This is a genomic window from Aliagarivorans taiwanensis DSM 22990, assembly GCF_000429505.1.
Taxonomy (GTDB): domain Bacteria; phylum Pseudomonadota; class Gammaproteobacteria; order Enterobacterales; family Celerinatantimonadaceae; genus Aliagarivorans; species Aliagarivorans taiwanensis.
Map to the genome: position 1 here is coordinate 1 of NZ_AUBZ01000026.1, position 57,671 is coordinate 57,671.

50 protein-coding genes (1 of these 50 running past the window's edge) are annotated in these 57,671 nt (G+C 50.9%); 12 read left to right on the top strand and 38 right to left on the bottom strand.

The window, feature by feature from the left end:
• The coding region (locus G462_RS22805; protein ID WP_157378621.1) for an RHS repeat-associated core domain-containing protein at window positions 1-6,680 on the bottom strand (6,680 nt) is incomplete at its 3' end.
• Complete coding sequence (locus tag G462_RS24505; RefSeq protein ID WP_026971753.1) at window positions 6,670-6,987, bottom strand: hypothetical protein; 318 nt, start codon at window positions 6,985-6,987, stop codon at window positions 6,670-6,672. The genes G462_RS22805 and G462_RS24505, both read right to left, overlap by 11 nt.
• 185 nt (window positions 6,988-7,172) lie before the next feature.
• Between G462_RS24505 and G462_RS0113165 the strand changes: the two genes are divergently transcribed.
• From G462_RS0113165 to G462_RS24510, 3 genes are all read left to right on the top strand, one after another.
• Window positions 7,173-7,556, top strand: coding sequence for a hypothetical protein (locus G462_RS0113165; RefSeq protein WP_026959402.1), 384 nt, complete (start codon window positions 7,173-7,175; stop codon window positions 7,554-7,556).
• Window positions 7,557-7,580: 24 nt separating this feature from the next.
• Entirely contained in the window at window positions 7,581-7,922 is a 342-nt protein-coding gene (locus tag G462_RS0113170) for a hypothetical protein (RefSeq protein WP_026959403.1), read from the top strand.
• A gap of 92 nt (window positions 7,923-8,014) precedes the next feature.
• Window positions 8,015-8,356: a hypothetical protein gene (locus G462_RS24510; protein ID WP_157360278.1), complete on the top strand. Its 342-nt coding sequence runs from the start codon at window positions 8,015-8,017 to the stop codon at window positions 8,354-8,356.
• An 82-nt stretch (window positions 8,357-8,438) separates the two neighbouring features.
• Here G462_RS24510 and G462_RS0113180 read toward each other — a convergent pair whose 3' ends face one another.
• The 5 genes from G462_RS0113180 to G462_RS0113200 form a co-directional block, all read right to left on the bottom strand.
• Window positions 8,439-10,106 carry an ATP-binding protein gene (locus G462_RS0113180; RefSeq protein WP_026959404.1) on the bottom strand — a complete coding sequence of 556 codons (1,668 nt, stop codon included), beginning with the start codon at window positions 10,104-10,106 and terminating at the stop codon, window positions 8,439-8,441.
• Between the two features lie 5 nt (window positions 10,107-10,111).
• Window positions 10,112-12,196, bottom strand: coding sequence for a Mu transposase C-terminal domain-containing protein (locus G462_RS0113185; RefSeq protein WP_026959405.1), 2,085 nt, complete (start codon window positions 12,194-12,196; stop codon window positions 10,112-10,114).
• On the bottom strand, window positions 12,180-13,007 hold the full coding sequence (locus tag G462_RS0113190; protein WP_026959406.1) for a heteromeric transposase endonuclease subunit TnsA: 828 nt from the start codon (window positions 13,005-13,007) through the stop codon (window positions 12,180-12,182). Before G462_RS0113190 ends, G462_RS0113185 begins: the two co-directional genes overlap by 17 nt.
• A 144-nt stretch (window positions 13,008-13,151) precedes the next feature.
• Window positions 13,152-14,984 carry a glutamine--fructose-6-phosphate transaminase (isomerizing) gene (glmS, locus tag G462_RS0113195; protein WP_026959407.1) on the bottom strand — a complete coding sequence of 611 codons (1,833 nt, stop codon included), beginning with the start codon at window positions 14,982-14,984 and terminating at the stop codon, window positions 13,152-13,154.
• A gap of 7 nt (window positions 14,985-14,991) precedes the next feature.
• Window positions 14,992-15,750 (bottom strand): DeoR family transcriptional regulator, encoded by a 759-nt coding sequence (locus tag G462_RS0113200; RefSeq protein ID WP_026959408.1) that lies wholly within the window; start codon window positions 15,748-15,750, stop codon window positions 14,992-14,994.
• Window positions 15,751-15,919: 169 nt separating this feature from the next.
• On the opposite strand from G462_RS0113200, the gene G462_RS22810 reads away from it, so the two are divergent.
• On the top strand, window positions 15,920-16,735 hold the full coding sequence (locus tag G462_RS22810) for an outer membrane beta-barrel protein (protein ID WP_051326741.1): 816 nt from the start codon (window positions 15,920-15,922) through the stop codon (window positions 16,733-16,735).
• A 2-nt stretch (window positions 16,736-16,737) separates the two neighbouring features.
• Here G462_RS22810 and glmU read toward each other — a convergent pair whose 3' ends face one another.
• The 17 genes from glmU to mioC all read right to left on the bottom strand — a co-directional run bounded on the left by glmU (window position 16,738) and on the right by mioC (window position 33,577).
• Entirely contained in the window at window positions 16,738-18,102 is a 1,365-nt protein-coding gene (gene glmU, locus G462_RS0113210; RefSeq protein WP_026959409.1) for a bifunctional UDP-N-acetylglucosamine diphosphorylase/glucosamine-1-phosphate N-acetyltransferase GlmU, read from the bottom strand.
• Window positions 18,103-18,150: 48 nt separating this feature from the next.
• Window positions 18,151-19,605: an ATPase RavA stimulator ViaA gene (gene viaA, locus G462_RS0113215; protein ID WP_026959410.1), complete on the bottom strand. Its 1,455-nt coding sequence runs from the start codon at window positions 19,603-19,605 to the stop codon at window positions 18,151-18,153.
• Between the two features lie 2 nt (window positions 19,606-19,607).
• Entirely contained in the window at window positions 19,608-21,263 is a 1,656-nt protein-coding gene (locus G462_RS0113220) for an ATPase RavA domain-containing protein (RefSeq protein ID WP_026959411.1), read from the bottom strand.
• A 140-nt stretch (window positions 21,264-21,403) separates the two neighbouring features.
• Window positions 21,404-21,829 carry a F0F1 ATP synthase subunit epsilon gene (locus tag G462_RS0113225; protein WP_026959412.1) on the bottom strand — a complete coding sequence of 142 codons (426 nt, stop codon included), beginning with the start codon at window positions 21,827-21,829 and terminating at the stop codon, window positions 21,404-21,406.
• A gap of 28 nt (window positions 21,830-21,857) precedes the next feature.
• A complete protein-coding gene (gene atpD / locus G462_RS0113230) occupies window positions 21,858-23,237 on the bottom strand; it encodes a F0F1 ATP synthase subunit beta (RefSeq protein ID WP_026959413.1) in 1,380 nt (459 codons plus the stop codon).
• Between the two features lie 34 nt (window positions 23,238-23,271).
• A complete protein-coding gene (atpG, locus tag G462_RS0113235; protein WP_026959414.1) occupies window positions 23,272-24,132 on the bottom strand; it encodes a F0F1 ATP synthase subunit gamma in 861 nt (286 codons plus the stop codon).
• Between the two features lie 20 nt (window positions 24,133-24,152).
• On the bottom strand, window positions 24,153-25,694 hold the full coding sequence (gene atpA, locus G462_RS0113240) for a F0F1 ATP synthase subunit alpha (protein WP_026959415.1): 1,542 nt from the start codon (window positions 25,692-25,694) through the stop codon (window positions 24,153-24,155).
• A 14-nt stretch (window positions 25,695-25,708) separates the two neighbouring features.
• The gene (gene atpH, locus G462_RS0113245; protein WP_026959416.1) at window positions 25,709-26,239 is read right to left on the bottom strand and encodes a F0F1 ATP synthase subunit delta; all 531 of its coding nucleotides are present in this window, start codon (window positions 26,237-26,239) and stop codon (window positions 25,709-25,711) included.
• Window positions 26,240-26,255: 16 nt separating this feature from the next.
• A complete protein-coding gene (gene atpF, locus G462_RS0113250; protein ID WP_026959417.1) occupies window positions 26,256-26,729 on the bottom strand; it encodes a F0F1 ATP synthase subunit B in 474 nt (157 codons plus the stop codon).
• A gap of 36 nt (window positions 26,730-26,765) precedes the next feature.
• Window positions 26,766-27,020 carry a F0F1 ATP synthase subunit C gene (gene atpE, locus G462_RS0113255; RefSeq protein ID WP_026959418.1) on the bottom strand — a complete coding sequence of 85 codons (255 nt, stop codon included), beginning with the start codon at window positions 27,018-27,020 and terminating at the stop codon, window positions 26,766-26,768.
• 41 nt (window positions 27,021-27,061) lie between these two features.
• On the bottom strand, window positions 27,062-27,871 hold the full coding sequence (gene atpB / locus G462_RS0113260) for a F0F1 ATP synthase subunit A (protein WP_026959419.1): 810 nt from the start codon (window positions 27,869-27,871) through the stop codon (window positions 27,062-27,064).
• Window positions 27,861-28,265, bottom strand: a complete 405-nt coding sequence (locus G462_RS22815; RefSeq protein ID WP_051326742.1) for an ATP synthase subunit I — start codon at window positions 28,263-28,265, stop codon at window positions 27,861-27,863. Before G462_RS22815 ends, atpB begins: the two co-directional genes overlap by 11 nt.
• A gap of 256 nt (window positions 28,266-28,521) precedes the next feature.
• Window positions 28,522-29,442, bottom strand: a complete 921-nt coding sequence (locus tag G462_RS0113270; RefSeq protein ID WP_026959420.1) for a ParB/RepB/Spo0J family partition protein — start codon at window positions 29,440-29,442, stop codon at window positions 28,522-28,524.
• 14 nt (window positions 29,443-29,456) lie between these two features.
• Window positions 29,457-30,251 carry a ParA family protein gene (locus G462_RS0113275; protein WP_026959421.1) on the bottom strand — a complete coding sequence of 265 codons (795 nt, stop codon included), beginning with the start codon at window positions 30,249-30,251 and terminating at the stop codon, window positions 29,457-29,459.
• A gap of 1 nt (window position 30,252) precedes the next feature.
• On the bottom strand, window positions 30,253-30,882 hold the full coding sequence (gene rsmG, locus G462_RS0113280; RefSeq protein WP_026959422.1) for a 16S rRNA (guanine(527)-N(7))-methyltransferase RsmG: 630 nt from the start codon (window positions 30,880-30,882) through the stop codon (window positions 30,253-30,255).
• A 9-nt stretch (window positions 30,883-30,891) separates the two neighbouring features.
• Entirely contained in the window at window positions 30,892-32,781 is a 1,890-nt protein-coding gene (gene mnmG, locus G462_RS0113285) for a tRNA uridine-5-carboxymethylaminomethyl(34) synthesis enzyme MnmG (protein ID WP_026959423.1), read from the bottom strand.
• A gap of 346 nt (window positions 32,782-33,127) precedes the next feature.
• Window positions 33,128-33,577 (bottom strand): FMN-binding protein MioC, encoded by a 450-nt coding sequence (gene mioC, locus G462_RS0113290; RefSeq protein ID WP_026959424.1) that lies wholly within the window; start codon window positions 33,575-33,577, stop codon window positions 33,128-33,130.
• Between the two features lie 235 nt (window positions 33,578-33,812).
• On the opposite strand from mioC, the gene G462_RS0113295 reads away from it, so the two are divergent.
• Genes G462_RS0113295 through G462_RS22820 form a run of 3 tightly spaced genes read left to right on the top strand, consistent with a single transcriptional unit; the run spans window position 33,813 to window position 37,269 of the window.
• Window positions 33,813-34,325, top strand: coding sequence for a hypothetical protein (locus G462_RS0113295; RefSeq protein WP_026959425.1), 513 nt, complete (start codon window positions 33,813-33,815; stop codon window positions 34,323-34,325).
• Window positions 34,326-34,332: 7 nt separating this feature from the next.
• Entirely contained in the window at window positions 34,333-35,817 is a 1,485-nt protein-coding gene (locus tag G462_RS0113300; RefSeq protein WP_026959426.1) for a GGDEF domain-containing protein, read from the top strand.
• Window positions 35,818-35,871: 54 nt separating this feature from the next.
• Window positions 35,872-37,269: a nucleoside hydrolase gene (locus tag G462_RS22820; protein WP_245579571.1), complete on the top strand. Its 1,398-nt coding sequence runs from the start codon at window positions 35,872-35,874 to the stop codon at window positions 37,267-37,269.
• Between the two features lie 66 nt (window positions 37,270-37,335).
• On the opposite strand, the gene G462_RS0113310 is transcribed toward G462_RS22820, so the two are convergent.
• The 12 genes from G462_RS0113310 to G462_RS0113355 all read right to left on the bottom strand — a co-directional run bounded on the left by G462_RS0113310 (window position 37,336) and on the right by G462_RS0113355 (window position 49,140).
• A complete protein-coding gene (locus G462_RS0113310; RefSeq protein ID WP_026959427.1) occupies window positions 37,336-38,340 on the bottom strand; it encodes a cytochrome d ubiquinol oxidase subunit II in 1,005 nt (334 codons plus the stop codon).
• Window positions 38,337-39,716: a cytochrome ubiquinol oxidase subunit I gene (locus G462_RS0113315; protein ID WP_026959428.1), complete on the bottom strand. Its 1,380-nt coding sequence runs from the start codon at window positions 39,714-39,716 to the stop codon at window positions 38,337-38,339. Before G462_RS0113315 ends, G462_RS0113310 begins: the two co-directional genes overlap by 4 nt.
• A gap of 12 nt (window positions 39,717-39,728) precedes the next feature.
• Complete coding sequence (locus G462_RS0113320; RefSeq protein ID WP_026959429.1) at window positions 39,729-40,304, bottom strand: GbsR/MarR family transcriptional regulator; 576 nt, start codon at window positions 40,302-40,304, stop codon at window positions 39,729-39,731.
• 213 nt (window positions 40,305-40,517) lie between these two features.
• The gene (bglX, locus tag G462_RS0113325) at window positions 40,518-42,767 is read right to left on the bottom strand and encodes a beta-glucosidase BglX (RefSeq protein ID WP_026959430.1); all 2,250 of its coding nucleotides are present in this window, start codon (window positions 42,765-42,767) and stop codon (window positions 40,518-40,520) included.
• Window positions 42,768-42,972: 205 nt separating this feature from the next.
• Window positions 42,973-44,337 (bottom strand): tRNA uridine-5-carboxymethylaminomethyl(34) synthesis GTPase MnmE, encoded by a 1,365-nt coding sequence (gene mnmE, locus G462_RS0113330; protein WP_026959431.1) that lies wholly within the window; start codon window positions 44,335-44,337, stop codon window positions 42,973-42,975.
• Window positions 44,338-44,406: 69 nt separating this feature from the next.
• Window positions 44,407-46,038: a membrane protein insertase YidC gene (gene yidC, locus G462_RS0113335; protein ID WP_026959432.1), complete on the bottom strand. Its 1,632-nt coding sequence runs from the start codon at window positions 46,036-46,038 to the stop codon at window positions 44,407-44,409.
• A gap of 7 nt (window positions 46,039-46,045) precedes the next feature.
• Window positions 46,046-46,300 (bottom strand): membrane protein insertion efficiency factor YidD, encoded by a 255-nt coding sequence (gene yidD / locus G462_RS24305; protein ID WP_084405067.1) that lies wholly within the window; start codon window positions 46,298-46,300, stop codon window positions 46,046-46,048.
• A complete protein-coding gene (gene rnpA, locus G462_RS0113340) occupies window positions 46,252-46,626 on the bottom strand; it encodes a ribonuclease P protein component (protein WP_026959433.1) in 375 nt (124 codons plus the stop codon). The genes yidD and rnpA overlap by 49 nt, the downstream gene beginning before the upstream one ends.
• Before the next feature lie 4 nt (window positions 46,627-46,630).
• Complete coding sequence (gene rpmH / locus G462_RS24310) at window positions 46,631-46,765, bottom strand: 50S ribosomal protein L34 (RefSeq protein ID WP_055733490.1); 135 nt, start codon at window positions 46,763-46,765, stop codon at window positions 46,631-46,633.
• Window positions 46,766-46,979: 214 nt separating this feature from the next.
• Window positions 46,980-47,714 carry an amino acid ABC transporter ATP-binding protein gene (locus G462_RS0113345; protein WP_026959434.1) on the bottom strand — a complete coding sequence of 245 codons (735 nt, stop codon included), beginning with the start codon at window positions 47,712-47,714 and terminating at the stop codon, window positions 46,980-46,982.
• The gene (locus G462_RS0113350) at window positions 47,714-48,382 is read right to left on the bottom strand and encodes an amino acid ABC transporter permease (protein WP_026959435.1); all 669 of its coding nucleotides are present in this window, start codon (window positions 48,380-48,382) and stop codon (window positions 47,714-47,716) included. The genes G462_RS0113345 and G462_RS0113350 overlap by 1 nt, the downstream gene beginning before the upstream one ends.
• The gene (locus tag G462_RS0113355) at window positions 48,379-49,140 is read right to left on the bottom strand and encodes an amino acid ABC transporter substrate-binding protein (protein ID WP_245579568.1); all 762 of its coding nucleotides are present in this window, start codon (window positions 49,138-49,140) and stop codon (window positions 48,379-48,381) included. The genes G462_RS0113350 and G462_RS0113355 overlap by 4 nt, the downstream gene beginning before the upstream one ends.
• A 225-nt stretch (window positions 49,141-49,365) precedes the next feature.
• Here G462_RS0113355 and dnaA point away from each other — a divergent pair, with 225 nt between their 5' ends.
• From dnaA to G462_RS0113380, 5 genes are all read left to right on the top strand, one after another.
• Window positions 49,366-50,778, top strand: a complete 1,413-nt coding sequence (dnaA, locus tag G462_RS0113360; RefSeq protein ID WP_026959437.1) for a chromosomal replication initiator protein DnaA — start codon at window positions 49,366-49,368, stop codon at window positions 50,776-50,778.
• A gap of 20 nt (window positions 50,779-50,798) precedes the next feature.
• Entirely contained in the window at window positions 50,799-51,899 is a 1,101-nt protein-coding gene (dnaN, locus tag G462_RS0113365) for a DNA polymerase III subunit beta (RefSeq protein ID WP_026959438.1), read from the top strand.
• Window positions 51,900-51,906: 7 nt separating this feature from the next.
• Window positions 51,907-52,974: a DNA replication/repair protein RecF gene (gene recF / locus G462_RS0113370; protein WP_026959439.1), complete on the top strand. Its 1,068-nt coding sequence runs from the start codon at window positions 51,907-51,909 to the stop codon at window positions 52,972-52,974.
• Window positions 52,975-52,984: 10 nt separating this feature from the next.
• Window positions 52,985-55,402 (top strand): DNA topoisomerase (ATP-hydrolyzing) subunit B, encoded by a 2,418-nt coding sequence (gene gyrB, locus G462_RS0113375; protein WP_026959440.1) that lies wholly within the window; start codon window positions 52,985-52,987, stop codon window positions 55,400-55,402.
• A gap of 234 nt (window positions 55,403-55,636) precedes the next feature.
• Window positions 55,637-56,104: an Hsp20 family protein gene (locus tag G462_RS0113380; protein WP_026959441.1), complete on the top strand. Its 468-nt coding sequence runs from the start codon at window positions 55,637-55,639 to the stop codon at window positions 56,102-56,104.
• 66 nt (window positions 56,105-56,170) lie between these two features.
• On the opposite strand, the gene G462_RS0113385 is transcribed toward G462_RS0113380, so the two are convergent.
• Both G462_RS0113385 and G462_RS22825 read right to left on the bottom strand, forming a co-directional pair.
• Window positions 56,171-57,415 (bottom strand): valine--pyruvate transaminase, encoded by a 1,245-nt coding sequence (locus G462_RS0113385; RefSeq protein ID WP_026959442.1) that lies wholly within the window; start codon window positions 57,413-57,415, stop codon window positions 56,171-56,173.
• Window positions 57,416-57,515: 100 nt separating this feature from the next.
• Window positions 57,516-57,671, bottom strand: the 3' portion of a protein-coding gene (locus tag G462_RS22825) for an alpha-amylase (RefSeq protein ID WP_051326744.1). It continues 1,686 nt past the right edge of the window; only the last 156 of its 1,842 coding nucleotides appear in the window; the start codon falls outside the window, past its right edge; the stop codon is at window positions 57,516-57,518.

A 57,671-nucleotide genomic window follows, 5' to 3' on the forward strand; every position in this document is an offset into this window, starting at 1 on the left:
CTTAAGAAGCCGGTACCAAAGTTATCCCCTTTCACCACATTCAGGCTGCCCCCTGCCATGCCGTGCACAAAGGAGCGGCCAAAGGGCGATTTGCCAAAGGTTTCATGCAATATCCCCGTATCACCGAGTGCATGCCCCACCCCTGCAAAGACCCCTGAAGTCAGGCCCGCAAAAAACGCGGATTGTATATCCATTCCCATCACCAGACCACCAATAAAGCCCATCCCAAAACCCAGGGCCATGCTGCCGATAGCGCCTAGTGGAACTTTTGCAGCAATTACCGCACTGACGATGCTGATGATGAGACCGAAGATGTTTCCGCTGGGGTCGTGGTATTTCAATGGGTTATTAACCACATAGGCATAGCGGTTATGGTTCAGGGCATCATCCGGTGATTGCATAGCAGGGTCGGGACTTAAGAATATCCCCAGGTTGGGATCGTATATCCGGGCATTCATATGGATAAGCCCCACTTCAGCAACATGCTCATGGCCGGTAAAGCCGCGGTTGGTCAAACTGCCAAATAGCAGCCCCGCGGGAAGCGGGGAGGTTTGCTCCCAGTCGATCGCCCGCGCTTCACCCCAAGGATCAAACCAGGTTTCGGATATCACTTGCCCCAAGGTATTGGTGATAAGATTTACCGAGTTCAGTGCATCCTGATGGAAGTAGTGGACCTCCCGGCTCAGTTCGCTATTGTCTGATACGCGCTCTGTCTTGATGGATACACCAATTGCGCGGCCTCCCACATACAGATAGTTACGTTGCTCTGCCTGATAGCCTTCCAGCCCTTCGTGATAGCGCTCTTCATAAACCTTACCCAGATAGAAGGTTTGATCATCACCGCCCGCGCGTTTTCTAACCCGCTGATTATCCGCGTCATAGACAAAGCTGACATGCTCGGTGCCTTTGCTAAGGGTTAACGCCTGACCGGCCAAGCCCCAGGTAAACTGCCGCTCTCCGATTGCGGTTACCGCGCCGCGCTGATTGTAACTAAGGGTATCCGTGCCCACCTGCGTGGGGCCAAACGCCCGGTTACCGTATTGATAACTCACCCCATTCTTGGTGAGGAAGTTACCCCGGGTATCGTAGCTAAAGGTCTCAGTGAAGCGGTTTGTTTTTCCTAGAACCGCATAGTTAGTCGAGTTGTATTCTGCTGAGATAAGCTGCTCAGCGCTGTCATAGCTAAAGGTTTCCTGAATGCCGCGGGTGAGATCGGTGCGCGACAGCATATTATCGTTTCTGTCGTAAATGTAAGCCATCTGCCTCAGCCATGAGCGTCCACTGAAGAGCTCAGTATCGCCGGGGCCGCGGGTGTCGATATTATGCAACTGACCCGTGCCATTGTGGTAGTTGTAGTCAGTCGTAACGCCATTCCCGAAACTCTCTGCGCGTACACGCCCGTGGGCGTCGACCTCGTGGGCTCGCCAGTAAACGCTATACTCGGGTGCGTCGAGATTTTCTAGCACGTACCCCCAGACACTCTCTCTGTCTACCTCATCCAGGCGTTTCATATCGAAGTAACCATAGAGTGCACCAACATGCGCGACTAGGCTGAGCATATCTTCTATCGCTTGAACGTAGGTGTCATAGCGCCCTACCAATAGCTCGCGGGCCACGCTGTAGTCATTCGCCATACTATTGAGAGTGCCGCGCCAATCATTTTGCACATAAGGATTCGTTGAGAATGTATTGCCATCGAGAATCACGATTTCTACCAGCCCTTCGGCGCTGAGTTCACCAAACCAGGCGTTGTCCGTACTCTCCGTAAATACGCCCCACGGCGTGTCACCACCTTGTGCTATCTCAAGGTATTCATCATGAGATATCTCAATGACTTCGGCAGTATTGGGATCGAAAATATAGTGAAAATCAGGCGTAATCAGCAGTGGGATGGTGACCGTCCCATGTAATGGCACAAAGGTATCCGGTGTCACCGTCATCGCATAGCCTTCATCGCTGTACCATACCCGATGTGCCCGGCCTTGGTAGCGCCCTAAGGTTGTGTCATTGACGCCCTCAACGGGAATGGTTTGCCCGGCGGCTTCACGCATCTCCAGCTCCCAAGCTTCAAGCTGTTTTAGCTGAGGCTTAATCTCTTCGGCGGCGGCCAGGTAGATTTCAGCATTGGCTATGGCTTCGTCAATGATATCCTGCACCTCCTCCCGGGAGATATCCATGGTGTTTTGACCTACCGGTCCGGTCAATGCACTTAGATGACCATGTTGATAGTGATAGATGATATCAAAACCATTTGGACGGCTTTCGGTGTCTAACTGCCCCTCGCTATTGTAGTCGTAATCAATAACCCACTGAATATCCCCGAGAGCCGGGTCGTGAAGTGCCTGGGTTTGCTTGGTCAGCTGACCCATGCCATGTGTATCTTCATCGACGGTCCATCTATATTCATACATTTGGACTACCGACTGCTCTGCCTGCAGCTCCCCATCAATCAGTACTTCAATGTGCTGCTCAGCAAGATTAGGCGCACCGTCCGAGGCATACACCCAGTACGCGCGCTCTTCCCGAGTATCGAGAATGCGGTTTTGCTGGTAGGCCTGGCCGATTTGGTCATACTTGGTGGTGGTCACGACACCTTCCGGATCGGTTTGAACAATAACTTCACCGAAGCCATTGTTGTCAAACGTCCACCGCCCCATTGCCGGGTCATCATGTACGGTCTTATGACCAAGGCGGTCATACTCAAAGAAGGTAGGGTGCTCACCATCGAGGGTCGTTTGCACAAGCCACCCTTTGGGGTGGTAGACGTAATCGATGGTGGCTTTGCCCTCGGACGTTTGTCGGATGACATCCCCCCGCGCATTCTCATAGCGTCGGCTCTGCACACCGTTTTTGTCGAATGTGGCGGTATAACCAGGAAAATACGCCGTACGGGTCATGTTCGTGGTTCCACCATCGCCGGATGGTTCAGAGATAGTGAGAGGCCGACCAATAGCATCGTAGGTCTGCACACTCCAATAGGGAGCATAGCCACTAAAGTAGGGGCGACTTATCCGAACAGGCTGGCCTCGATGGTCATACTCGATATCAACATAGATGGCTTTACCGTCCATCGAGTAACTCACTTCGCGAAGAGTGTGCCCGATATCGCTTATCACCTTGATGGTTGTTATGTCTCCCGGCGCACGCTCTATCTCACAGTAGGCAGCATCGGGAAGCCCTGATGCCTCGCAGTTTGAGCGGGTGCTGTCGGTTACACGCATTCGCGTGTAGGTCGTGTCAGTGGCAATACCAGGATAATCAATGGCTTCAACTCGCCCCAACCAGTCTCGGTAATAGGTAATGGTGGCATCTATAAAGCCTGGGGGTTTCTCTGTCTTAACGAAACCGGTAGTCGCATCGTAGGTGTAGGCGGTAGTTTGATTGCTGAGCTCCTCTGAGCCGTCGGGTTTGTATGCCAGATTTGAGACTTTTTGCTCGCGTAAAAACAGCCCTTTATCGTATTCATAAGTTACGACTCGGTCTATATCAGCACCGCTGGCCTGCATGGTCTCCTTCGTCACATTCCCCAGCGCGTCATACTCATAAATGGTCGTGAGGTAGGTATTACTATCCCCATTGGTTTCTGACTCAAGCAGCCCATTTTGGTAGTAGGTAAACGAGGCGGTATCACTATAGTCCCCCTCAGGCGTAATGTGTTTCACCGTGGTGCTCTCAACCCGGTTATTCTGCCAGGGCATATCCATGGCAGGTGGTTTGAAGGTGCTCACGGTTTCGGTTCTGTAGTAATCCCCCGGTATTAAGCTCACCAGTGAATCCACCTGACTCTCGATACGGCCAACATTCATAAACTCATCGAAGTCGCTGTAGTGAGTGTAGGTATCCGTAAGCTGCGTACCATCAAGCTCGAATGCCTGTTGCACGTTAGTTTGCAAGTGCGAAAACCAGATTTGCTCTGGATTCAATGCGCGCTGCGCATTGACCAATGTGGTCTCACAGGTTGCCACACCGGGTACCATTTTCCCTTGAGGGCTAACCATACAGTAGGCTGACTGCGAATGGTTGAGCAGTACTTCTGCCCCTGTGGTGGGAACAAGCACATCCTCAACTTCTGCTACTTGCCCGTTGAAAGGGAAAATGAGCGAGCGAGTCTCACGCACCTCATGGTTGGCTAATTCATCGCGCATCGCAACGTAGCCTAAGCCTAAAAATCCCCGGCCCTTAAGGCCGTCGCGAAACCCGCCATAGCGATAGGTTTTGTGGCCAACCAGCTGCTCTGTTTTTGGACTAAGCTGGATGACTTCATCAACCAAAAACATTCCGCGGTTAATGGACACTGTATTCGCCAACAGGTAGTCACGTTGCTCGTCGTTTTCGTAGTAAAGGAAGTCAGGATCGTAGTGAGTGCTACCACCGCCAATCGCTTGATAGCTAAACTTGATAGAGGCGCTATCTAGGCTGTCGACACGGGCTAAAAACTTATGGGATAAACTCCGGTTACCATGAAAGATCCTAGGCTCTTTATCTTCATCTAAAACAATAAAAGATACTCGGCCATCTCCTAACACATCAACAAAACTAGCAAAGTCTTGTTCCTTGATCTCTGGGACATCACTGATGATTTGCTCTGCGTCTAAGAAGAGCCCTGCCACTTGGTAACGGACATATAGCGCACCATCCAACCAATAGTAGAGATCTAATTGACCGTTACCACTGATATCGAAAAAGCCAACATTGTCACTAGATTCAATATCTTGGTGGGTTGTAGTCAAATCCTCCATGGTTGAGAAGTACCCAGTTCCCAACCCCTGTACAACGCGAATCGTGTTTTTGTTGGCCAGCCTCAAGAAATCGAGGTTACTATCACCATTGATGTCTTCCATCCAATCTAGAAAGCCACCTTCGAATGTTTGGAGAGGCGCACCCCATCGGCCAAAGCGTTGGGAGGCGTTAAGCGACATATCAAGACGATGAATACTGTTGACTGAAGAGCCAATAGGGCCACTACTTCCAGCATAGAGTTCCTTACCACTGTAATTTCCGGCGACACCGTCATTGTTGAAGTCCCCAAGATGAGTGATCACACTCATCTCTTGATTTCTACCGTTGTGTTTTTCGGTGTAGTTAACTATCCAAACGCTCTCTTGGAACACGCCATCACTGAGCTCCCGATATTGCTGCCTGAAGTGAAAATCATGTCTAGAGCCAACTCCTCCCTCTTTCGTCCAAGCTGATTCACAAATCAAATCGGCATAGCCGTTCCCGGTTACATCTGCCAGATATAAAGCATGAGCGGGGTGGTCATCATAGCAACCAACAGCGTAAGTAATTTCTTCGATTGCGGGTGTGGAAGCAGATGCGAACGCTTCTTGTACATAGGTACCTTCAACAATGGATACTTCCAAAGTGCGATCTTTTAGAAACACCAGATCATTTGTGCCATCTTGGTACAAATCCATCGATACTAAGCGACTGTGGTCACTAATGATCCCACCGCTGTCACTGAACAATTGCTTGTATTCCGCCCACTCAAGCAAGCCCTCTGCGTTTCTAGAACCTTGTGCAACATAGATTAATCCATCACTGTCTACCCCAATGAGATCTTGTGCTCCATTACCTGTAATGTCGGCCATATAGTTCGATTCATATCCGACCTGCTGAAAACGCGTATCTTCCTCAAACTCAACGCCACTACTTTCAAGTTGCCATTGATACTTAAAATCGATAGGAGGTAAGCAATCACTACTCCCTGGTGAGCACATCCTGACCTGAGTGAGGTAATCAACACCAAACTCATCCGCTGTGTAATAAAGCTCATAACGCCAAGCTTCAAATAAGCTGCTCCCTTTCACAGAGAGCGCGGATAAACGGTAATGGTGATTCTGGGGCCGGCCATGCACCCATCCTTGGGTTTGGTTTTCACTCTCAACCCAGGTAAAGTCAATACGCCCCGCGCCGGTAGTGGTGTTGATGTTACCGCCATACCAAACCGCTTTTAATCTCACAAACTGCTCATCTTCCTTCGCTCTACAGTCATCGTCTTGGTCTCTCGGATACTCACAGTACTCGTAAGCAATCATATTCGGGTGAGCAGCCGGGTTGGGTATATCGCCGGCATCCAGGTAGAGCCCCTCCGTTGTTGTTAACATCAGTTGCCTTACTGGATCGTGACTGTCAGGCTCCTCTTCGGCACTGGGGCCATAAACGGGCGTATTGTAAATGTGTAGCAACCCCTCAACATTGCGTATCTCAACCGTTGTCGGGCCGAAGTCATTGGCTTCACGAATAGTGATATAGTCGACTGGATTCACTTCCGCACGGTATTTTGCGCCTGCCTGACCGGGGCTTCCTTCAACCAAGATAAGTCGCTGTCCATCGAGGCAATAGGCATCGTCGGTTTGATACTGGGGAGGTTGGTTAATACCATCCACCGCTTCTGTTTTCTCACAACGATGGAACATGCTGCTGCCAGAGAAGGTCCAACCATACCCTGTCAATCCAGCACCACTGGTATGGTGATATACCAGCGAAAACTCTGGTTGGAGATTAGCTTTTCCCTGAGGGACTTCGATAGGGATGCGGTAGTTTGCTGTGCCATCCACAACATTAAACTCAGACGGCAACACGCCCGTATGGGTCGGAAGCGTGTCATCCGCCCAAGCAAGAGAGGCTGTCGCAAAAATGCTGCATAGCATTATGGTTGTCACGAACTTACTTCTCATGGGTGAGCTCCTTAAACCGTGCTATCCGCTTTTCAAGACGGGCAAGTTCCCCATCACTGTGAGTTGGAAGAGTTAATGCTGCTGTTGGGATATCGATTTCCGGTTGCTGTTGTTCAGCATCTTGAATGCGTTGAGAAACCGTTGTGAGTGTCTGTCTGGCGTGTTGCGAAATACGCGTTCCCGATGATTCGGAGGTTTCAGGTGGGGGAGAGGTATAGATTGTCGCAATGGGAACAGTTGAGAGCCGCCAGAAATATACAGCAATACAGACAGAAACAGCACAGAGCACATACAAAATCCATTTCATAGCGTTCTCCATTAGTTGGCTTTATAGCCATTTGCATTTGATTGACACCCAAGGGACCTATCACCTAAACATCAACATCCCGTGAGTTGAAAATACTTGTTGATCAAATGCTTAATATGATGTTGTATACAAATAACCGCTCTGTCAATAGGGTTTTATACTCGACCTGAGTACAAGGAGGTACCGTGAGAACACTACGCTTCGTAGCATGCCTAATTGGGAGCATCGTGATAGCGGCAAGTCGAGCTGATGCGCTCGATTTTCCGGTGGGACATTCTTCGGTGGCCGATGCTCAAATAACTCGCTTGATGATGGATGAGGCTTATCCACAAATCGTCTTTCTACAGCTAAGCGACGCACCAGATGAAAACGCTGAGTGTCATAGAAATAGTACTTGGCACTACGCCATTCCCATCAGCTCGCCTGAGGGGCAAAACATGTACAGCGCTTTGCTTGCGTTAAAAGCATCAGCAGGCCACGCGTTTTTTGGTGGGGCCGATGAGTGTGTGACTGAGCTGCCACCAGAGATTCTGGGAATAGAACGCTTAGCTCGACTTGAGTTGCACTAGCTTAGGACTTTGTCGGAGTGAACCATGAAGCGACTTTACATCGTTGTGACTACATTATTGATATTGGCACCGACACAAGTCAGTGCACTGATTAGCTGTACGGGTATCCCCAGGTTTGTGTACGCTGGCTACCATGGACCAACTCCAGCAGAGAACAGTTTCGGTGTTGAGCTCGACACTGTTGCCGGTATTCTTAACCTGGGTCAGACGTCCGATACGCAGGCAACGGCGCGTTACTCGATGATGCTGGCTGCACAGCGAGCGCAAAGCACCGTTATTTTAGAGTTTTTTAACCACTCACCTCCGGATGACTGCGATACGGTGGTTCAATCAAGAGAAGTGCCTACATCCGTCTATACACGTTAAGCACTGTGACACATCACAAGCATGCGTAAACACCTTGGTCTGGTTGACATCGAGTAAGTCAGGCCGTATTCCAGAGCAAATGGGAGGAACGAATGAAGACAAGCGTTATTGTTACAGCGATTTCACTGACACTGGCGTCGCTGCATGCCAACGCGCTAGTGAGCTGTTCGGGCATACCTCGCTTTGTGTATGTGGGGTATCATGGCCCGTCACCTGCGGAAAGCAGCTATGGTGTCATGCTGAGCACCGGGAATGGTGTATTACACCTTGGCCCCACTTCCGGCACTCTAGCAACCGCACGATATTCAATGATGCTTGCTGCACAGCAGGCCCAGAGCAGCGTAACCATCGAGTATTTTAATCTATCAGCACCTGATGATTGCGATACGGCAGTGGAGTTGAAAGAGGTACCTACCTCTGTTTACTCGCGCTAGAAGCAACTCAAATAAGTGCTTCATTAGTAAGTTCAACCATCCTAGCTCTTGCAAAAATAATGAGGAGGATGGCTATCATACTCTACCTGCAAGTTTTGCATCCACCCAACCATGACTCCATTGGGAAGATGACTCCTTGCTCATTTAGAGTGTCGTACAAATCTTCTTCACTGGAAAACTGGTAGCGCAGGTCGTTAGCACTGAGGGTCCCCCAGTTAGCTGGTTTGACGACTTGGCCGCTTCGAGCCTCCTCTTGCTCTATTTCAGCGTCACCTTCATACCAATCCAAAACAATAGGCATGAGCTCTCGTATCTTCATATCGGGGCTTTGCTTAAATGCTCGTTCTACTAACGGAGCTACGCGGCTGGCCTCACAGTCCATACCCACGAGCAAGTGATATAAGCGTTGAGCTTGGGGGTTGCCATCAAACACACCCAGCTCAGGTTCCTGTTTACCTGCTTCAGCAATTCGCTGACGAAGGTCGAGTAGTTGCTTGTCGATTTGTGGCACATGTAGGTCTGAGTACTTCACCACGAGTTCTGGATCGCCCGAACGCAGTGCAGCCAGCATAGGGTGTACCGGCTTAAACTCATCTTCAAATACCTTTCTCATTAACTTGAGTGAGATCCGCTCGCTACGATTAGCGATTGCCCACAGCTGAGTGAGAACAAACAGCTTCACCACGATATCGTGAACGCCTTGGGTCAACTCATACCAACCATCTCGGAGCTCATCTGTCAGCACGTCATCTTTACGCTGAAGCCACTGATAGCGCCAAAGTTTTCTTGCAAAAGCACTCCATTCTGAATGCTTAATGCGATCAGAGCCTTTATGTCTTTCTGGAGCCTCGTTCTTCATAGGCTCCCAAAATAGCGATCCAAACCCAGCAACACGCCGACCAGATTGAAGCTCCAACTCAAGAATAGGCCGAGCTTTGGGGGTACCGACCAACACAACTGGCACGCCAATGGTGTTTACCAGCTCAACGAAAAATTCCAGCATGTCTTTCTCATCATCGGAACTTTGCCGGCTTAAACGCTGAATCTCATCGATTACCAATATGCCAATTGCTCGCTGGGTGGCAATTTGACCCATTAAGGCGAGCAGGGTATCGGTACCCACGCGCTTTTGGGTGTATTTCTGCTCATAGTTAGTATTAAGCTTTTGATCGATGGCTCTGAAAAAGTTAACGCACAAGCTTTTAAGCGTACCCTTTGCCGGGCATTCGATTTTCAGGTGAACCAGCTGAATAAAGTTGTACTTTTCGTGGTAAATCACTTGCGGGTAGTTCGCTAAAATACGATTCAGCGTAGTGCTTTTACCGCAGCCTGACACACCGATAAGTGCGAAGCTGCTGGCTGTAGAAGGCGCTTTAGCAAAGCGAAAGCTCGACAATTCACCTCGCTTTATGCGCTCATAACCATCTTGTAAGTGACTTTTGAGCGAACCATCTTCCAGATTTCGGCCCACGTAGCCACGGCGCATCATAATTGAGATCTTTTCTTCTAGTCGCAGGTGGTTCGCTAAAGGCTGGAAAAAGTCATCGAGCAGGCCTGCAATCTCATGTGCACGGATTCGCCCATCGGAGAATGCATCTCCTGGCTGATAGCTAACCTTACCTCGCAGTCCGTCTCGGACTTGCTCTACCTGCATAATTGGCGGCAATGCTTCAATGAAGGGATTCCCCCTATAGCGCTCTACACCAGGGTCTTGATACACGGCATCGACGGTGTTTTCAGGTAAGGTCATAACTATCAGTCCTCATGATCATCAAACAGCTCATCAATGAAATCAGGGTAAGTGCAGTCATCTTCCTGCTCGGCTCTTAGAGGTGTGACAGGGGCTTTAACCTGGCTTGTGTTGGTAGGGCTATACGCTGCGCCTTGCCGCTCTTGCTGCTTCTCCTGCTCCCGATTGCTTCTGATGGTAGCAATTCTCTCAGCTTTAGTGAGCCCTTGGTGGTTAGGCTTGTTAGCAACGGCTTGCTTGATTTTCTGCTGCACAAAGCTCTCATGATCGCGGCGCTGCTTATCATCAACCAACAGCTGCTTAGCCATTGATGATTTTTGCTTGGCTTGCTGCCGCCATACATCCCAGAATGAACACCCTTGATACTCACGCGAATGGTCAGAGAGCTTACATACCCAATGTTCGAGCGAGCCGTTTTTAGTAAATAGATAGATATGATCGGCGGAGTTCGGGTCATATGCCGCAAGTAAACTTTCTGGGCGTTTGACTGACGAATCACGATGTAACCAGCCGCTCTCAAGCATCTCGCTACAAGTGTAATAAAGCCCGAATGCACATACACCCAGCTCAGATGTAGATACTTTCACTCTGGGCATCATAGCGACTCTGAGTGCAGCCTCACTGGCTTGTCTTAACCGACCGGTGCGGTTTTGGATACCCCAGTTCCAGATGGATAAGGGCGTCATCTCCAAATCGGTCGGCATATCTGGTGCGCGGTCGTATTTTTTGAGAACAGCAAACTGGTTGTGCATCAGTACCGAAGATACGATGATCTCAGTGAAATCTTGTACGGTGAGCGCTGCATCCAAACGGTAGTCCTTCCCACCGCGCTTTTTGACTTTCGTTCCCGTTACCACGCCCGGCGCAAAAGGCTTAAAGTCAGCCTGAACCCACTTAAAATGCCTCTCAACTATGCCTTTAGCGGAGCCTTGATGTGGAGGCGTGTTTTCGATACGCACCGAAAAACTGCTTTCCAGCGATTCAATTTGATGGCCCAGTAGCTCACCGCGATCAGCGAGTATTGCATCGGGAAGGCCCAAGGCTGGCCATTGCTCATCAGAGATATCAAAGCCTATGGATTTACAGTAATCCACTTTACTGGTCATCGAGTTCACAAGCGCTTGCATAGCGACCGCATAAGAAGGGTTTTCAAAACCAATGTATACCCCGGTAATTAGCCGAGAGAACACATCGACAACCGCATAAACCGTTGGTCTTCCCACAATGGCAGACTTGTCGCGAGTTGATACCAGGTAGATATCGGCGATTGTTGCATCGATCTCATAGCGGCTTCCAGGACCCATCGCTTGGGTGGTTGCGGTGGATGTTAAAGGCCGAACATCGTTGCGGTAGTTGTTCTTATTGTTACGCTTTTGCAGTTTCTCAATAGTTGAGTACTCACGCTTATAGAAGTGCTTCATCTGCCAAATTGAGGGGATCTCCTCTTCGGGCACATGTGGATTATGAGTCGTGTATATGCTCTGAAAACGCCGGTAAGCATAGGGAACTGATGCGTTTCTCTCTTTAAGTAAGTACTTGTCGATGGCTATCCGAAACAACCGCTCAACGCTTGCATCCATATTTGCGCCAATACCCGGTTTGTATACCCGTGGCCGGCCTAGTTTTTTGTCCTTGGCGTGTCGCTTCTTCCCTTTAGCTCCCGAGTTATGGTAGTCGGGCAGTAAGGCATTGGGCATTTGTCCACGTTGCCAGTAACGGCGCAATAAGCGATACAACGTTTGCTTAGTGAAACCATGCTTTTGCATGGCTTCACCAATCAAGCGCCCACGGATCCGACGGTCATAGTATTCAGGGTGGCTAACAATGGACGAGATAACAGCCATGTTTTTATCGCGTTTGAGCTTGGCAGTGGTACCGTCTTCCGGCTGTATCATGGCGAGTGATGCAAATGGGTCCTCACAACGAAGTAAGCGCTCCTCGTCAATTGCTTGTACCAACTCATGCTGTCGGATCAGCTCAGGGAACGCTGAAGCATCCTCGATGCTGATCCAAATGTACTCACCAGTTAAGCAACTGAGAATGCGGTACTCATGACCGTCAAGACTGACTACCTCATTGGTTTGAAACATTCAGTTCCTCCAACATCTTAGCAACGTTACCTACTGAAAGGTCACGCCCCTTTAGCTGTAAATAGGGCGTGAAAACATCAAACTGAAAGCAGCGTAATGCCAACAACTGGCGCATCTCAAACAGCGACTCGCCAGGCTCTAGGGAGTAAGCCACATCCAGCTTTTTCGCAATATCGACCACTCGTAGATCTGGGTTTTCATTCATCTGATGGGCGTAGAAACTGAGCTTATTCAGTAAGCTCTGTTGAGGCTGCGAGTTTGATTGCTCTGGATAAAGCCAAAGGATGTTACTGAAGACGACCTTGGGGATCTCTTTTTCAGTAACGATCATCCAAGGAATAGATTTTTCTTCCCAATACCGACGTTCTAGCTCGAGCTTCTCAACCGTGGCGGCATCGGCCAAAAACTTAGAGTATTTAGCCTGCAGAGCAAACTTGGGTTGTTGGGCATCGCGGGTGTTCACCAGAAAATCTGATGACATTACATTGAGTATCTGACCACTTTTAGGATGTCGAATACCAGCATCGGCAGCAAGTACCCGTGTAACTTCACGATCCAGTGGGAACTGCTCGCGAATATCTTGGGTATCACGATGCCACTCAAGCATAAGAAAGACAGCAAGCTCTAAATCGGAAAGTAGATGATGGGTGCGCTGGGTTTTGTGACCAAACGTACGATGTGAGCGCCCATCAGAGGGAACATCTCGAACGGTTATCCATGGTTTGTAGTCAGCTCCGCGCCCTTGACCCCGGCCTTGTTTAATCCAACGCCGGATCTTCGCTTCAGTGAGTTCGTACTTCCCTTTTGCCATAACAAAAACCGCCAAACCATGCTCACTATTTGAGCATATGCTTGACGGCCTTAGTATGCAACTTTATTACTCAGTATGAATCTTTATTACTCAGTATGAGACTTTATTACTCTCCCACACCTCCTTTTTAACGACATAAAATGTTTATTCCACGGTTACCGACTTAGCCAGATTTCGCGGCTGGTCTACATCGGTACCTTTAATCAAGGCCACGTAGTAAGACAGCAGCTGCAGCGGCACGGTGTAGACGATCGGTGCGATCAGCTCGTCGACATGTGGAACACTCAGCACCCGCATGGTGTCATCACTTTCGAACTTGGCGTCTCCGTCTGCAAACACGTAAAGAATACCGCCGCGGGCACGTACCTCTTCCACGTTGGATTTAAGCTTCTCCAACAGTTCGTTATTCGGCGCCACCACGATAATCGGCATTTCGGCATCAATCAGTGCCAAGGGGCCATGCTTCAGCTCTCCTGCTGCATAGGCTTCGGCGTGGATATAGGAGATCTCTTTAAGCTTTAGTGCCCCTTCCATCGCGATGGGGTATTGGCTGCCGCGCCCAAGGAACAGGCTATGCTGCATATCGGCAAACTCTTCGGCCAGGGCTTCGATAGGCTCAGCCAAGGTTAGCGCTTGCTCTAGCTTAGCAGGCAAGCTTTGCAGTGCATGCACCAGCGCGGCTTCTTGCTCATCGTTCATCAGGTTATGGCGGCCAATTGCGCCCACCAGCATCAGCAAGCCAGCTAGCTGAACGGTAAAGGCCTTGGTTGACGCTACGCCAATCTCGGCGCCCGCTTTCATCATATAGGCCATGTCTGACTCACGCACCAGCGATGAGCCGGGCACGTTGCAGATGGTCAGGCTGGCCATGTAGCCTTGTTCTTTGGCCAGGCGCAGCGCTGCTAAGGTATCGGCGGTCTCACCGCTTTGCGAGATGGTCACCAGCAGGCTGTTGGGCAGTACCACCGACTTGCGGTAGCGAAACTCTGAAGCGATCTCCACATTGCAGCTTACGCCAGCCAGTTCTTCGAACCAGTAGCGCGCCACCATACCGGCGTGATAGCTGGTGCCACAGGCAATGATCTGTACATGTTTCACATCGCTAAGCAGCTCAACAGCGTTATCGCCAAATACATCATCCAATACTCGCCCTTGGCCCAGTCGACCATCCAAGGTGCGTTGTATGGCCAAAGGCTGCTCGTAGATCTCTTTGAGCATGTAGTGGCGGTACTGACCTTTGTCTCCGGCATCGTGGGAGGCTTTGGATTCGATGATATCGCGAACCACCGACTCGCCATTTTTATCAAAGATATTCACTTCAAAGCGGGTAACCTCAGCCACATCGCCTTCTTCTAAGAAGCTGAAGCGACGGGTTACCGGTAGCAAGGCCAGCTGATCGGAGGCAATAAAGTTTTCACCGAGTCCATAGCCAATCACCAAAGGGCTGCCAGAGCGGGCCACTACAACTTTGGAAGGATCACGCTTATCCATGATCACTGTGCCATAGGCGCCTTCCAGCTCAGACACTGCCGATTGCACCGCGCTCAGCAGCGTTTCGTGATGCTTAATCTTATGGTCGACCAGGTGGGCGATCACCTCGGTGTCGGTATCGGAGCTGAAGTGATAGCCCTCGGCTTTGAGCAGCTCACGCAACTCAGCGTGGTTTTCGATGATGCCGTTGTGCACCACGGCAATCGTTTCACATGAAACATGGGGGTGGGCGTTGCGCTCGCTCGGCTCGCCATGGGTTGCCCAACGGGTATGGGCGATACCGGTGCCGCCAATGACGGGCGTCTGTGCTAAGGCATCGGCCAGCTCCTGTACCTTGCCTAAGCGGCGAACCCGCTGCAGCTGGCCATCGCCATCAATGGTTGCCACTCCGGCTGAGTCGTAGCCGCGATACTCCAGTCGGCGTAGTCCTTCTACTAAAATATCTGCGACATCACGCTGTGCAACTGCACCTACAATTCCGCACATAAGATCCTCACACAATAATTAATTTGATACCCAGCGCTTCAATGCTCGCGCGGTCTTCGCTGGAAAGAGTTTTGTCTGTTACCAAGGTATCGATGGAGTCCCAAGGGAGCTCCAGATTGGGAATTTTTCGCCCTACTTTGTCGGCTTCCACCATCACAATGACTTCGCGTGCCGCTTCTGCCATCACCCGGCTTAAACCAATTAACTCGTTGAAGGTAGTCGTGCCTCGATTGATATCGATGCCATCGGCACCGATAAACAGCTGATCGAAGTCATAAGCGCGTAATACCTGCTCTGCGACCTGTCCTTGGAATGCCTCGGAATGCGGGTCCCAAGTGCCGCCGGTCATCAGCAGGGTAGGCTCGTTCTCAAGCTCCCGTAAGCTATTGGCAATGTTCAAGGAGTTAGTCATCACGATCAGCCCTTGCTTGTTGCCCAGCTCAGGCAGCATGGCGGCGGTGGTTGAGCCACTGTCGATAATCAAGCGATTGTGATCGCGGATCAGTTTGGCTGCCGCCTTGGCTATCGCCAGTTTTCGCTTTGAAACCGGCTCACCGGGCTTTTCTGCCGCCATCTCGGAGGGAAGTGGGATGGCACCTCCATAGCGACGCAACAACAAACCACTGCTCTCGAGAGCGGCTAAATCCTTGCGGATAGTCACCTCGGAGGTTTGTAGCTCGGATGCCATTTGATCGACGCTAAGTTCACCGTGCTGCTCAAGGTATTGCATTAAAAGACGACGGCGCTGTTGGGGCGTATATTTCATTTCTAAACGTCCAAGGTTTCACTTCGAAAAAAGACTAATAAAAACAACGATAACTAGCAACGTTCAAACGCAAGTAGTGGTCGATACCTGAGCGCGGATCACTTATATTTATTATTAGCTCACTAATAACTCTTTTACACTTCACTTCGCTAAGGAAAGCAACAGTGAAATGCACTTCGACACTCTTTGTACTATTTTGTTTGGCTGCCCCGCATGGGCCGGTGATTTTGTGGTGGATATCGGTGGCTTCTGGGCAAAAACCGACTCTACGGTTACCAGCAAGGCACTTGATGGCAACCCGATTACCTTGGACTTCGAAGACAACCTAGCCCTTAGGGATAACCAAGTCCTGCCTTACTTATGGCTGGGTTATCGCTTCAATGAACGACACATTGTCTACCTGGACTGGAAGCTGCTACACCGCAGCGCAGCTAACGTCTCTGAAGTCGACTTTGTTATCCCAGAACACCCAGAAAGCGGCATCACCGCTGGCTCCCGTATCGATACCCGCTTAGATATCGATGTTGCACGGCTAGGCTATGCCTATTCGTTCTATCAACGGCCCAACGCAGAGGCCGGCGTATCGCTAGGCTTGCATCTTATGTTTATCGACTTGGGATTCTCGGGCGAGCTCAGCGGCTGTGTCACTCTGCCAAGTGGTGAGAGTGAGTGCGCCAGAGTGGAATCGGGGGAGCAAAGCGTCAGTGATTCGGTGACTGCGCCCTTACCCGACATAGGCATGTGGTTTAACTATCGGCTTTACAAGCAACTATGGCTGGATACCCATGTGCAGTGGTTCTATCTGAAAGTTGATGATATTTCGGGAAGTTTGCTGGATGTACATGCAGGGCTGAAATATACATTGACCCCTGACTGGGACATCGGCTTGGGCTACAACTACTATCGGGTCGAAATTGATTGGGATAGCACCGAGCTGCGCTATAACTACCGCGGCCCGATGCTTAATGTGCGTTACCGCTTTTAAGGCTACTTATCGCCCTTGGTAGGGCGCTTCCAACCGCTAAGATTGCGCTGGCGGGTTCGCGAGATTGCCAAGGTCTCTGCTTCAACATCAGAGGTAACGGTTGTTCCCGCGCCCACAGTGGCATTTTTACCCACCGTTACCGGCGCCACCAGCTGGCTGTCGCTACCAATAAAGGCGCCGTCTTCAATCACCGTTTTGTGTTTATTGGCACCGTCGTAGTTACAGGTGATGGTGCCCGCACCAATGTTCACCTGTTGACCCACTTCTGTATCGCCCAGATAAGTCAGATGTCCGGCCTTAGAGCCCTCGCCTAACACAGCATTCTTCATCTCAACAAAGTTGCCGATATGGGCATCTTTAGCCAGCTTGGCGCCGGGGCGCAAACGCGCAAACGGGCCAGCAGAAGACAGCTCGCCCATCTCCGCCTGCTCGATAACCGAGTTGGCTTTAACCGTGGCGCCATCGGCAATGCTACAGTTGCGCAGTACACAGTTAGGCTCAATGGTTACCCCATTGCCGATGCTGACCTTGCCTTCGATGACCACATTGATGTCGATAAAGCAGTCTTTACCAATACTTAGCTCACCACGCAGATCGAAGCGGGTGGCATCGCTCAGGCTCACGCCGTCTGCCAGCAAAGCTTCCGCCTGCTGCAGTTGGTAGGCGCGCTCCAAGCGGTTGAGCTGGATACGGTCATTCACACCTTGCACCTCAACCAGTGAGGCGGGCTGCACCGTTTGCACGGTCTTTCCGTCCTGCACTGCCATCTCAATCAGGTCAGTCACATAGTACTCACCTTGGGCATTATCGTTATTGAGTTGCGCCAACCAACGTTTAAAGTCGCGCCCTTTGGCCACCAGCACACCGGTATTCACTTCGCAAATCGCTAGTTGCTCGGGCGAGGCATCTTTGTGCTCAACAATGGCGGTAACGCCTTGCGCATTGCGCACGATACGGCCGTAGCCAGTAGGGTCATCCAAGTTCACGGTAAGCAGTGCGATGCCGCCTTCCGGCAAGGCTTGGGTTAACTGCTCAATGGTATCTTTGGCAATCAATGGGGTATCGCCGTAGAGCATCACCACCGCTTCATCATCACCAAAGTAAGGCGCTGCTTGCTGCATGGCGTGGCCGGTACCCAGCTGCTCGGCCTGATGCACCCAGTTCAGCTCTGGCTCTGAGATCTGCGCCTTTAGCAGCTCCGCACCATGGCCATAAATCAGATGAACCGCCGAAGGAGACAGGGTCTTGGCGGTGTCGATAACATGCTGCACCATCGGCTTGTTTGCCAGCTTATGAAGAACTTTGGGTAGATCGGAGCGCATACGCGTTCCTTTGCCTGCAGCGAGAATAGCTACGCTGAAATTCATAGTGATTCCTATCAGATACCTTGGTGTGTCTGGCTATTACTATAAAGCTTAAGAAGCAGATGAAAACCGCTTCACCAAGTTTTTTGTCAGGTGATTGTGGTAATCCCACACTTCATCGAAGATGGTCATTAGCGAAGGGTTGCCATAGCGGCTTAGATTGACCGCATGAAAGCGATTCTCCGACTGCTTGATCTGCGCAATGTCGCCGAGCAAGGACTCTGGCGGTGCTGGTGCGATAAAGTCCGATAGCACCAATAAGTCGGCATTGAGGTAGCGCTGCTGCTGGAACTGCTCTATCGCGGCAGCCAGTAGTTTGTTGATGTCGGTGCCACCATGAAAGCTGTAGCTTAAAAAGCTAAGCGCCTCACGCAACCCATCCTGGCGGGTTAGCTCGTAGCAGATCAGCTCGCTGGAGAAAAGCATCACATAGCAGTCGCGCTTCTCAGCCAGCGCAATCTCCATCAAGCCGTAGGCCAAGGCCTTAGCGCAGCGCTCAGGAAAGCCCTGCATCGACCCGGAGCAATCGATGGCCAGCACAAATGGCCCTTTGGGTAGCTGTGGCGGACCAATATCGACCTTTTCGGTCGCAACCTTACTCAGGCTATGTTGCTTACCTTGTTGCTGGTAGTTGAGCAGGCGCTTGTCGACCAAGTGCTTGTAGAACACCACCTCTAACTCGGGATAGGCGAGGAACAAGATCTCACTGGGCAGCAGCTTGGATATATCATCACTCTCGTGGATACCTACAATGTCATCGTTACAGCTCTGGCTTTGCTCTTGCTGCAGGCTAAGCTGCTCTTCACAGGCTTGCTTACTGTCGACCGGCTGCTGCTCGGATGCGCGCCGACCAATACTCTCGGCGATCTCCTGCAGACCCTTACGCTCTTTTAAAAAACGCGCCACCCGCAGCAACTGTTTGTGCTCGCGCTTGGTCAGCTTACAGGCCGCCATATCCCAAAGCCGGCCAACCTTGCGCCAATCACCTTGTTGCTGCAGCTCAGCCAGCTCTTGTAAGGTCTCTGCGCGTTGGTATAAATCCGCTAGCAACGCCTGCTTGCTTTGCTCCAGCTCGTGCATCTGCGCCTCTTTGAGTGAGAGCAACAAGGACTCAAACCAGCGATTGCAAAAGTAGCTTTGGAACATCGGACTGAGGCGCCGACGGCCATCTTCAGTGAGTTTCTTGGCTTCCAAATAAAAGGGAGAGTGCTCCGCTAAACCCTCGACGATATCATCGACATGCAGAGCAAAATCCACCGCATCCATCTCAATGGCCAACTGATACTGTTGGATCTCTTTGGCAAAGCGCTGCTCTTGAGGAACCCGGCTTAACTGCTGCTGCAGCTGACCCCGCCACTTGCTGAGCTGACCTTTCATGGCCGACTTAATGTCGGCACTGGACTCGGCCATCATCATCAACTGCGGCTTGAGCATCACCTCGCGCACTGCTTCGTCGAGTAAGCCTGATTCTGCGAGCATCACGCCCAATTGCACACTATCGAACACAATTAGGACTCAAAGAACTCAGCGATGTTTTGCAAACGGTAGAGATGGCGCTCTATCTGCCCCTTGAGCTTAGCCACCTGTTGCTCGGCCGAGACCAAGCTGGCTTCCACCAGTTCAGGCAAGCGAGGGTTAATAAAGCTATGGGGCAGGGCTTGGTGGAACAAGCGGCGACTTTGAACCAACTGGAGCTCAAGTTGTTTTAGTTGCTGTTGCAAATCATCTACCTTAGCTGACCAGCGCAGCTTGAGCTCATCATCGATGCCAGCATCAGTCACCAGACCTAAGGGCAGGGGACGACTGGCGATATCGCGGATCACTAGTCCATGGCTAGCATCGAGCTCAATGCGCAGGGTCATCAGCGTTTTCGACTGATTCACATAGCCTAGTAGCTCAGCTTCTCCTGCGCGAATGCGTTTGAGCAGTTGTTCTGGCTCTAAGTAAACCCACCGGGTTTCTCCGTGATCACGTTCGTTTACACCCTGATTCTGCTGCAGCACTACCAAACGGATGAGTTTTGCCCCCACCTCGCTGGAAAACGACCTCGCATTACTGAGATCGATCTGGAAGAACTCTTTACGCAGACCCACCTCAACCGAAGCCATCAACTGCAACTGCTGGGCGATATCTGTTTGCAGCTGCAAGTACTCAGCCTGCAGTAGCTCACAACCTTCCACTATCGCCAGCTGACTAAAGGCATTGTTCACCGCGAAGTGCTGCACACAGGCCTGCACATACTGGCGACTCTCGAGGTTATGCCATAGGCAGTCTTCGAGCAGCAGTACATCTAAGGGGTTAATCTCATGGCGGCCGTTAAAAAAGGCGCTGGCTTTGAGCAGGTGCAGCGCTTTCTTCCAGCGCCGGTCGGATACATAGAGGTCTTTGGCCTGCTCGGAAAGCTCGCTCAGCTCAGCGGGAACCTGCTCAATCGCCTGCTTGAGTTGATAGATCACATCGAACACCGATTCAGGCAGCTCTACCCGCTGCAGGCATTGTTGCCAATAGTGGTATTCCTGATGGGTAATGCGCAGCTCACTAGCGACCTCTGGCAGCTGATACTCACCCAGCAACATTGCCTTAAAGTTCTCTTTTTGCTGGATACGATTAACGAACACCCGCAGTAACATCCGGTCATACAGGGCTTCCAGGCCGCTGTCTTCTTCCGGTAACTCGTTGGATGCGGTCACCAGCAGTCGCATTGGCACTTCTATGACCTCGGCGCCGTTGCGAAACACTCGTTCGTTCACCACTGTGAGCAGGGTGTTAAGGATTGCCGGTCCGGCCTTCCAGATCTCATCGAGGAACACCACTTCGCTGCTCGGCAGGTAGCCATCGATGAGCCGCAGATACTTGCCGTGGTCTTTTAGTTCTTGGATAGAGAGTGGGCCAAACACCTCTTCTGGCGTAGAAAAGCGAGTCATCAGGTAATCAAAGAAACTGGCTTGGTCGAAGGCTTCGGCCAAGCGCTTGGCGATCATGCTTTTAGCGATTCCCGGCGGGCCCAGCAGGAACACACTTTCGCCGGCCAATGCCGCCAGCAAACATAAACGGAAGCTCTCTTCGCGCTCGTAGATCCCGGCACTTAAGGCATCAAGTAGCTCAGAGATGCGCTCAGACAGCAGCTGTTTATCGGAGTGACTTAGCCGGTAGGTATCCGACATGGGGTCATATCTCCCTTAATTTTGCGAATTTAAGAAATATAGCAGGGGAGTTTTGCAGAGGTAGCGAACATTGTTTGACGTACATCCTAAACTCACCAAACAAAAAAGGCGCCCACAGGCGCCTTTTTAATCAAAGCCAACTAGCTGAGAGTTTTACCTAGTAGTTGGATAACTTGCAGCTGAGCCATCGCCTTATTCAACTCCACTTGCGCTTTGTTGAAGTCCATATCCCCGGTTGGGTTACGGATCTGCGCTTCCGCTTCTTTGCGGGCGCGTTCAGACTTGGCACGATCCAGCTCTTCACCACGGATAGCCGTGTCAGCCAGCACCGTTACGCTGTTTGGCTGAACCTCCAGGTAGCCCCCGGAGATGTAAATCAGCTGTTCCTCACCATGTTGCTTGGTCAGGCGAACCATTCCAGGCTTGACCGGTGTTAGCAGAGGGGCGTGGCCATACAGCACACCCAACTCACCTTCCACACCGGTTACCCGCAAATGCTCCACCAAGCCAGAGAAGATCTTCTTCTCTGCGCTTACCACTTCCAGGTGAACCGTCATTGCAGCCATACTTGCCTCCTATCTCGTCTTGGCAAGCTTACATGCTCTTGGCACGTTCGAGTACGTCGTCAATATCGGCGGCGTACAGGAAGGCTTGCTCTGGGATATCATCGTAGTCGCCAGCCAACAGGCCTTTGAAGCTGCGAATGGTATCTTTCAGCGGTACCAGTACACCCGGCTCGCCGGTAAATACCTCGGCTACGTGGTAGCTCTGAGTCAGGAACTTCTCGATCTTACGCGCACGCGATACGGTCAGTTTGTCTTCTTCAGACAGCTCGTCCATACCCAGAATCGCAATAATATCCTTCAGCTCTTTGTAGCGCTGCAGTACACCTTGCACACCACGAGCGGTCTCGTAGTGCTCTTGGCCAACAACGAGTGGGTCAAGCTGACGAGAGGTTGAATCCAGCGGGTCAATCGCCGGGTACAAACCCATCGAGGCAATATTACGGCTCAATACTACCGTCGCATCCAAGTGGGCGAAGGTGGTAGCTGGGCTGGGGTCAGTCAAGTCATCCGCAGGTACGTACACCGCCTGGATCGAGGTAATCGAACCAGTTTTGGTTGAGGTAATACGTTCTTGAAGTACACCCATCTCTTCGGCCAGCGTAGGCTGGTAACCTACCGCCGATGGCATACGACCCAACAGTGCAGATACCTCAGTACCGGCCAGGGTATAACGATAGATATTATCGATGAACAACAGTACGTCTTTACCTTCGTCACGGAACTTCTCAGCCATGGTTAGGCCGGTCAGTGCCACACGTAGACGGTTTCCTGGTGGCTCGTTCATCTGACCATACACCATGGCCACTTTGTCGAGTACGCCCGCTTCTTCCATCTCGTAGTAGAAGTCGTTACCTTCACGGGTACGCTCACCTACACCGGCAAATACCGACAGACCTGAGTGAGCTTTCGCGATGTTGTTGATAAGCTCCATCATGTTTACGGTCTTACCAACACCCGCACCACCAAACAGACCAATCTTACCGCCTTTCGCAAACGGGCAGATAAGGTCAATAACCTTTACGCCAGTCTCTAGCAGTTCGGTAGAGCTACTTTGCTCTTCGTAGGTCGGGGCTGTACGGTGAATTTGATAGCTATCGTCAACGCTTAGGTCACCTTTACCATCGATGGGGTGGCCCAGTACGTTCATAATCCGTCCCAGGGTACCTTCACCCACGGGTACGGTGATCGCATCACCGGTATTAGATACTTCCAAGCCGCGGCTTAGGCCTTCCGATGCACCCATACAGATACAACGAACCACGCCGCCACCAATTTGCTGCTGAACTTCAAGCACCAGCTTTTCTTGGTTTTGAACCTCAAGGGCATCGTATACCTTAGGTACACTGTCCTGTGGAAATTCAACGTCCACAACAGCGCCAATTACTTGGACGATGTTACCGTTACTCATGTTGATTCCTCTAAATTTATTCCGTTACCTAAGCCTAAACGGCTGCCGCTCCCGCAGAAATCTCACCCAACTCTTGGGTAATTGCCGCTTGACGTTCCTTGTTGTAAACCAACTGAAGGTCATCAATAAGACTGCCCGCATTATCGGTTGCTGCTTTCATAGCAACCATTCGCGCCGCTTGCTCACACGCCAGGTTTTCCACCACAGCTTGATACACCTGAGATTCGATGTAGCGAACCATCAGGCCATCGAGGATCTCTTCGGCATTCGGCTCGTACAGGTAATCCCAATTGCGACTGGCGATTTCCGGGTCATCAGCTTTAGGCAGCGGTAGTAATTGGTCGATATGCGGCTCCTGGGTCATGGTGTTAATAAACTTATTGAACACCACGTAGATACGATCGAGTTTGCCCTCGTCGTACTCATCCAGCATTACCTTCACCGTACCAATCAACTCTTCTACCGTCGGGTTATCAGCCAAACCGGTGTTTTGCGCTAGCACCTTCCCATGGTGAGGGAAGAAGCCGGCCGCTTTACCACCAATCAGGGCCATTTCAACCTCAACGCCCTGATCTTGCCATTGCTGAATCTCTTTGATGGTTCGCTTGAACAGGTTGATGTTCAAACCACCACAAAGACCACGGTCGGTAGAAACGATGATATAGCCCACTCGCTTGGCTTCACGCTCGACCACATACGGATGTTTGTACTCGAGGTGACCCAAGGCGATATGACCAATTACGTTGCGCATGGCATCTGCGTAAGGGCGGCTGGACTCCATTTGCTCTTGAGTGCGTCGCATCTTACTGGCAGCTACCATTTCCATAGCTTTGGTAATCTTTTGGGTGTTTTTTACACTGCCAATCTTACCTTTAATCTCTTTAGCGCCGGCCATAACTGTTCGCTCCTATGCGCTTACCACGACTGAGTGGTCTTGAAGTTTTCAATCAGTGATTTGATTGCGTCTTCAATCTCGTCGTTGTAATCGCCTTTCTCGTTAATCTTCGCGAGCAGATCGGCCGCTTCGTTGCGAGCGTAGTTGAGCAGCGAGGTTTCAAACGTCACCACGTGGTCAATCTCTACGTCCAGCAAGTAGCCTTTCTCTGCGGCATACAGGCTGATGGCCTGTTCAGCCACCGATAGCGGCGAGAACTGAGGCTGCTTCATCAGCTCAGTTACTTTCTGGCCATGATCCAACTGCTTACGGGTTGCATCATCCAAGTCAGAAGCAAACTGGGCGAAAGCCGCGAGTTCACGATACTGTGCCAATGCGGTACGAATACCACCGGACAGCTTCTTAATGATCTTGGTTTGCGCTGCACCACCTACCCGCGATACCGAGATACCCGGGTCAACCGCCGGACGAATACCGGAGTTAAACAGTTGGGTGGTGAGGAAGATCTGACCATCGGTAATCGAGATCACGTTGGTCGGTACGAAAGCAGATACGTCACCGGCTTGGGTTTCAATAATCGGCAGGGCAGTCAATGAACCGCTCTGACCTTTCACTTCACCCTTGGTAAAGTCTTCTACGTACTGCTCGTTTACCTGAGCGGCACGCTCTAGCAGACGAGAGTGAAGGTAGAATACGTCACCCGGGAAGGCTTCACGGCCTGGTGGACGACGCAGCAACAGTGAGATCTGACGATACGCTACCGCCTGTTTAGACAGGTCATCGTAGATAATCAGCGCATCTTCACCGCGGTCGCGGTAGTACTCACCCATGGTACAGCCGGCGTAAGGTGCCAGGTACTGCAGGGCGGCTGAGTCAGAGGCCGATGCGGCAACAATGGTGGTGTAACCCATGGCGCCGTGCTCTTCGAGCTTACGCACCACGTTAGCGATGGTAGAAGCCTTCTGGCCAATCGCCACGTACACACATTTAATGCCTGAGTCTCGTTGGTTGATGATGGCATCGACTGCGATAGCCGTTTTACCTACCTGACGGTCACCAATAATCAACTCACGCTGACCACGACCGATAGGAATCATCGAGTCGATAGCTTTAATACCGGTTTGTACCGGCTTATCTACCGATTTACGTTCCATAACGCCCGGTGCAATCACCTCAACCGGTGCGAAGCCATCGTTATCAACGGCGCCTTTGCCGTCGATGGGCTCACCCAGGGTGTTTACGACACGGCCCAGCAGGCCACGGCCAACCGGTACCTCAAGGATACGTCCGGTGCTTTTTACTTTGTTGCCTTCGGCCAAATCGGCATAAGGCCCCATCACAACCGCACCTACAGAGTCACGCTCCAAGTTAAGTGCGATGGCATAACGGTTGCCGGGAAGTTCGATCATTTCACCTTGCATCACATCCGCAAGGCCATTAATGCGAAGAATACCGTCACTTACACTAACGATGGTCCCTTCGTTTCGAGCTTCACTCACAACCTCGAACTGTTCAATACGCTTTTTGATCAGTTCGCTAATTTCAGTGGAGTTCAGTTGCATGCTCTATTCCCCAATTACGCTTGCAGTGTGTCGGACAGGCGACGTAGTTGCCCCCGAATTGAACGGTCGATCACCATATCACCGGCTCGAATAATCACGCCGGCAATAAGAGTTGGGTCGACACTGCAAACAAGCTCTATCTTGCGTGCTAGTCGCTGTTCTAAAGATTCACTAATTTGCGCTCGCTGCTGTTCGCTTAGCTCCTCAGCAGACACCACCTCAGCGGTCACTACCTTGGCATACTCAGCCTTAAGCTCTGCATAGAGAGCCAACACAGCGGGCAGCGCAGACAGGCGCTGATTCTCGGCCATCACCTTGAGGAAGTTAGTAAACTTCTCATCAAAGTAGCCATCACCGACAGCGCTAAAGAGGGAAATTGCCGCATCGGGCAGTACCCGTTGCAACTGTTTGGTCACCTGTTCGTTGTCTGCAATCTCAGCAGCAACAGCCAGCATCCCGGTCCACTCTTCTATCGCTTGTTTTTCTACGGCGTAATCAAACGCAGCTTTAGCATAGGGACGAGCAATGGTGTTGATTTCAGCCATAAGCTCTACCTGCCCCTTATTTCAGCTCAGCAACTAATTTATCGACGATGCTCTGACTCACATCCTTGTCGACGGAACGCTCCAGGATTTTCTCTGCACCACTTACTGCTAATTCAGCAAGCTGGGCACGAAGCTCTTCCTGAACGCGATTGCGTTCGGCTTCTACTTCGGTTTTACCTTGAGCGATGATTTTTTCGCGTTCACGATTGGCCTGTTCTTTGGCTTCATCGATGATTTGCGCTTTTCGTTTGTTCGCCTGATCGACGATCTTGTTCGCTTCAGCTTTGGCATCCTTGAGATGATCGGTTGCCTTTTCTTTAGCGAGTTTCAGATCCTTAACCGCACGCTGCGCGTCGGCTAAGCCATCGGCGATTTTCTTTTGACGGGCTTCGATTGCATCGATCAATGGTGGCCACACAAAGCGGTAGCAGAACCACACAAAGATGGCGAACGAGATCAACTGCCCGAACATGGTAGCATTGATATTCACAATGACACCTCCCTATGTTTCGGATTGAACGACGACTTAGCCCAGCAAACCGACAAAGGGATTAGCGAATACGAAGAACAGGGCAATACCTACGGCGATCATAGAAATCGCATCCAACAGACCTGCGATAATGAACATCTTGGTTTGAAGAGCAGGGGCGAGTTCAGGCTGACGAGCTGAGGCTTCTAGTAACTTACCACCCAGCAGAGCAAAGCCGATTGCAGTACCTAGTGCGGCCATACTCAGCATGATTGCTACGGCGATAATAGTAAAACCAACAACAGTTTCCATGACAAAATCTCCAATAAATAAATCGGTTTTTACGTTGTTAACTAGTGATCTTCATGAGCCAACGCCAGATAGACGATTGTTAGCATCATAAAGATAAATGCTTGAAGCACGATGACCAGAATGTGGAAGATCGCCCAAGGGACCGATAAGGTCCACTGGAACCACATAGGCACCAATGCCGCAATAAGGATAAAGATCAATTCACCTGCATACAGGTTTCCGAAAAGACGAAGGGCAAGTGAGAAAGGTTTGGCCAACAGGGTTACCGACTCCAACAAGAAGTTGAAGGGGATAAACGCCCAGTGGTTAAAAGGATTGAGGGTCAATTCCTTGGCAAAGCCTTTCGCGCCTTTGACTTTAATGCTGTAGAACACAATCAAGATAAACACCCCTAAGGACATGCCAAAGGTAATGTTCAAATCGGTTGTCGGTACAATCTTAAAGTACTCGGCCCCCATCAGATGGAAGAGTTGAGGTAGCCAATCAACAGGCACCAGGTCCATCAAGTTCATCAGGAAAACCCAAACGAAAATGGTTAGACCCAGGGGTGCGATAAAACGGTCGCTGCGATGGAAGGCATCGCGTACGGCGTTATCAGCGAACTCGATAAGCATCTCAACGAAACATTGAAACTTACCGGGTACCCCTTCTGTTGCACGTTGTCCTACGTAATAAAATATTCCGAGGAACAAGGCACCTAAACCAACTGAAAACAGGAGTGAATCAATGTGCCAGGTCCAGAATCCGGCGTTCTCACAATGGTGATTGAATGCGATATGGCCATCAGCCATACACATTGAAGCATTCGTGAGGTGGTGCTGGATATAACCTGAAACAGAATCAGCAGCCATTTATCATCCTATTTTTGTTGCTTAAAAATAGTGAGGCAGTCCATTGCGTCATCGTGCTGAAGATAAAACCGAGCAGCAGCGCCAAAGGCACTACCTCGAGCAGGGCAAACGCCATTACGAATAGCATGGATACGAGGGTGAGTTTGAGAACCTCTCCAAGGTAAAAACTTAATACCACGTTTTTGCCCTGCCGCGCCCCGACGAATAAAAACGCCATGGCGGTGAACAGTGCATTGGGCAGTAAAAAAATTAATCCCCCGAGCAACACGGAAAGAGCCACTTCCTTGTCGAATAAGTAACCGCTTTTCAACGTGAGCAAGGCAACGAACCCGGTCTGAAAAGCTACGAAGTACAACGCCTTAGTGCGCACTCCGTTGGCTAAAGTGTCAGACATCCTCTACCTCTCTGTCGTTACAGTCAGCCAGTTTACACTTTTTTTAGCGTGAGCAAAGTCACAATTAGCTAGCTAAAAGCAATTTGATTATACGATGAACCAGCGATGATGCAATCAAATGTTGCCAACAAGTGAAGGGTTTTTTAAGAAGTTAGAGGTAAAACGGGGAAAACCCCCCGTTTAATGAGGAAAATTTAGCTTTTTGAGAACCTAAATGTAAAGTTAAATGTTAAAAGACAAATACATCAAAAATAGATTAAATTGATGTTTCTTCATCTATCATTTGGTTCAAAATACCATCGAGCTGCTCCAGAGAAGCATATGATATCACCAGCTTGCCGTTTCCTTTTTTGCTTTGCTGGATCTTCACGCCAGCACCAAAGCGTTCACTGAGGCGCAGCTCTAAACTTTCGATATTAGGATCGGCTTTTTCGACTTTAGTCTCAGGTTTCGGGTTTAGAAGTTTTTTTACTAACTTTTCGGTATCGCGGACGGTCATCGCCTTGGCCACCACGATACGCGCCGCATCACACTGAGACTCATCTTCCAACGCCAGCAAGGCACGGGCATGGCCCATCTCGATATCGCCGTGCTCCAGCAAGCGCTTCACCTCTGCGCTCAAGCTGTTGAGACGCAGCAGGTTAGTCACCGTGGTACGCGATTTACCAACCGCGTCGGCAACTTGCTGATGGGTCAGCTCAAACTCGTTCATCAAGCGGTCAAGGGCGACCGCTTCTTCCATGGCATTAAGGTCTTCGCGTTGGATGTTTTCGATCAACGCAATGGCAACGGCGTTCTCGTCGCTGACATTCTTAATCAGACAGGGCACTTCGTGTAGATGGATCTGCTGGGCGGCGCGCCAACGGCGCTCACCGGCGATGATCTCGAAACTCTGCTCACCCAGCTGGCGTACCACAATCGGCTGGATAACCCCTTGGGCTTCAATGGAGCGAGCTAGCTCCTCGAGCGCTTCCGGGGACATGTCCTTACGCGGTTGGTATTTGCCGGGGCTAAGCCATTCGATTGGCAGCTTACGCAGCTCACCACGGTTGTTGTCGACCGTTTCCTGAGCGTTATCGGCCTTAGTATCTTCTTCGACCTGACGCTGCCTGGCGCTGCTGCTGGTGCTCAGCAGTACGTCCAAGCCCTTACCTAAACCACGTTTTCTCGCCACCATATTGTTTTCCGTGCTCATGAATTCGCCGCCAAGGCCAGTGCTTCTTCTTCGTGGCGGCGAATAATTTCTCCCGCTAAAGCCAAGTAAGCCTTGGAACCATTAGATGTTTTATCATAATACATCGCTGGTTTGCCAAAACTAGGGGCTTCAGCCAGGCGCACATTGCGCGGAATGACGGTTCGGTAGACTTTTTTGCCAAAATGCTGCTTGAGTTGCTCACTCACATCCGCCGCCAAACGGTTACGCGGATCGAACATGGTACGCAGGATACCTTCCACTTTCAGATCGGGATTGACCACGGCCACCAGCTTGCTGATGGTGTCCACCAGCGCGGTCAAGCCTTCCAGGGCGTAGTACTCGCACTGCATAGGCACCAACACGCTGTCGGCGGCGGCCATCGCGTTCACAGTCAGCATGTTCAGTGAAGGTGGGCAGTCGATAAAGATGTAATCATACTGGGCGCGCACCGGTGCCAAAGCATTACGCAGGCGTACCTCACGGGCAAACAGCTCCATCAGGCGGATCTCTGCGGCGGTCACATCGGAGTTGGCAGCGATCAGATCGTATTGACCGGAGGTGCTCTCAACGATGACTTGCTCAATGGGATCCTCATCGATCAGCAGATCATAGACGGTTTTAGGATCGTCGTACTTGTCAACGCCTGAGCCCATGGTGGCATTGCCCTGCGGATCGAGGTCGATCAACAACACTTTGCGCTTGGTTGCCGCCATCGAGGCGGCCAGGTTGACGCTGGTGGTGGTTTTACCCACGCCACCCTTCTGATTTGCTACTGCAATGACTCTTCCCACGCTATTGGCCTTCGCTCAGTTTGTTGATAATCACCAGATGCCGTTCGCCTTCAAGCTCTGGCACAACTAAAGAATGCAGTTTATCAACAATATAACCCTCGTTGAGTTGATCGAGTTCATGTTGATGAAGCTGCCCCTTCAAGGCATAAAACTTACCACCTTTGGCAGGGAGGTGAGAGCACCAATTGAGCATATCGGAAATAGAGGCGAAGGCACGGCTAAGCACGCCATCGAACTGTTTGCCCTGAAACTCTTCGACCCGACTTAGCACTGGAGTCACGTTTTTCAGGTCCAGCGCATGCACCACTTGGCGGATAAAGCTGATCCGTTTTCCCAAGCTATCGAGCAGCGTGAACTGCTTATCAGGGTTGATAATCGCCAGTGGCAGACCGGGCAAGCCAGGTCCGGTACCCACATCAATTAAAGCACCATCAGGTAAGTGAGGACTTACCACTAAGCTATCGAGAATATGTTTAACCAGCATCTCTTGCGGGTCACGCACCGAGGTGAGGTTGTAGGCTTTGTTCCATTTTGCCAGTAGTTCTACCAGCTGCACGAGTTGTGCTACCTGTTGCTCAGTCACAGACAGTTCTGTCTGAGCAAGCAGGTCTTCAAGACGTTGTTTTAACACCCGATCATCCTAAGCTGACTTTTTCGCCAGATCGTGTTTTTTCAAATATACCAGAAGCAAGGATATCGCAGCCGGCGTGATACCTGAAATCCGCGAGGCCTTACCCAGCGTTTCAGGGCGCGCTTCGCTAAGCTTGGCGATCACTTCGTTAGACAGGCCACTGATTTGGCTGTAATCGAGATCCTTGGGAAGGAGTGTGTTTTCGTGTTTCTGCGATTTTTCGATCTCTTCGAGCTGGCGCTTGATGTAACCCGCATACTTGATTTGGATCTCGACCTGCTCGGCAGCGGATTGCAACTCCAAGCCCGGACCAAAGCCGTCGATTTCCATCAATTGCTGGTAGCTCAACTCAGGTCGACGCACCAGCTCTTCCAAGCTGCTTTCACGGCCCAAAGGGTGCTTAAGCATCGGGTTGAGCGCAGGCACTTGCTCAGAGTTGGGGTGTACCCAGATCCCACGCAGCCGTTGGCGCTCTTGCTCTACCGCTTCCATCTTCTGGTTAAACCGCGCCCAGCGATGATCATCGATCAGACCAAGCTTACGGCCCTGTTCGGTAAGACGGATATCGGCGTTGTCTTCACGCAGTAGCAAGCGGTATTCGGCGCGGCTGGTGAACATGCGGTAGGGTTCTTTGGTACCCAAAGTGGCCAAATCATCGACCATCACGCCCATATAGGCTTGTTCACGGCCCGGTGACCAGGCCTCTTTCTGCTGTGCTTCCAGCGAGGCATTCATGCCGGCAATCAGTCCCTGTGCACCGGCCTCTTCATAGCCGGTGGTACCATTAATTTGCCCAGCGAAATACAAGCCTTTCAGGTACTTGCTTTCAAGGGTTTGGTGCAAATCACGGGGATCGAAGTAGTCGTATTCGATGGCGTAACCGGGGCGCACGATGTGGGCATTCTCCAGGCCTTTCATCGAATGCACCAACTCAACCTGCACATCGAATGGCAGGCTGGTAGAGATCCCATTGGGGTAGACCTCGTGAGTGGTAAGGCCTTCAGGCTCGATAAAGATCTGATGATTGTTTTTATCGGCAAAGCGGGTCACTTTGTCTTCGATGGACGGGCAGTATCGAGGGCCAGTACCTTCAATCACCCCGGTGAACATTGGGCTACGATCCAGGCCGTTGCGAATAATCTCGTGGGTACGTTCGTTGGTATGGGTGATGTAGCAAGGGATCTGCTGCGGGTGATCCTGTTGCGATCCAATAAACGAGAACACCGGGGTTGGCGTATCACCCGGCTGTGCTTGCATCAGCGAAAAATCGATAGAGCGGGCATCGATACGTGGCGGCGTACCGGTTTTAAGGCGCCCTACACGCAATGGAAGCTCACGCAAGCGGTCTGCCAAGGCAATCGATGAAGGATCGCCTGCACGGCCTCCTGAGTAGTTATTCAGGCCGATATGGATGGTGCCCGCAAGGAAAGTTCCTACCGTAAGGACCACGGTTTTGGCACGTAGCTCCAGTCCTGATTGGGTTACCACACCGACAACGCGCTCGCCTTCAACGATCACATCGTCACAGGCTTGCTGGAAAATGGTCAGGTTAGGCTGATTCTCTAGTTTTTCACGAATCGCTGCTTTGTAGAGGATCCGATCGGCTTGGGCGCGGGTTGCGCGAACTGCTGGGCCTTTACTTGAGTTCAAGGTACGGAACTGGATCCCAGCTAAATCAGTGGCTTGAGCCATTAAGCCGCCCAGTGCGTCGATCTCTTTAACCAGATGCCCTTTGCCGATCCCACCAATTGCGGGATTACAGGACATCTGACCCAGTGTTTCCACATTGTGGGTTAACAGTAAGGTGTTGCTACCCATACGCGCAGCAGCGGCAGCCGCTTCGGTACCAGCGTGACCACCGCCAATAACGATCACATCATATTGCTGTTGATAGAACATCTGTACTTCCTCAATCGAGCCTGAGTAAAAAGGGGGCGATATTCTACTGCTTTAGCCTCTCAATGGGAATCATTCGATCGAAATCGGATCAAGGGCGATCCAATATAAAAATATAAGATCTATTTAAAGATCTTTTATTGGATCTACTATTAGGATCCACCCTTTCTGTGGAAAAGCCGTTTTTTCCTATAAGTATCATAGATATAACTCGGATCAATAGATGTGAAAGATCCGGGATCTGATCGCGTATAAGCTGAGATCATTTTAGCTAGTTATACACAGAGCTAGGGGTTACCAAAGTTATCAACTTGAATAACTACGAGTAATTCAGCGGAAAGATCATGGTTTATCCACAGTTTAGATCGTGAAGTTTCTGCTTCCACTGGTCTAACCACTCTGATGCAGTATCCTCAGGTAAAGCCTCTTGCTCGACATCGATTTCTATTAGCTCCACCAACGCCGTTGCTCCTAGCGCTTGCAGTTGCTTATCAAAGGCATGTCCGGCACCACAGAAGGTGTCATAGCTACTACTACCAATGGCTGCAACAGCATAATGGGTACCAGCCAAGTTAGGTTGTTCGCTTACCAGTTGCTCATAGATAGGTGCCAGGTTGCCTGGAACATCACCTGCACCGTGGGTTGAGGTACAAACAAGCCAAAACGCGCTGGGGTCGAGATCGCTCAATTGGCTATCAAGGTGCAGGGTGACCTGATGATCTTCCAGCTTTTGCGCCAACTCTTCGGCTACGTACTCCGTTCCACCCAGGGTGGATCCAACCAACAGATCGATCTTCACGCTTAATGCTCCTGTAAAACTTATCCAACACCGTCATGGTGTAGCTAGTGTATAGCATGTGGGTATCTATATAGCTATATGCATTGGATCCTTGTTTAGATTCATCTTTTAGCGATAGTTAATGTGCAAAAGATCTATGCACAGGCCCGACTACTTGTTTGTTATTTGTTATGTTTTTGATAAAGAAATAAACTAACATTGACCTGACGTTGATATGCAACATGGAAGTTGAAAGATGGATCGTTTGTTAAAAACAGGCGCGCTTGCGCTTGCGTTATCATGTTCTTCAGGCCTATTACTGGCTGATTCAATCGCCTCCTACCCAGAAAACTGGCGCGACTGGCCCATCGTGAGCGAGAGCATGGTGCCGGGAAGTGATGTGGTGTTACCTGAGGACACCCCACTGTTTATTCAAGAGGCGGTGAGCGCCTACAACTGGATCAACGATGGCCAAGGCACCAAGCTCACTGTGCACGTTCACCCGGACAAGATCGAGCAATACAAAACCCATGGCCCCTATGATGATGGGATCACCGTGATAGGCGTGTATGAAACCCCCGGGGTGATCTTTGTGACCGAACACTTGGCAGGCCAGCCGCTCTATGGCACCTACGACTACCACGGTGTCGATATCAGTGAACAGCACGCTACCTTTGCGCCAGAGTTCTGCGAGCGTTGTCATACTGCCTACCAAGATATCTGTATTAACGGCACCTGCAGTACTTCGGTCATCGAACTGTTCGATTGATACTGCGATGGCAAAGCAAGTGCTGCGATTGTTAACCATCAAACAGATGCTGCTGCTGTCGCATCTGGTGTTGGTATTTGCACTCGTTACCTCGTTGAGCCTGTCTCGCTATCTTAGTGAGTGGCACAGCCGTTTGGCTCAGGCCTCGGAACATGCATTATCCGCTGCCAATCCGATTATCGATCTGGTCTCTCCTGCGGCGGCTGGGCTCAATTACACTAACGTAAAACTCGACGCTGCGATGGAGCTTTACCAGCAGACGCCGCGGCTGGTCTATTTTCACGCCCATGCCTACTCCGATTTCAGTAGTCAGCCATTTGGCTTTGCCTATGAGCGAGACAGCGAGCGAGCCTGGCAAACCAACCTGAGTCAGCAAGATTTGGAGGCTCAGCAGCTGCACGTTAAGTTGCTCAAACATCGCTTGTCTTCCGGCGAAGGGGATCCGGTTAAGTACGGCTTTTTGCTGCAGCGTGCTATCGAACGGCTGCAGCGGATCCGCGACGATATTCACCAAACTAAACATGCCGACTTTCTGTTAACCGTTCCGGGGGATGCTAAACGCGCTTATCTATTGGACGAGCCTAATCGCTTGATGATCTTCAGCTTGCCACTGCGCAATGCCAATCAAGGTGAGTTGGTTATTGCTTTTGATATCAGCCGATTACTTGAGGCAAGGCGGGCGATACAGCGACAGGTATTGGTTGAGGGTGGGATTGCCTTGCTGTTTTCCAGCCTTCTTATTTGGGGTGTTACCTACTGGATGGTGAGTCCGCTGCGCGCGCTGGCCGGGGCGATGAGCAAGAACGTTCGTGACGTTGATGCTGAGAAGATCCCCGGTTTGGAGCGTACCGATGAGATTGGGGTGTTGTCCAAGCGCTTTTCCCAGCTTATCCAAGAAGCCAATCTACAACTTGATGATTTAGAAGAAAAATCTTCGATAGATCTCCTTACAAGGCTAGGCTCGCGGCTGAAATTTGCCTCGGTGTCCAGTTCGTACATCGGCCAGGCGCAGCGCGCTGGACAGTGCCTCGGCTTTTTGATCTGCGATCTTGATTACTTTAAGCGTTACAACGACAGCATGGGCCACCCAAAGGGCGATGAAGTGCTGCGTAAAACCGCTGCCACCATCGAGGTCACCTTAAAACGCGAGAGCGATATGGCGTTTCGCCTCGGCGGCGAAGAGTTTGTGGTACTGCTGCAAACCACCGAGCCCGGACAAGTGCACGATATCGCCATGTCGATCGTGGAGAACGTGGCCGAGCAAAACATCCTCCATCCCAACCACCCTAGCTCGTCGCGAGTGACCTTATCGGTGGGCTCGTTGGCGGTGAGCCACAGCTTGCTTGGCAAGGTTGAATCGGTGGAGCAGCTCTATCAAAGCGCCGATGAAGCGCTGTATCAGGCCAAAGCCGCCGGACGGAACTGTATTAAAGCCGTTAACTGGAACAGCGTTGCGCAACTACCACAAGGAAAGGGGAATGCAGCAAACTAAGCAAAAGCGATTATGGATCGACACTGATATTACGTTGGGGAGAAAAACACACCGATAAGCTACTGCGATGTCGATGATGCCTATGCACTTACCGCCTGTCTTCGCTCGGCGGAGGTTGAAGTAGTTGGAGTCAGCTCGACCCTGGGCAACAGCGACGATATCGCCACCACCACACGCATAGCCAAAGACTTTATTCAGCGCTTTGGACCTAACAGCGTCGTGGTGTATCAAGGCGCGGCGAGCGCTTATCAGCGGGCTCGCCAGCAGCCGATGCCAGAGGCGCTAGGTGCTATGGCCAAGGCTTTAGAAGAAGATGAGCTCACCATTTTGTGTATCGGTGCGGCCACCAATATTGCTTTGCTGGTTGAGCACTATCCGCAGCTGCTGCGCAATATTAAAGAGATCGTGCTGTTGGCGGGACGACACAGTGTCGATCAGCACTTTGTTGCTGGTCACTGGCAGCCCAAGCCCTTCCGCGACCTTAATTTCGAGGTAGATGTTGCAGCGTTCGAGCGCTTACTGGATACCGCAATCCCGCTAACGCTGGTTCCCTATGAGGCCTGTACGTCCACCCAGATTGATCAAAAGCAGCTAAATGAAATACTCAAGGGCAGTGAGGTGTCGCGTTTTATTGCCGATAAATCGGAGCCGTGGCTACATGAGTGGGAAATCATGTTTGGTGCCGGCCACTTTATTCCCTTCGACATGGTCGCCGCTGCCTATTGCATCAACCCTGAGTGGTTTAGCTGTCATCAGTGGCAATGTCGTATCGAGCAGGCAGACAGCGACACCCAAGCCCACCAGCAAAAGGATTATCTGGTGTGTAACGCCGATGTCCGCGATGGCTGGCGAGTGCGCTACTGCAGCGCCGCCAAACAGCCATTGCAGGATCCCTTGCTAGCGCGAATTTGTGCCCACGATATGCAGCACTTTGTATTGGGGATGTCGCATATCAATATTATCGTTGATGATATTGCAGCCGCCACCGCGTTTTATAGCAAGGCCTTGGGCTTTCAGCTAGCCCACGACCAAGATGGCCAGGCGATGGATTATCAGGGCGTTACCATGAGTAGCTTTGCCTTAGATGCGGGGATTGATGATGGCAAGGTGAATGTGGATGTGCGTTTTCTTCATCACCCGCAAGCGGGCCTCTACCTGGAGCTGATGTGCTACCACTATCCGCAGGGGCGAAGCGAGTTACCCCCTCAGCCGCGCACCTATGATTTAGGTGGACCGCGGCATATCGCCATGGAAGTGAGCAACTGTAACGAGGTGTTTAACTACCTAAAGGGCATTGAGGGGGTCAAGATGATCTCGAGCCGCGATAACTATCATCCCGGTAAACTCGATGGCTTCCCGATCTCCTTTTTCTACTGGATCGACCCCTATGGCGTGCAGTGGGAGATGGAGGAAGGCCGCCAAGTTGGTAGCAGTGTTCGCGGGATCGTCTAAAGCCTGTGAGCAGTAAAAAGGGCGCCTGATGGCGCCCTTTGAGTATCGAAAGTGAAGCTGTCTCGCTTAGTGGTAGTTAAGCTCGGTCGCCTTACCGTGGAACACGTAGTAGGCATAAACGGTATAAAGCAGAATCACCGGTACCACAATCACTGCACCAATCAAGATAACGGTCAGCGCTTCAGGCGAGCTGGCAGCTTCCCAGATATCCATTTGACCAGGCACTACTTCAGGGAAGAAGCTAAACGCCAGACCCACAAAGCACAGGATGAACACCGCAACCACCAGTAGCAGGGGCATCCAGCTATGGCGGTCGTTAACCTTAGGCATACGACCCAGCAAGAAGTCATTGCCGATAAAGGCGGCGAAGCACAAGGCCGGGATAAGCAGAGCAAACATCACCAACGGGAAATCGAACCAGCGGTCGAACACGCCCGGGTTAACGATGGGGTTAACGATCGACACCGCGACCACGCCCAGCATACAGGTGCGACCGGCTTTGCGGGTCCAATCGACGGCGCGTTTCTGTAGTTCACCTTCGGTCTTGAGGATCAGCCAAGCGCCACCGATATAACAGTAAGCCGCAGTCACGCCCAGTGCGCTGAGTACCGCAAACAGCTTGGCGCTGATGCTTTGCTCAAAGCCCATAATGTACAAGCCGAGCATGTAACCTTGCGACAAGGTGGTGATCAGTGAGCCAGCTTTAAAGGTGCGATCCCAGGTTTGCTTGTGGTCGATGGCTGCTTTAGCACGAAAATCGAAGGCCACACCACGCATAATCAGACCGATCAGCATAATTGCCACGGGCATATACAGGTGGTAGAACACCAAGCTGTTGGCCGCTGGGAAGGCAATCAGCATCAAGCCCACGGCCAATACTAGCCAGGTTTCATTGGCGTCCCAAAACGGGCCGATAGAGGCGATCATGGTGTCGCGGTTCAGTTCGTCCTGTGCCGACAGTGGCAGCAGGATCCCTACACCCAAGTCATAACCATCGAGGATGGCATAGACAATCACTGCCAGCCCCATTAAGCCGATGAAGATTACCGGCAACCAATATGCGTCGATCATGCTTGTACTTCCTTAGTCTGATTGCCCAGGTTGGTCAGGTTGCCATCGGCAACTGGCTCGTTGGTCTCAAAATCTTCGATCTTCACGGCCTTCAGTGCCATCGAACGAATGGTATGGATGTAGGCTGTTAGCAGCACTGCATAGACGATCAGATACAAGGTGAGCGACAAGCCAACGTTAGCTGGCGGTACGGTGGTTACCGCATCGGCGGTCTTCAATACGCCGGTGACCAGCCACGGCTGACGGCCGATCTCGGTAACATACCAACCCGCCAAGGTCGCTACCCAACCAGAGAAGGTCATGGCAACCAGACCTTGCAGCATCCATTTCGGCAGCTCGCCACGTTTACGCAGCTGCCATACGCCGTACCAGCTTAGGGCGATCATCAGCAGGCCCAGGCCTACCATCACGCGGAAGCTGAAGAATACCGGCGCAACCGGTGGCTGCTCATCGGGGAAGTCTTTCAGGCCGCGAACCTCGCCGTCTAGCTCGTGGGTCAGAATCAAGCTGGCGAGATTCGGAATACCAATCTCGAACTTGTTACGCTGATTTTCCTGATCGGGAATCGCAAATAATAGCAGTGGCGCACCATTCTTGGTTTCCCAGGCACCTTCCATTGCGGCAACCTTTTGTGGCTGATACTCAAAGGTATTCAGGCCATGTAGGTCACCGACAAAGGCTTGCACAGGGGCGAGCACTGCTGCAATCACTAGGCTGACCTTCAAGGTCATTTTCGGTGCACGCTTGGTGTCACCTTTAAGCAGGCGATAGGCCGAGATACCTGCCACCAAGAAGGCTGCAGTCAGGCCCGAAGCCAACAGCTTGTGACCTAAGCGGTAAGGGAATGAGGGGTTAAAGATTACCTCAAACCAGCTGGTGACGTGAGCCACGCCATCGCGCATCTCAAAACCGGCTGGGGTTTGCATCCACGAGTCCAGCGCCAGAATCCAGAACGCTGACAAGGTGGTGCCAACGGCAACCATTAAAGTGGCAAAGGTGTGAACCTTTGGCGGCACCCGTTTGATACCGAATAGCATGATCCCTAAGAACGTAGCCTCAAGGAAGAAGGCGGTAAGCACCTCATAGCCAAGCAGTGGACCGGCCACGTTACCGACGGTCTCCATAAAGCCAGGCCAGTTGGTACCAAACTGGAACGACATGGTAATACCGCTCACCACGCCTAGTGCGAAGGACAGGGCAAAGATTTTTACCCAGAAACGGTAGGCACGCATCCACACTGGATCGCCAGTTTGGTCATGGCGCACCTTGAAGAACAACAGAATCCAACACAACGCAATCGTGATGGTTGGGAATAAAATGTGAAAGCTGATATTCGCAGCAAACTGGATGCGCGACAGCATTAGTGTATCAAGCATGGGACGACTCCGTTATCCTTGCTCTTTATCGAGATTGGTATCACTTCCATTTCCACCAACCACCTTCTCTTTGAGTTCGACAACTTTGCTAATCCCTGAGCCAAGTTTCATTAAGCTTTTCAGCGTTTCTGGTTTCAAGTTGTTAAGGCTGCTAGACCATTGGGTCAGCAAGCTAAGTAGATCATGGATCTCGGCCAACTTCTCCTTGGCATAAGGAGAGTCATCGGCTGAGTCATCGTTCAAACATTGCTCCAGCAAGTTGAGAGTGGGATCTATCTCCCGACGCCGGCGTTCTTCAAAGACAATCTTGCCCAGCTCCCAGATGGAACCGGCAACACTGAAGTACTCGCGGCGTTCCCCGACCTGATGGTGCAGTTTTACTAAGCGCCATGACTGAAGCTCCCTCAGCGCCATACTGACGTTGCCGCGGCTGATCCCCAACGCTTCTCGGATCTGCTCGGCATGCAATGCTTGCTCGTGCAGAACTAAGAGTGCTAGGACCTGACCAACGGAACGACTAAAGCCCCAATGGCTGGCCATTTCGCCAAAATGCAATACAACACTTTCGTTTTGCGCCGTTAACATCACTGTTTGAGGTCGTCCTTTTTTGTTAACTATTTTGAAGTTTCAGAAACAATTGAAAGTTTATCGATTAATTGATTTAAGTCAAACAATCGAAGCGAGCAAAAGCACACAGCGAGCACACATTTACTATCAATACACTGGATTTGCTGAATTATTAGAGGAATATGTTGGTATAAAAGGGGGGAGGCAGGCATCAGCCTGCCTAATGATTGGATACTAGTCAGTCAGGCTGAATGTGCTGTTTTGGAGCTCTGCTGAGCTTGACCCGATAAACAGCTCATATTCACCATTATCTATGCGTTGTTTAAGGTCTGGCCCTAGATACTCAAGCATTTGAGGGGTGATCTCGAAACGCGCTACTTGGCTTTCTCCTGCCGCCAGATCGAGTAGGATAAACCCTTTGAGCTCTTTGACGGGGCGGGTTACCGAGCTAACTCGTGCACGGATATACAGCTGAACCACTTCACGGCCTGGTACATCGCTGGTGTTCTCGACCGTTACTTGTGCACTAATGCTGCCATGGCGTTTGAGTGTAGGGCTACTTAGTAAAATATCTGAGTAACTGAATTCGCTATAACTTAGTCCAAAACCAAACGGATAAAGTGGCTCATGGGGCACATCGCGGAAGGTAGTGGTGTATCGGTTGTTATCAGCGCCAGCATCAAATACGTGACTGGTGCTACGGTAACTGTAAAACAGCGGTACCTGCCCTTGGTGAATAGGGAAGGTTATCGGTAGTTTACCTGATGGGTTGTATGCGCCAGTATGAACCTCAGCCACGGCATCTCCCCCTGTCGTCCCTGGCATCCATGCCATCAACAGGGCATCACTGTGTTTAGCTATATCGGTGAGAACGTAAGGGCGCCCGGCGACAATCACAGTAACTATCGGTTTGTTAGTTTCAGCGATGGCCTGCAACAGTTGTTCTTGAAGTCCCGGAAGGTGTAATGAAGCGGTACTACCACCTTCACCGCTCATCCAACGCTCTTCACCCAGTACCATGATAACCATATCGGCTTGCTTAACTTTTTCTACCGCTTGTGGAATTAACGCAGCACCGTGTTTTTCAAACCCCTCCAGTGTTACCCCAGGTGCATAATGGAAGCGAGTGTTAGGTAGCGCGTTTTGAAGCCCCTGATAGATGGATACAACATCGTCAGGATCGCCGGCCATACTCCACCAACCCAATAGATCTTCTTGTGCCTTCGCCAGTGGTCCTATTACAGCGATGTCGCTTAGCGTTCCATCTAACGGTAGTAGTTTCTGATGGTTTTTTAATAAAACCATTGACTTAGCTGCAACATCTTTGACCGTTGCTAGGTTGCTTGCGGAAAGCAGCTTTTGTTGCTCGCGTTGAGTATCGAAATATCGATAAGGGTCATCTAGCAAGCCTGCTTGCTGCTTAAGACGCAGTACTTGGCGCACCGCATCATCAAGCTGCTGCTCGGATATGCGGCCTTCTCTGACTAATTGGGGGAGTAAGGTTGCGTAGCGTTTGGAAGCCATATCAATGTGGTAACCGGCTGCCATTGCTTGCTCAATTGCATCGTAGTCATCTTTGGCCACGCCGGTTTTGACTAGGTTGGGTATTGTTTCCCAGTCAGTCATGACTAGGCCTTGAAAACCCATCTCGCCGCGCAGAATAGTTTGCATGAGCTCGATATTTGCGGTGGCGGGAACAGCATTGTAGGCGGTATATGCCCCCATGATGCAGGGGGTGCCAGCATCAATGGCTGCTTGGAATGGTGGAAGGTGCACTTCACGTAATTCTCGCTCAGAGAAGTCCTGAATGTTGTAATCGCGTCCCGCCAGCGCTGCACCATATCCTGCAAAGTGCTTGGTGCAGGTAAGCAAATTATCGGCGCTGTTCGTTGAGCCGTTTTGGAAACCTTCAACTCTTGCTGCGGCTATCACGCTGGCTAGATAGAGATCTTCTCCAGAGGTTTCTAAAACGCGTCCCCAGCGTGGATCTCTGGTGACATCAACCATTGGAGCATAAGTAAGGTGAATACCGGCAGCGGTAGCTTCACGCGCTGCGACTTCTGCAGATAGTCTTATCGCCTCAAGATCCCAACTTGCCGCTTCGGCCAAAGGGATTGGCGAGATAGTTTTGTAGCCGTGGATAACATCTTCTTGGAATAAGATTGGAATGCCGCTGCTAGAATGCTCTACCGCTAACTCTTGCAGGTAGCGGTTGTTGGCTGCACCGTTGGCTTTAATGATACTACCGACCATTCCGCGTTTGATAAGGTCGATATCCTCGTCACTTGGCTCTCCACCGATAGCTACTAAGCTAAGCTGCCCCGCTTTTTGCTCCAAGGTGAGTCCGCTCAGTAGCGTTTCTATCTGTTGTTGCTCTAAAGAGAGCGAACTGCTGCGATTGTCACGGGGTTGGTGAGTACAGGATACTAAGACTCCTGCTGCGATTAAGTAGGCTGCAATTTGTTTGAAGCTATTGTCTCTCATGGTACATCCTGGTTTTACTTACATGGGGGCCCGAGTGGCTTAGGGCGGGATCCGATTGCACATAAAGTTTGGTTAACCAATGTCAATTAAAGGTTTTCCAATATCCAGGGGGGAAGGTCTATTTTGTGATGAAGTGTAGGGTTATCAAGTGGTTTGTTAATGGATCTTGGCGGTAGCTTAAAGCCACCGCCGAAGGGGCGGGCGTTTACTTGCCTATACAGAATGAACTAAAGATACGACCGAGTAAGTCATCGGAAGAAAACTCGCCGGTGATCTCGCTGAGTGACTGCTGACAAAGCCGCAGCTCTTCTGCAAGTAGCTCTCCGGCGTGGAACACCTGTAGCTGGGTCTTACCATTGTCGAGGTGCTCTGCGGCTTGTTCAATGGCTTGTAAGTGGCGTCGGCGGGCGGTGAATCCGCCTTCTGCAGCGCCTTGATAGCCCATGCAGTGCTTAAGGTGCTCGGTGAGCTGCTGCATGCCCAGACCGCTCTTGGCTGAGAGCTTGAAGACTGGGTGGCCATGGTCCATCACCACATCGAGGTTTTCACCGGTGACATCGGCTTTGTTGCGGATCACCGTCATGCCGATATGCGCCGGTAGCTTTTGCACAAATTCTGGCCAGATCTTCAGTGGGTCCAGCTCATCGGTGGTGGTGCCATCGACCATAAACAGTACCCGATCAGCGTTATTGATCTCTTCCCAGGCACGTTCGATACCGATTTGCTCCACCACGTCGGCATTGTCTCGCAGACCGGCGGTGTCAATGATATGTAGTGGCATGCCGTCGATGTGGATATGTTCGCGCAGTACATCTCGGGTGGTACCGGCAATGTCGGTGACAATGGCTGCCTCTTTGCCCGCCAAGGCATTGAGCAGGCTGGATTTACCTGCATTAGGGCGGCCGGCAATCACCACCTTCATCCCTTCGCGCATAATGGTGCCTTGCTTGGCTTGAGACTGAACCTCACTGAGTTCGTCGATAATCGCTAGCAGGTCACCTTCAATCTTGCCGTCGCTGAGAAAGTCGATCTCTTCTTCAGGGAAATCAATGGCCGCTTCCACGTAGATGCGTAAACGGGTGACGCTCTCTACCAGCGAATAGATCTTCTTGGAGAACTCGCCTTGTAGCGAGTGCAGGGCGCTGCGGGCGGCTTGCTCGCTGCTGGCTTCGATTAAATCGGCAATTGCTTCTGCTTGCGCCAGGTCGAGCTTGTCGTTGAGAAAGGCACGCTCACTAAACTCGCCGGGCTTGGCCATGCGAACGCCGTCGATGCGCGATATCTCGCGGATCAGCATGTCGATAACCACCGGGCCACCATGGCCTTGTAGCTCGAGTACGTCTTCGCCGGTGAACGAGTTCGGGCCTTTGAAGAACAGCGCAATGCCCTGATCGAGGGTTTCCCCTTCAAAGCTGTTAAAGCTGAGGTAGTCGGCACGTCGTGGTGGCGGACATTTTCCCAGTACTCGCTCGGCAACTTGGCTGGCAGCGGGGCCTGAGACTCGGATGATTCCTACACCACCTCGGCCGGGGGCGGTGGCTTGGGCAACAATGCTATCGGTTGAACTCATTTACTTACCTATATACAAAAAATGCCATCCAGCAGCACTGAATGGCATTTTAACCAGAGAGGCGACTGCTTACTTCTTCTTAGTACTCAGGCCTTTTTTCTCCAGGTTGCGATAAATCAGGGTTTGCTGGATCAGGGTAACGATGTTACTCATCAGCCAGTATAGAACCAGACCTGCTGGGAACCACAAGAAGAACACCATGAAGATTAGCGGCATGAAGGTCATCATCTTCTGCTGCATTGGGTCGGTCACGGTGGTCGGTGACATCTTCTGGATCAGGAACATACTAGCACCCATCAAGATTGGCAGGATGTAGTAAGGGTCCTGAACTGACAGGTCAGTAATCCACAGGAAGAACGGTGCGTGACGCAGCTCTACGCTCTCCATCAGTGACCAGTACAGGGCAATGAAGATTGGCATCTGTAGCAAGATAGGCAGACAGCCACCCAGTGGGTTCACTTTCTCTTTCTTGTACAGCTCCATCATCGCTTGAGAAGACTTCTGACGGTCATCGCCATACTTCTCACGGATTTCCATCAGCTGAGGCTGCAGCATGCGCATCTTCGCCATCGAGGTGTACTGCGCTTTGGTTAGCGGGTACAGCGCACCTTTAACGGTGAAGGTAATCAGGATGATAGCCACACCCCAGTTGCCCACAATGCCGTGGAAGAAGTTAAGCAGTTTGAACAGCGGCTGTGCCAGGAACCACAACCAGCCGTAGTCTACGGTTAGGTTTAGGTGGCGGGCAGCTTTGGCCATCTCGGCCTGATCTTTTGGACCAATCCAGATAGCGCTGTCCAGCTGAACACTTTGCTGAGGCTGAATCACCGCTTCAGGGGCTTTGTAACCTATGAACGCAAAGCCATTCTTGTTATCGCTGTACAATTCATTTTGCTGGTCTGGGTTTGGCAACCAAGCACTGACGAAGTAGTGCTGCATCATCGCAACCCAACCACCTTGAGTGGTGATACTCAGGTTGTTTTTGGCCATGTCGTCGAAGCTGTACTTCTTGTAGCGCACTGAATCGCTTGAGTAAGCACCGCCGCGGTAAACCGGCATTACCATGCTACGGCCTTCGCTCGATGGGTTCTGCTTGAGCTGCGCGTACGGCTGAACAGCGATGATCTGGTCGCTGTTGTTGGTAATGTTGTAATCCACTTCAACGCGGTAGCTACCACGGTTCAGGGTGAAGGTTTTTACAAACTCGTTGCCTTGCTCATCGAGGTAGGTCAAAGGCACAACCAGCTGGTCGGCATCGGCGTCCAGTTCAAAGCTGTCTTGCTCAACGGCAAAGATAGGACGACCGTTCGGGTTTGCATCGGGACCGTTGCGGCCAATCAAGCCACTCTGTGCGATGTAGGCGAAATCTGAGCTCTCTTCCAGCAGTACGAAAGGCTGGTCAGAGTCTTGCTCAACGGTGTGCTGAAGCAGTTTGGCTGAAGTAATGTCACCACCGCGGGTGGTAATCTCAAGCTTCAACACATCGCTCTTGATCTCGATGGTTTTGCTGCTGGCTTCAGTTGCAGCCATGTTAGGGCTACTAGGAACATCCGTGTTGGTAGAAGAAGGAGTATCAAGGGTCTGCTCGACACTTTCAGAAACGGTTACTGGTTGCGGTCCGTAATCCATCTGCCATTGTTGGAAGATAAGAAAACTGACGAACAGCAAGCCAATAATCAAAAAATTACGTTGCGATTCCATAATTTAGTTATTCACTGTCAGTTCTTTTGGAACCTGGTACGGGATCTTCACCGCCAGGATGTAAAGGGTGGCATTTTAATAGACGTTGGCCAGTTAACCAACAACCTTTGACCACCCCATGAATTTTTATTGCTTCTATTGCATAGTCAGAACACGAAGGATAAAAGCGACAGCGAGGCCCCAGCATTGGGCTTATCAGATACTGATAAAGCTTTATCGGGCCGATGGCGATTGCTCGAAACGCCGCCGTAATCTTTTCCATGACTTCTCCAATAGCTGGTTCAACTGCTGGTCATCAAGTTTGGACACTCCTGCTTTGGATATCACCACGATATCGACGTTAGGAAGTCGGTGTTGATGCAAACGAAAACTCTCACGCACATGCCGTTTGATTCTGTTTCGGCCGACAGCGAGTTTTTCACTTTTCTTCGAAATGGCTAAACCGAGTCTAGGATGACCCTGCTGGTTAGGGATTGCAAGAAAGGTAAGCTGTGGAGAACCCACGCGTTGGGGATTGTTGGAGAATACGTGTTTGAAATGCATGGGAGTTAACAGACGTAACTCCCTGCTGAACGAATGTCTTAGCACTTAATTAGGCAGACAGACGTGCACGGCCTTTAGCGCGACGACGAGCCAGAACCTGGCGGCCGTTCTTAGTAGCCATGCGAGCGCGGAAGCCGTGGCTACGCTTGCGCTTTAGTACGCTTGGTTGAAAAGTACGTTTCATAAGTAATTACTCTTGCTAGCTAGTTTTTACTATAAAGAGGAGAAGTCTCTAGGAGAAATCCTACCCCTGGTAAAAAAGAGGCGAAATTCTAATCATTAGCCCAGTCCAAGTCAAACGAAAAGTGACATCGACGTAGACTTCAGAATAAAAAAAGATCTAAAGGATCTTTTGCGCCGCAATTGTAGGTTAAATGTGGATCAAATCCCAGCCCTGGTCAGCGGGTAAATCGCGCCAAAAATCGCTGGGTACGTGGATCTTTCGGGTTGCCAAACACTTCTTCTGGCGATCCCTGCTCGACGATGCCGCCATCGCTCATAAATACCACTCGATCGGCCACTTCTCGGGCGAAGGCCATCTCGTGGGTCACGATGATCATGGTCTGTTTTTGTTCTGCCAAGCGCTTAATCAGGGTAAGTACTTCGCCAACCCATTCGGGATCGAGCGCCGAGGTGGGCTCATCCATCAATATGGCTTGCGCTTGGGTGGCCATTGCCCGACCGATACCGATACGCTGCTGTTGTCCACCGGAGAGTTGACTCGGGTAGTGTCGGGCTTTATCGGCCAAGCCGATATCGCTTAGCACCTGCAGCGCGGTTTGCTCGGCTTGCTCGCGCGATTGCTTCCATACGGTTTTTAGCGGTTCGGCGATGTTTTGCACCGCGCTAAGGTTGGCGTACAGCGCGTAATTTTGAAAAACGAAGGGGAGTTGTTTGCGTAACTCACGCACATCCTTGTCGTGGCTTTGTTTGGCATCAATGGTTAGTCCATTGATTGCAATCTGCCCGCTATCCGGTGTTTCCAGGAAGTTGATGCAACGCAGCAGGGTCGACTTACCGGTGCCCGATGGCCCGATGATCGCTACCACTTCGCCGGTGTTGACTTGCAAGTTAATGTTTTTGAGGATGCTTTGCCCATCAAAGGACTTGCTGATGTTGCTGATGTTAATCATTAGTAAGCCTTAGACAGATGCGCTTCGAGTTTGCTTTGTAAATGGGTGCTGAGGAGCACAATGCCCCAATAGATCAGCGCTACTGCGAGATAGCTTTCGAAGAACTTAAAGCTCGACGATGCCTCCATTTGTGCCTTCGCCATGATTTCGGTTAATCCCAGCGTAAATGCCAACGAGGTGCTTTTTAGCAGATCGATCAGGTAGTTCATTAGCGAAGGCAGGGCAGTGCGCACGGCTTGAGGAAGCACGATACGGCGCAGGGCTTGAATTCGGGTCATGCCAAAGGCATAAGAAGCCTCCCATTGGCTGCGTGGCACAGCTTGAATCGCTGCGCGTAGGCTTTCTGCCATATAAGCCGAGAAGTGCAGGCTTAAGCCAATTACTGCGGCACTAAAGGCGTCCAATCCAATCAGCGCCGGGATCAGCTGGGGAAGCCCATAGTATAGGATAAACAGTTGGACCAGCAGCGGTGTACCGCGAAAGAACGAAATAAACACCACCACAAAGCCGTTCGCTAACGGGATTTTGAATACTCGAATTAGCGCAAGCACCAGCGCAAGCACCAGCGCGACGACCGAGGCCATCGCTGCCATTTGCAAAGTTATCCCCAAGTAGCGAAAAAGGATTGGGAATAACCCTGCTAAGTAGTTGAAATCGAAGCTACTCATTTGCGAGTAATGTCCCCATCAAACCACTTCTGAGAGATCTCACTAAGGCGGCCATCTTGGTGCATCGCTTGTAGGGTGGCGTTAACCGCTAGCTGCAGTTGCTGGCCTTTGGCGTTATCCACGAATGGCATCGCATTCTCGATCAGCTCAAAGGGTTCGCCTGCAAGTGCCAGCGGCAGGCCGGATTTTTTAATCAGGGCAAGAGAAGATACTCGGTCCATCACGAAGGCGTCTGAGCGGCCCAAGGCGACGTCTTGCTCGATACCAGCGTCATAGGTAACGATGTTGATTTGATTATCGGTGTCGTGCTTGCGCAGTAGTTGCTCGAAGTTAGAGCCCAGGTTTACCGCGACACGCTTGCCAGCCAGGTCATCGATACTGTTGATGGCTGTGTTGCCTTTACGGACGACGATCTGTGCACCGTCAACCACATAAGGGGTCGAGAAAAGGTATTTGGCTTTGCGTTCGTCGGTCATGGTGATTTGGTTGGAGATGGTGTCGATGCGACCCGTTTCCAGCAGCCCAAACAAGCCAGAGAAGTTAGCGGTGACATATTCGACCTGCCAATCATTGCGCTTAGCTATCTCATCCCAGATATCAACTTCGAAGCCTTGCAGCTTGTCTTGCTGTACAAAGGTGAACGGGAAGTAGCGTCCTGACATGCCCACTTTGATGGTTTCTTGAGCAACTGTGGCCATGCTGGTCACAAGGAGCACGGATGCGGCTACATAGCGCAGCATTGATTGAAATTTAACCATAATATAGTCCCGATATACGAAATATAACTGGCGTAATAATCTATATATTTGGCTATAGATAGTTAAATATCGTTTTATGCTATCAAATAACCGTTGGTTTTTTAGGCCTGTAGACTTATTCACAACTACCATAATGATCTTGTGAATAATTGCGCTAAATCCTAGTGTTGATGGGCCCTTTCGGTGTAAAATGGTCGGCCGTTTTAACGATATAGAGGGTACCCAGTGAGTGGATCTCTTTGGCATCAAATCTTGGCTCGATTACAAGATGAATTGCCGGCAACAGAATTCAGTATGTGGATCCGCCCACTGCAAGTTGAGCAGAGTCAAGATTTGTTAGTGCTGTATGCACCAAACCGTTTTGTTCTCGATTGGGTAAAAGACAAATACGTCATTCGCGTTAACGCCTTGCTCGATGAGTTTTGTGGTAGCGACAAACCCTCTCTCCGTTTTGAAGTTGGCAGCCGCCCCTTAGGTGCCAAGCCGCAGATCAGTGGCGGCACAGTGCAAAGCCCGGCAAACTCACCAGCGCCTTCTCAGCCAAAAGATACCCCGTCTATCCAAGAAAAATCTTGGGATAAAGAGCCCGCAGTAAAGTCGGCGCTCGAGGCTAACCATCGCAACAACATAAATCAAACCTACCAGTTTGATAACTTTGTTGAAGGTAAATCGAACCAGCTGGCGCGTGCTGCGGCCACCCAGGTTGCCAATAACCCCGGCGGCGCATACAACCCCTTGTTTCTCTACGGTGGAACCGGCCTGGGTAAGACTCACTTGCTGCACGCGGTGGGTAACGGGATTATCGCCAACAAGCAGAATGCCAAAGTCGTTTACATGCACTCTGAGCGTTTTGTACAAGACATGGTGAAGGCGCTGCAAAACAACGCCATCGAAGACTTCAAGCGTTACTACCGCAGCGTTGATGCATTGCTTATCGATGACATCCAATTCTTCGCCAATAAAGAGCGCTCGCAGGAAGAGTTCTTCCATACCTTCAATGCGCTGCTTGAAGGCAACCAGCAAATCATCCTAACTAGCGACCGCTATCCGAAAGAGATTGATGGCGTGGAAGATCGCCTCAAAAGCCGCTTTGGGTGGGGGCTCACCGTAGCCATCGAGCCGCCCGAGCTGGAAACCCGGGTCGCAATTTTGATGACCAAGGCGCGTGAGAATAATATTCGTTTACCCGATGAAGTCGCGTTCTTCATTGCCAAACGCCTGCGCTCAAACGTGCGAGAGCTTGAAGGGGCATTGAACCGCGTGATCGCCAACGCCAACTTTACTGGCCGCGCCATTACCATCGATTTTGTCCGTGAGGCGCTGCGTGATTTGCTAGCTCTACAGGAGAAGCTGGTCACTGTGGATAACATCCAGAAGACCGTTGCTGAGTACTACAAGATTAAAGTGGCGGACTTGCTTTCGAAACGCCGCTCTCGCTCAGTGGCTCGACCGAGGCAGATTGCCATGGCGCTGGCCAAAGAGCTGACCAATCACAGTCTTCCAGAGATCGGTGATGCCTTTGGTGGTCGTGACCATACGACGGTGCTGCACGCCTGTCGTAAGATCAATCAGCTCAAAGAAGAGAGCCACGACATCAAAGAAGATTACCAAAACCTCATTCGAACCTTGTCATCTTAATAGAGGCAGTTGCTTAGACTATGCAATTTACTATCAATCGTGAATCGTTGTTAAAACCCCTTCAGCAGGTCAGTGCTGCACTTGGTGGACGACCGACTATTCCCATTTTAGGTAACGTGCTGTTAGTTATTCGCGACAACTGTTTAGCGATGACCGGGACAGATATGGAGGTGGAGCTTCGCGCTTCTATCCAGCTTGAGCAGACTTGCGTAGAAGGCGAGGTAACGGTGCCGGCGAAGAAGTTTGTCGATATCTGCCGTGGTCTACCCGACGGTTGTGAGATTGCCTGTAAGGCAGAGGATAACCGTTTGGTACTGCGCTCGGGTCGTAGTCGTTTCTCTTTGGCAACCTTAGCCGCCAGTGACTTCCCGATGGTTGATGATTGGGACGTGCTGCAAGAGATCGCTTTGTCGCAAGGTCAGCTTCGTTCGCTCATTGAGAGCACGCAGTTTTCTATGGCCAGCCAGGACGTACGTTACTACCTAAACGGTATGCTGTTCGAAACCTCGGAGAGCGGCCTTAAAACCGTATCTACCGATGGGCATCGTTTAGCACTCTCTGAGCTTAAAACTGAGCAAGCGCTCACGCCTCAGCAAGTGATCGTACCGCGTAAAGGCGTGATGGAGCTATCGCGCATGCTCGATAGTGAAGATGCCAACGTCCTACTGCAAATTGGCGCCAACAACATCCGTGCTAGCGTTGAGGGCTTCACCTTCACCAGTAAGCTGGTAGATGGCCGTTTCCCTGATTATCGTCGGGTGATCCCTAATGCCAGCGACAAGTTGCTCACTTCTGGCAGGGAAGAGCTGCGTCAAGCATTTTCGCGTGCGGCGATCCTGTCGAATGAGAAGTTCCGTGGTGTTCGTCTTCAGGCTGAAAACAACACCCTGCGGATCACCGCCAATAACCCAGAGCAGGAAGAGGCGGAAGAGATCCTAGATGTCGACTATAACGGTGAAGCTATCGAGATTGGCTTCAACGTGGTGTATGTGTTGGACGTTCTCAACACTTTAAAGTGCGACCAGATCCGCCTGAGTATGAGCGACAGCAACAGCAGCGCATTGATTGAGGATGCAGATTCTCAAGATGCGATGTATGTGGTTATGCCGATGAGATTGTAATCGGACGATGCAACTCGAACTGTTGCGTTTGGTTAAGTTTAGAAACTTAAACCAAGCAGAGCTTGCCTTGCACCCACGTCTTAACATCATTGTCGGTGACAACGGTAGCGGCAAGACAAGCATCTTGGAAGCGGTACATTTTCTTGGGCTGGGCCGCTCGTTCAGAACCAATCGACCCAGCAAAGTGGTCCAGCACGAGCATGAAGAGTTTGTAGTATTCGCCGAAGTCGGCGGGCACAAAGTAGGGCTTAAGAAGACCCGAGGGGGTGATACCGTCTTAAAGCTAGATGGTGAAACCCTACAAGGGCAGGCAAGTATTAGCGCAAGCTTGCCGATGCAGTTGTTACAACCCAATGGCTATGGGATTGTTGACGGCAGCCCTAAAGAGCGCCGTGCGTTTCTGGATTGGGGAGTGTTCCACGTGGAACAACGGTACTACCCAGTTTGGCAAAACCTACGTCGTTTGTTGAAGCAACGAAATGCGCTGTTAAAAACTGCACGCAGTTATGCAGACCTCGCTCCTTGGGATAAACAGTTTTGCGAACTAAGTATTTCCACTGCGCAGATGCGCGAAGAGTACTTGCAACGACTGCACCCTTATCTTGAGGAGATGCTTAAGATGTTTTTGCCCGAGTATGTGTTTCACGTGGAACACTTTCGTGGCTGGGATAAAAAGTCAGAGTTAAGTGCCTTGCTTGAGCGCAGCTTTGACAGAGATAAACACATGGGCTTCACACAGTATGGTGCCCATAAAGCTGACCTTAGATTGAAACTTGATAAGCGTAATGCTCAGGATGTGGTTTCACGAGGGCAGCTAAAGTTATTAGTATGCGGGCTCAAATTGGCCCAAGGTAAGCTCAACTACCAAGAGCTGAGCAAGCGAACCATTTATCTAGTCGACGACTTTGCAGCGGAGTTAGACAAGCTCAAGCGCACACTGCTAGCAAAGCAGCTGATGCAAACTGAAGCTCAAGTGTTTGTGACTGCAATCGAACAGAACCAACTAGATGGATTTGATTTAACAGAATGCGGGGTGTTCCACGTGGAACACGGCAGCGTTCGAAACGAAAACTAGAGAGTTAAACATGGCTGAAAACGAATACGGTTCTTCCAGTATTAAGGTACTGAAGGGACTAGATGCAGTAAGAAAGCGTCCTGGTATGTACATCGGCGATACTGACGATGGCACCGGCCTACACCATATGGTATTCGAGGTGGTAGATAACTCCATCGACGAAGCCTTGGCTGGGCACTGTAAAGACATCGTTGTGACCATCCATGCCGATGGTTCGGTTTCGGTTTCGGATGATGGCCGTGGTGTTCCGGTTGATATTCACCCCGAAGAAGGTGTGTCTGCTGCTGAGGTAATTCTCACCGTACTGCACGCCGGTGGTAAATTCGACGATAACTCTTACAAAGTATCGGGTGGTTTGCACGGTGTAGGTGTTTCGGTAGTAAACGCACTGTCAGAAAAACTGAAGCTGACGGTTCGCCGCCAAGGCCATGTTCACGAACAGACTTACCACCATGGCGAGCCTAAAGAGCCACTAAAGGTCGTAGGTGATACCCAGCAGACCGGTACCTCTTTGCGTTTCTGGCCAAGTGCCGAAACCTTCTCAGATACCAATTTCCACTATGACATCTTAGCGAAACGTCTGCGCGAACTGTCATTCTTGAACTCTGGCGTGTCCATCATTCTCAAAGATGAGCGTGACGACAAGCAAGACCACTTTATGTATGAAGGTGGTATTCAGGCTTTCGTAAACTACCTAAACAAGAACAAGACGCCTATCCATGATGGCGCCTTCCACTTCTCCACAGAACGAGAAGATGGCATTGCAGTTGAAGTATCGATGCAGTGGAATGATGGTTTCCAGGAATCCATCTACTGTTTTACCAACAACATTCCACAGCGCGACGGTGGTACTCACCTTGCTGGCTTCCGTGCGGCGCTAACGCGTACCTTGAACTCCTACATGGATAAAGAAGGTATCAACAAGAAAGAAAAGGGCAACACCTCGGGCGATGATGCCCGTGAAGGTCTGACTGCTGTTATCTCGGTGAAAGTACCGGATCCGAAGTTCTCTTCTCAAACCAAAGACAAGCTGGTTTCGTCTGAGGTTAAGTCGGCGGTAGAACAAGCGATGGGCGAGCGCCTGTCTGAATTCCTGTTGGAGCACCCGCAAGACGCCAAGATCATTACCCAGAAGATTATTGATGCAGCACGCGCCCGTGAAGCGGCGCGAAAAGCGCGTGAGATGACTCGCCGTAAAGGCGCGTTGGATCTGGCAGGCCTACCCGGTAAGTTGGCTGACTGCCAAGAGAAAGACCCGGCGCTTTCTGAACTGTACATAGTGGAGGGTGACTCTGCAGGCGGTAGTGCCAAGCAGGCCCGTAATCGTAAGAACCAAGCAATTTTGCCGCTAAAAGGTAAGATCTTGAACGTCGAGAAGGCGCGCTTCGACAAGATGCTGTCTTCGCAAGAAGTGGCAACACTGATTACCGCTTTGGGCTGTGGCATTGGCCGCGACGAGTATGACCCAGAGAAAACCCGCTACCACAACATCATTATCATGACCGATGCTGACGTCGACGGCTCGCACATTCGTACGCTGCTGTTGACCTTCTTCTATCGTCAAATGCCAGAGATCATCGAACGCGGTTACGTGTACATCGCTCAGCCTCCTCTTTACAAAGTGAAAAAAGGTAAGCAAGAGCGCTACGTGAAAGATGAAGAAGCGTTGACTGAGTATCTGACCACCATTGCGCTTGATAACGCTGGCTTGCATGTTAACCCTGATGCCCCAGCAATTTCTGGTGCACAACTTGAGTCACTGGTAGTGAAGTACCGCAAGGTATGGAAGAATAACGAACGTCTGTCGCGTCGTTACCCGATTGCGCTACTGAGCCAGATGCTCTATCAAGGTAAGCTTGCCGAGGATGAGCTCAACGATGAGCAGAAAGTGAAGCAGTGGGCAGAGCAGTTGATCGCACCGGTGAATGAGCAGCTACCAAGCGGCAACTTCTACGCAGTTGAAGTGGTTAAGCATGAAGAGCGTGATATCTTCTTCCCTCAGGTAGTGCTGCGCCAACATGGTGTTGAGCACAACTACACCTTTGATCCGGAGTTCTTCGCCTCTAAGGACTACCTGGAGATCTGCGAACTACACGAAAGCCTGGACTCGCTAATCGAAGAGGGTGCTTACGTGAAGCGTGGTGAGAAGACCAAGCCTGTGAATGGCTTCGAGCAAGCGCTGAACTGGCTAATGGCCGAGTCGCGTCGCGGTCTATATATCCAACGCTATAAAGGTCTGGGTGAAATGAACCCTGAGCAGCTTTGGGAGACTACCATGGACCCAGAAGTGCGTCGTATGCTGAAGGTGACCATCGAAGATGCAATTGCTTGTGACCAGTTGTTCACCACCTTGATGGGCGACCAAGTAGAACCTCGCCGTGCATTTATTGAAGAGAATGCGCTGAATGTTGAAAACTTGGACGTATAGATGGCGCTAGTCAACTAAAGCTCAACTGGCTAAATGAAATAAACCTGCACCTGTGTGCAGGTTTTTTTTATGGGCGAACACTTGAAACTGAGTTTGGGCATCTCCATATAGTTAAACAGGTGAGGGACAACAGTCATCACCGCCGGCTAAGTCCAACAGGATTAGCCACGTTATCCGGACGCCAGCTTACTGGGTCCAACAATTTAATTTATTGCTCAAATGAGGATAAACACTATGCGTAATCAATACGACTTTTCACCCCTGTACCGTACTGCTATTGGCTTCGACCGTCTGGCTTCACTGCTTGAGTCTGCCAGCAGCAACAGTGCACAGAGCCAAGGTTACCCTCCTTACAATATCGAAGCTGTTGATGAGAACCACTACCGCATCACCATTGCTGTAGCAGGTTTTAGCGAACAGGAGCTAACCATTACCTCTCAAGACAATGCCTTACTGGTCAAAGGTGTGAAAGAGAAGGGTGAGGCGAAGGTGAACTACCTGCATCAAGGGATTGCAGAACGTGGCTTTGAACGCCGCTATCAACTCGCCGACCATGTGAAGGTTAAGTCGGCCGCTTTGGTAAATGGCCTGCTCAACATCGATCTTGAGCGTGAGATCCCAGAAGCCCTGAAGCCAAAGAATATCCCAATCAGCTCTGGTCACTCAGAAACCATCGAGCATCTGAGTAAGCAAGCGAGCTAATCACTCCAAGCTAAGTTAAAAAAAGGCGCTGATGCGCCTTTTTTGATCGTCAATTAGCGCTGCGAGTTAATCGGGAAGCAGAGGATTAACGGTCTCGGCCAAGATGGCAATCGCGCGATCAACCACCTCTGTTTTCGCGGCATAGTTAAGGCGGATGCACTGCTGTGTATGTGGCCAGGTTTTGTCGATGCCCGGGAAGAAATAGCTACCGGGTACAATCAACAGCCCTCTTTCCTTAAGCCGTTCATAGAGCATTTGTGAGCTTATCGCTAAGTCTTCAAACCATAACCACAGAAACATGGCTCCTTCGGGCTTATGAATTCGGAAGTGCGTTGAGGGGATCGCTTGTTGCAGCGCTTGCAGAGTACGCTGCGCCCGTTGTTGATAGAAGGGCGCTATGACTTCCTTACTTAACGACAATAGCGAACCATCTTCAATCATTAGGCGTGCAATGGCGGGCCCTATCCCCCCGGGGGCGAGGTTGATAATACCGCTTAGATTACCCATTGCAGCGATGATGCCGGGATTCGCAATTACAATACCGCAGCGCGTGCCGGGCAGGCCGAGCTTAGAAAGGCTTAGGCATAGAATGGTATTGTCATTCCAAAAGGGCGTTGCGTCACTAAACACGATACTCGGGAAGGGCAAGCCATAGGCATTGTCGATCAGTAACGGAATCTGGTGCGCTCTGGCTAGCTCATCCAGTTTGGCCAACTCATCATCGGTAATGACATTACCGGTGGGGTTGGTGGGGCGAGACACGCAGATAAGCCCAATATCATCGTCGATACTCAGTTGGTCAAAATCGATGTGATACTTAAACTGTCGCTCGGGCAGGTATTCGATGGTTGGCTTGTAGGAGCAAAACAGGTCCTCTGTCAGACCACTATCCTCGTAGCCAATGTATTCAGGCGCTAAGGGGAACAACACTTTTTTGTGGCCGTTACTGCTTTCACCGGCGAAAAGATTAAACAGATAGAAAAAGGCACTTTGGCTGCCATTGGTTAGCGCTATGTTGTTGGCGGATAAGTCCCAGCCGAACTGATTTTTAAGTAGCGCAGCCAGGCTCTCGATAAAGGCTTGGTTGCCCTGTGGCGAGTCATAGTTGCAGAGCGCACTTAGCAATGAACCATCGCCGAGACCTTGATTGAGGTGTTTTGCAAATTCGCTTTTTAATGCTGGGATATCGGCCGGGTTGCCGCCGCCTAACATCAACATATTGTCGCCGGCGCGCAATCCTTCATCCAAGTCGGACATTAGCTGAGTGATTCCGGCGTGCTTAGTAAACTTTTCTCCGAATTTTGAGTACATCTTCCCCTCCTGATTGCCCCATACCTTAACAGCGTCAAAAAATAGCGGCAAACAAAAAGGCGAGCTAATGCTCGCCTTATCTTAGTGAGGGTCTAATCGGTCATTGCATACCGAAGTAGGCAACCACAACCTTGCTGTCTTCAGTGCTTCGTTCAAACACGTAAGGGCTGGTGCTTAGCTGCTTATGCGCACCGGCTGCTACTGCATGGTGGCGTTTACGGAAGTTAAGCACGGTTTGCCAATGCGCTAACACCTC

Coding starts and splice junctions, on each gene's coding strand:
- mnmE (WP_026959431.1), bottom strand. CDS start 44,337: ATGAGTTCAACCGATAGCATTGTTGCCCAAGCCACCGCCCCCGGCCGA.
- glmU (WP_026959409.1), bottom strand. CDS start 18,102: ATGAATTTCAGCGTAGCTATTCTCGCTGCAGGCAAAGGAACGCGTATG.
- G462_RS0113300 (WP_026959426.1), top strand. CDS start 34,333: ATGGCAAAGCAAGTGCTGCGATTGTTAACCATCAAACAGATGCTGCTG.
- atpG (WP_026959414.1), bottom strand. CDS start 24,132: ATGGCCGGCGCTAAAGAGATTAAAGGTAAGATTGGCAGTGTAAAAAAC.
- bglX (WP_026959430.1), bottom strand. CDS start 42,767: ATGAGAGACAATAGCTTCAAACAAATTGCAGCCTACTTAATCGCAGCA.
- G462_RS0113185 (WP_026959405.1), bottom strand. CDS start 12,196: ATGTTTCAAACCAATGAGGTAGTCAGTCTTGACGGTCATGAGTACCGC.
- G462_RS24505 (WP_026971753.1), bottom strand. CDS start 6,987: ATGAAATGGATTTTGTATGTGCTCTGTGCTGTTTCTGTCTGTATTGCT.
- yidD (WP_084405067.1), bottom strand. CDS start 46,300: ATGGAAAAGATTACGGCGGCGTTTCGAGCAATCGCCATCGGCCCGATA.
- G462_RS0113180 (WP_026959404.1), bottom strand. CDS start 10,106: ATGACCTTACCTGAAAACACCGTCGATGCCGTGTATCAAGACCCTGGT.
- G462_RS24510 (WP_157360278.1), top strand. CDS start 8,015: ATGAAGACAAGCGTTATTGTTACAGCGATTTCACTGACACTGGCGTCG.
- G462_RS0113295 (WP_026959425.1), top strand. CDS start 33,813: ATGGATCGTTTGTTAAAAACAGGCGCGCTTGCGCTTGCGTTATCATGT.
- recF (WP_026959439.1), top strand. CDS start 51,907: ATGCAACTCGAACTGTTGCGTTTGGTTAAGTTTAGAAACTTAAACCAA.
- G462_RS0113270 (WP_026959420.1), bottom strand. CDS start 29,442: ATGGTGGCGAGAAAACGTGGTTTAGGTAAGGGCTTGGACGTACTGCTG.
- atpA (WP_026959415.1), bottom strand. CDS start 25,694: ATGCAACTGAACTCCACTGAAATTAGCGAACTGATCAAAAAGCGTATT.
- G462_RS0113380 (WP_026959441.1), top strand. CDS start 55,637: ATGCGTAATCAATACGACTTTTCACCCCTGTACCGTACTGCTATTGGC.
- atpH (WP_026959416.1), bottom strand. CDS start 26,239: ATGGCTGAAATCAACACCATTGCTCGTCCCTATGCTAAAGCTGCGTTT.
- G462_RS0113170 (WP_026959403.1), top strand. CDS start 7,581: ATGAAGCGACTTTACATCGTTGTGACTACATTATTGATATTGGCACCG.
- G462_RS0113190 (WP_026959406.1), bottom strand. CDS start 13,007: ATGGCAAAAGGGAAGTACGAACTCACTGAAGCGAAGATCCGGCGTTGG.
- G462_RS0113310 (WP_026959427.1), bottom strand. CDS start 38,340: ATGATCGACGCATATTGGTTGCCGGTAATCTTCATCGGCTTAATGGGG.
- G462_RS0113200 (WP_026959408.1), bottom strand. CDS start 15,750: ATGAAATATACGCCCCAACAGCGCCGTCGTCTTTTAATGCAATACCTT.
- atpB (WP_026959419.1), bottom strand. CDS start 27,871: ATGGCTGCTGATTCTGTTTCAGGTTATATCCAGCACCACCTCACGAAT.
- mnmG (WP_026959423.1), bottom strand. CDS start 32,781: ATGTTCTATCAACAGCAATATGATGTGATCGTTATTGGCGGTGGTCAC.
- G462_RS0113385 (WP_026959442.1), bottom strand. CDS start 57,415: ATGTACTCAAAATTCGGAGAAAAGTTTACTAAGCACGCCGGAATCACT.
- G462_RS0113315 (WP_026959428.1), bottom strand. CDS start 39,716: ATGCTTGATACACTAATGCTGTCGCGCATCCAGTTTGCTGCGAATATC.
- atpD (WP_026959413.1), bottom strand. CDS start 23,237: ATGAGTAACGGTAACATCGTCCAAGTAATTGGCGCTGTTGTGGACGTT.
- G462_RS22815 (WP_051326742.1), bottom strand. CDS start 28,265: ATGTCTGACACTTTAGCCAACGGAGTGCGCACTAAGGCGTTGTACTTC.
- rpmH (WP_055733490.1), bottom strand. CDS start 46,765: ATGAAACGTACTTTTCAACCAAGCGTACTAAAGCGCAAGCGTAGCCAC.
- atpE (WP_026959418.1), bottom strand. CDS start 27,020: ATGGAAACTGTTGTTGGTTTTACTATTATCGCCGTAGCAATCATGCTG.
- G462_RS0113220 (WP_026959411.1), bottom strand. CDS start 21,263: ATGTCGGATACCTACCGGCTAAGTCACTCCGATAAACAGCTGCTGTCT.
- G462_RS0113350 (WP_026959435.1), bottom strand. CDS start 48,382: ATGAGTAGCTTCGATTTCAACTACTTAGCAGGGTTATTCCCAATCCTT.
- gyrB (WP_026959440.1), top strand. CDS start 52,985: ATGGCTGAAAACGAATACGGTTCTTCCAGTATTAAGGTACTGAAGGGA.
- glmS (WP_026959407.1), bottom strand. CDS start 14,984: ATGTGCGGAATTGTAGGTGCAGTTGCACAGCGTGATGTCGCAGATATT.
- yidC (WP_026959432.1), bottom strand. CDS start 46,038: ATGGAATCGCAACGTAATTTTTTGATTATTGGCTTGCTGTTCGTCAGT.
- G462_RS0113345 (WP_026959434.1), bottom strand. CDS start 47,714: ATGATTAACATCAGCAACATCAGCAAGTCCTTTGATGGGCAAAGCATC.
- dnaN (WP_026959438.1), top strand. CDS start 50,799: ATGCAATTTACTATCAATCGTGAATCGTTGTTAAAACCCCTTCAGCAG.
- G462_RS0113225 (WP_026959412.1), bottom strand. CDS start 21,829: ATGGCTGCAATGACGGTTCACCTGGAAGTGGTAAGCGCAGAGAAGAAG.
- G462_RS0113355 (WP_245579568.1), bottom strand. CDS start 49,140: ATGGTTAAATTTCAATCAATGCTGCGCTATGTAGCCGCATCCGTGCTC.
- G462_RS22810 (WP_051326741.1), top strand. CDS start 15,920: ATGCACTTCGACACTCTTTGTACTATTTTGTTTGGCTGCCCCGCATGG.